Source organism: Staphylococcus sp. HMSC34C02, from assembly GCF_001838705.1.
In the GTDB taxonomy this organism is placed as follows: domain Bacteria; phylum Bacillota; class Bacilli; order Staphylococcales; family Staphylococcaceae; genus Staphylococcus; species Staphylococcus borealis.
On sequence record NZ_KV838560.1, the window covers coordinates 57,672 to 103,493 of the forward strand.

Genomic DNA, 45,822 nt, shown 5'->3' on the forward strand with positions numbered 1-45,822 from the left:
TGCCGATGACAAGGGGTAATATGAATTTCTTATATTTAACAGAGTGATTCATCTCGAAACCTTCTTTCCAACTTTCGAACATTTTCATACATAGAATAGACTTATTTTTAAGTAATGTACAGCGTGTTTTTGCATTTTGTTGAGAATGATTATCAATGAAATATTAAGTTAAAAAAACGCATAGGCTATCGAATTTTAGATGTGTATGGGATAAAATGTTATTCAAAGAAAGGGGATGACATCATGTTAACTATAGGGACGTTGATCGCGAAAGATGATACATGGATATTGTGGGCAATTATTATTGTTTGGGCGACAGTCAGTATTGTCTTAGAACAAAAGTATCAATGGGCGAGCACGATTTCAGGAACTATTATAGCCTTGGTAGGTGCGATGGTATTATCTAATTTTAAAGTGATTCCAACTGAATCACCGGTGTATGATACGGTATGGGATTATGCCGTACCTATTTCAATTCCTTTATTATTGTTCAGTTCGAACATTTTAAAGATTTGGAAAGAAAGTCGTCGATTATTATATATTTTCTTAATTGCGTCTGTTGGGACATTAATGGGAACCACAGTAGGATTTATTGTGCTTCATCAATGGATTCCATACTTAGCTAAGATTGGCGCGATGATGACAGGTAGCTATATCGGCGGTGGTGTAAACTTTGCAGCTTTAAGTACCAAATTTAAAACACCAAGTGATATGATTTCATCTACAGTTGTAGCGGATAATAGTGTGATGGCGCTTTACTTTATGTTATTAATTGCTATACCGTCATTGCCTATTATAAAGAAATGGTTCAAGACGGATTACCAAACGGCGTCAACACCAGAAACGCAACAATCCTATTGGAAACCGAAGCAAATTCAACTATTAGATATTGCACTTTCAGTGGCGATTGCAGTCGCATTAGTCGCTATTAGTTTTAAATTATCTGAGGTAATTCAACATGTGATACCGCAGTCTAATGTTCTACTAACTATCCTTGTTTCTTTCTTTGGAGATCAGTATTTGTTATTGACGACACTGACGTTATTAGCGGTGGCTATTTGGGGAGATTTCTTTGATAAATTAGCCGGTTCTTCAGAAATTGGGACGTTCATTATTTATATATTCTTTGTCGTTATCGGAACGCCGGCTTCATTTATGATGATTATAAAAACGGCGCCATTGTTATTTGTCTTTGTGATGATTATTTTAATTTTCAATTTAGGTTTAAGTTTAATTGTAGGGAAATTATTTAACTTCAAGATTGAAGAAATATTGTTAGCGAGTAATGCGACAGCAGGTGGTCCAACGACGGCAGCAGCATTAGCAATTAGTAAAGGATGGCAAGGGCTTGTTGGTCCAATATTAATTATAGGCACATTAGGTTATGTCATTGGGAACTATGCCGGGACACTTATGTATCAACTGTTAATACACATTGGATAAGCATACATAAAAGGAGATATCTCAGCAAAACGTTTAGCTGAATATCTCCTTTTTAAATTTAATCATTTAATTCGCTATCTTTAATATCTGTAATAAACATGTGTCCGGGTGAGTGTGTAATCATTAACTCAGGTTTGGCATCAAGCGCAACGGACTGTGGTGTCACGCCACACCCCCAGAAGACAGGGACTTCATTTGGTTTGATCGTGACAGCCTCTCCATAATCAGGCTTATTAATATCCGTGATACCCAGTTCTTCTGGTGTGCCAATATGGATTGGCGTGCCATGGACATTCTTAAAGTGTGATGTGATTTCAGTTGCTTTAATCGCTTGTGTCATTGTCATTGGACGCATGCTCACTGTAATATTACCTTTAAAATAGCCACTTGATTCGGCAGGAATATGCGTACGATACATTGGGACGTTATGACCTTCTTCAATGTGTCGAACAGGTAAGCCAGCTTCCAACATGGCATGTTCGAAGGTGAAACTACAACCAATTAGAAAGCTAACCATATCTTCGGTATACAACTCTGTGATATCATCGACTTCTTTAATCAACTGGCCATGTTCATAAATGCGGTATTTCGGAACGTCAGTGCGAATATCTGCGTTACGTCCATAATATGGAAACGAATGTGCACCAACTTCCGAGACATCTAATAGTGGACACGTCTTAGGATTTCTAAAACAAAATTTTAAAAAATCATAAGCGTATTTCGATGGCAATATGACTACATTTGCTTGAATGTAGCCCTCAGTCATACCACTTGTGTGACCGACAAGTTCTCCTTTACGAATCAATTGGCGCAAGACTTCAGGTGATGCTTGTTTGTAATTCATGTTAAATCCCCCTTGTTTCCCCTTTATAATTGAAAGTGCATATTACTACAATATTTTAAAATTACACATATGACAAGAAAGAAGATACAGTTTATTTATTGAAATAGTTATAGACTAAAGTGATAGAACTATTAACAAATAATGGTAATAAACAATATAAACTAACGACGATCCAATTATCACTTACACGATAAATGACAAAAAACAATATAAACAAAAATATACTTATGATTAGCCCAATGAGTGGTAATAAATGATAGTACTGGTCCATATGATTATGATTGTTTCTCATTATGATCCGCCTTTTCATTAGACTCACTAAGCTGTTCACGTTGTTCCAATGGGATAGAATAGTCTTTGTCATCATTGATATAAGACATTTGGAAGTGCTTCGTATGTTCTCTACGGAGTGCGCGCATAATTGAGAGCGTCATTAATAATAGAATGATAGAGAACGGTAATCCTGTTACAACAGAGGCAGTTTGTAAGCTTGTTAACCCACCTGCAATCGTCATTGCTACCGAGATTGCACCAATGAGTAATCCCCAAACCACTTTGTGCTTAACCTTAGGATTCTCACTACCTCCCGTTGCCATGCCAGCAACAATATGTGTCGTTGAGTCGGCACTTGTCACTATGAGTAAGAATATTAAGACGACGGCAAGAATGCTCGTTATATCAGCCAATGGAAATTTAGATAATAATTCAAATAATGCAACGGTGTAATCTTTATCAACTAATTGCGCAATATTATCGCCACCCATTGCAACTTTCACTGCCATACCACCAAAGCCAGCAATCCATACAAATGAAATGAGTGGCGGTACGATTAAGACACACATAATAAACTCACGAATGGTGCGTCCACGAGATACACGCGCAACGAAACCACCGATAAATGGTGACCATGAGATAACCCATGCCCAGTAAAAGACAGTCCATTGTTGAATCCATGCATTATTACCAGAATAGGGATTGATACGCAAACTATATTCAACAAAATGTCTGATATAATCGCCAATGGCTAACGTGTAGGATTCAAAGATGAATTTTAAATCCCCAACAATCAGCATAAATAATAATAAGATTGCACCTAAAATAATATTGATGTTGCTTAGCCATTTCACGCCACGATTTAATCCAGTTACCGCAGAACCTAAGAATATACACACCATGAGTACTGTGATAGCTATTTTTGTAACGTTATTGTTGGGTACATGAAAGACATGGTTAAGACCACCACTAATTTGCATAATTCCAAGACCGATAGAAGTGGCGATACCCATGACTGTAGCTATAATTGCTAAGATATCAATGATATTTCGAAATGGACGTTTATAAGCTTGTCCGAAGACAGGTTCCATTGCTGTAGAAATTAACCCGTCTCGCTTTTTACGAAATTGAAAATACGCCACGATCAGTCCCGCCATGGCGAATATAGACCATTGTGAAATGCCCCAATGGAAGAAAGTGTAACCCATAGCTACACGAGCAGATTCTGCCGATGCATTCGGCACGTCTTTTGGAAAAGGTGAATGGAGATAATGTGTGAGTGGTTCAGCAACACCCCAGAATACGATACCAACACCAAGTCCAGCCGAAAATAACATACCTAACCATGATAAGAATGAAAATTCTGGTTCTTCATCATCACGCCCTAATTTGAAGCGACCATAACGAGAAATTGCTAAAGAGATTAAAAAGATGTCTAAAATGAATATGATAAGTAAAAATAACCAACCAAATGAATTAGAAATAAAGTCATAAATATGCTGTGCATGATTTCCAAAAGCTTTAGGAAAGAAGCCAGCCATTGCAGTTATAAGTATAATGATGGCTACGGATACCGTGTATACTAAATAATTGTTTTTCTGTCGCTTGTCATTCATTGTTCAATTAAGTCATCCTTTATAATTTATTTATTTTGAGTATACCGATAATAGTAAATATTTTCAAAATTCAAATTTTATGAAATATAACGATTCATAAGTCATACTGCGCTATTTTGAAAACTTTTTCCAAAAGAGAAATTTGGCTAAATACTATCTAATGAAATGCTATAATTGAGATGAAAATTTGAAGAATTCAATAGAAAAGAAGGTATATCATGTCGACAAACTATGTCATTACGAACGGTAAAATTTACACAGAACAACAAGTTATTGAAAATGGATATCTTGTCGTAGAAGATGGCAAAATCAGTGATATTCAGCAAGGAACGTATACTGGCGAATTAGAACAAATAGATGTGAAAGGTCAAAATGTATTGCCTGGGTTCATTGATATTCATATTCATGGCGGCTATGGTGAGGATGCCATGGATGCGTCTTACGATGGTTTGAAACATTTGGCAGAACAATTGTTATCAGAGGGCACAACTACATTCTTAGCAACAACGATGACACAATCGGATGCCAACATTGAAAAAGCATTGAAAAATATCGTGGCATATCAAGCAGATCAACAACAAGGAGAAGCAGCGGAAGTAGGCGGCATTCATTTAGAAGGACCATTTATTTCAGAACATAAAGTTGGTGCACAAAATCCTAAATATGTGCAACGTCCATCAGCGTCGAAAATTCAACATTTCCAAGATGTGGCTAATCATCAAATCAAAATTATTACATTTGCACCAGAAGTTGAAGGTGCCCATGATACGCTTAATCAATTACATGATGATATTATCTTCTCAATGGGGCATACGGTAGCCACTTTTGATGAAGCGAATGAAGCGGTGGAACATGGTGCTAAGCACGTCACACATCTATATAATGCAGCTACACCATTCGAACATCGCAATCCTGGTGTCTTTGGTGCAGCGTGGACGAATGATCAATTAAATACTGAAATTATTGTGGATGGTATTCATTCACATCCGGCTGCTGTGCATATTGCATATAAGCAAAAAGGAAATGAACATATGTATCTCATTACTGATGCTATGCGTGCGAAAGGCATGGAAGATGGGGAATATGATTTGGGTGGACAGAACGTTATCGTTAAAGGTAAAGAAGCCCGCCTAGCAAGTGGTGCCTTAGCAGGTAGTATTCTTAAAATGAATGATGGTTTGCATAATTTAATTCATTATACACACGATTCATTAGAAAATTTATGGCGTGTGACAAGCTTGAATCAAGCGATTGCATTGAACATCGATGCGCATAAAGGTAGCTTAGCAATCGGCAAAGATGCGGATATCGTAGTGGTAGATGATACGATTCGTATTGACAAAACAATCAAATCGGGCGTTGTACATCAATATTAAAAAATGTATTCAATTGGGATTATCTCTTTTCCGCGTTTAAAAATATGCATACAAGTGTATATATGTAGTAAATGTTTTGATACGAAACACAAGCGACGGAAAAGAGGTGTCCTAACCATGAATAATGATTTTAGATTCCCAAATGCTAAACATTTCTTTAGTTGGTTAACATGGCTATCAATTATTGCATTACTTGCAGTAATCGTACTTAATTTTATTGTATATAGCACATTCAAAAGTTTTAATCATTTTACTTTAGCGTTTGAATTCCATCAAACAGAGTTAATATTCTTAATTACTTTCTCAATTATTGCGATTATCAGCATTATTATGTATTTAATTTTAAAATTATTTAAACATTCATAAAAAAAGAAAGTGGATTGTAATCTCCACTTTCTTTTTTTGTATTATTTAGGATAAGATACTATAACTGTTTGAAAATCGTGTCATCAACAATGATTTCTACATTAGGATGTTGATGTAGGATCGATGCAGGTAATGACTCAGTGGGTTCACTGTTTAATAATTGATGAATCGCATCACGTTTACGTTCACCAAATGCTAAGAGTATGATTCGTTTCGCACGCATGATGGAATTTAATCCCATTGATACAGCTTGTTTAGGTACATCATCAATATGATCAAAATGCACACTGTTGGCATTAATCGTTGATTCGGTTAAATCAACGACACGTGTTTCACTTTCAAAAGATGTGCCTGGCTCATTAAAACCGATATGGCCATTTTCACCAATACCTAATAATTGGATGTCTGGTTGACCTATTTGCTTCAAGCGCGCTTCGTAACGTCGTGCTTCCTCCTCTAAATGATCAACATGCCCTTGAGGGATATGAATGTGATCTTCATTCCAACTATCATTATGATCAAATAATAATTGATGCATATACGTATGATAACTTTGAGCATGCGAAGGTTCTAAACCTACATATTCATCTAAATTGAACGTTTGAACATTTGCTAAATCAACGTGATTGGCTGATAGCAATTCTGAAAAGCGGGGATAGACATCCGTCATCGTGCCACCAGTAGCAAGGCCCAATATCGCATCAGGTTTGTCTTTAGTCAGTTTCAATAGTTCAATGGCAACATAATCACTCGCCAGTTTTTTGTCTACTAAGTTTGTTATTTTCATGATTTATGCCTCCAAATTAAGATGTTATTTCTGTTGGACAGCTTCTATAAAACGTTCAGTGATTTGTTTAGGACGTGTAATTGCACCGCCAACAACCGTGCAATGTACGCCTAAATCGCTTACCTTTTTATACATTTCAGGGGTAATGACATTTCCTTCAGCAATCACTTTGGCATTAACCTTTTGCAATACTTCTTTCAAGAATTCAAAATCATTCTCAAAGAGAATGTGTCCCTTTGTATAAGACGTATACCCTCGTAATGTTGTGCCAATGTAATCAAAGTTTAAATGATCTGCATTAATGGCTTCTTCAACTGTTGAAATATCAGCCATAATTTCAACATGAGGTGCTTTCTCTCGAATGTATTGAACTAATGCCTCAAGTGACTCCTTAGGACGCGATTGGGTAGTGGCATCTAAAGCGATTACCTCGCAACCACTTTCGATTAATTCGTCAACCTCTTTAGAAGTTGCGGTAATAAATACATTTGAACCCTCATAATCTCGTTTTACAATTCCGATAACCGGTAGTGATACTTCTTCTCGAATCGCTAAAATATCTTCTTTCGTATTAGCACGAATTCCAACTGCACCACCTTGATAAGCGGCAAGCGCCATTTTTGACATAATAAATGATGAGTGCAATGGTTCGTCAGGTAACGCCTGACATGACACGATTAATCCGTTTGGTAACATTTTTAAACACGCTCCGTCTTTTCAAAATTGTAAATAGAAATAGCATTGTAATTGATTCGTTTATTCATTCATATCATAACATTAAGAAAATATTTATCAATTTATAAACCACATTTGAAAAATATTTTCAAATATACTACAGTTTAACTAACTTAATTACGAGGTGATGTAATGAAATTTGAAAATCGTATTCAACGAAGCCGTCATTTGTTAACGAAAATGGATAAAAAAATCATCGACTACATACAAACACATGAACTTGATGAAAATTTCTCAACGATTAATTCTTTAGCCTATGCCATAGGGACATCACCAGCTACAATCACAAGATTTAGTGGGAAATTGAACTATGCCAACTTTCAAGATATGAAATTTAATTTGCAACATGAAAAATCAGAAAAAGTAGTTGAAAATGCGCCACTTGTTCAACTGATTCATCGTTATCATCAAAATATTATTCAACAAACGGGTGAATTTATTTCCGAGGAAAAGATTAAGCGTTTAGCACATAATTTGAAGACATGTCGCCAAGTCAATTTCGCGGGATTAGGAAGTTCAGGATTAACGGCAAGTGAATTTTATTATCGAACGATGCGCATGGGTATTAAAGGATCTGTGTCGACAGATGCACATCAAATGAAGATTTCTGCATCGCTATTGTCATCGAGAGATATGTTTGTCGCTATTTCAAATAGTGGTGAAACGTTAGAGTTAATTGAAGCTGCGAAGATTGCACAAAAACAAGGTGCCTATGTGGTTGTGATAACCAACTTTGAAGGAAGTACGCTCACTAAGAATGCAGATTTAGTATTAATTACGACTGCACAATCCAGCAACAATGATTCGAAATTTATTAATTCACAAATCGCGACACATTTTTTATTAGATTTAGTCAGCTATATACTACTTAATGACACACATATGCATCACGTGTATCAACAAACGCGTCATGTCATTTTAGGTGATGAGAAAGAATGAAAAAGGGGGCGTGGGACGACGAATTCAATGTGAATGCATCGAATTCTGTCCCGCTCCCCTAACGCTATAGCCTTATAGTTGAGTGATTGCACCAAATAATGCGGCATGGTTTTCTGTTTGAGTGGTTTGTATCTTAGCAATGCCGTAATCAGAAGGTAGATAGTGATGGATTTTAGGTTCGATGTATTTAAGTAATGTGTTACCTTGAGATGAAATACCGCCACCTATCAGAATAAGGCTTGGATCATACATAATTTGAATTTGTGCGATACCTTCAGCAACATAATGACTCCATTGATCAAGAATGAGAATGGCATCTTGATGATTCTTTTCAGCTAAATCAAATAACTTAGGTACGTCGGTGCCGTGTTCAAACTGATTTACCGTCATTAGGGCTTTAAGTGCAGAAGTTGAGGCACGTTGCTCGAATGTTTTACCATCTTCTTGTCGATACAGTAAATAACCAATTTCATTTGCGCGATGACGTGACCCTTGATATATACCAAGCGTTGAATTATAAAATGCACCCCCGATACCAGTGCCTAAAGTTAAACAAAAAATATTATCCTCTTCATAATGGTGGAGTTTGAGTTCCCCTAATAATGCAGCATCCACATCATTATAGACAGCGATATCAGACGATAAATCTTTAAAGACCTCGAAGAATTGCGTACCGTCGTAATTTGGAATGGTCGGACCGGTATAAATAATCTGACCTAAATCCGAATCAACGACGCCGGCACTTGAAATACCAATAAATGGATTGTTAAGTTGATATTGGCTCATAAACCCTTCTACCAATTCATACACTTTATCTACTATACGTACATTTATATTATCTGGCGTTTTAATCTTTTGATAATCAATCATTTCTAAATCATCATTAATGACTGCTACTTTAATATTTGTTCCACCTATATCTACAGCTATTTTATACATTGAGGTACCTCCTTATTCGTCTTTATTATAACGACACTTCAAATCGAAGTAAGCGTCATCCCTCCTTTTGAAAAATATTTTCACTAATTTTAGAATATTTTGTTAAATCTTTTCAAAAGTAGTTGTTTAAGAAAATGATAGCGTTTACAATTCGAAGTGTAAATAGAAATTTATTGTAATTGAATTTATCTCAAAGTTTATAAAAATGAATTTGAATAAAAATTGGTTTGGAGGAACGTGACATGGAAGATAAATTAAAAGGTTTATATGCCGCATTACTTGTACCATTTGATGAACATGGTCAAGTCAAAGAAGAAGGGCTCAAACAAATCGCCAAAAATGCGATTGAAACTGAAAAACTTGATGGCTTATATGTGAATGGTAGTTCTGGAGAAAATTTCTTAATTAGTAAAGAACAAAAGAAACAAATCTTTAGAGTTGTGAAAGAAACTGTTGGAGACGATGTGAACTTAATCGCGCAAATTGGCTCATTAGATCTAAATGAAGCGATTGAACTAGGGAAATATGCAACTGAATTAGGTTATGATGCATTATCAGCAGTTACACCATTCTATTATCCATTCTCATTTGAAGAAATTAAGCAATACTATTTCGATATTATCGAAGCAACGCAAAACAATATGATTATTTATGCAATCCCTGATTTAACAGGTGTCAATATTAGTATTGAACAATTTGGCGAGCTATTTAACCATGAGAAAGTTGTTGGCGTGAAATACACTGCACCCAATTTCTTCTTATTAGAACGAATTCGTAAAGCATTCCCTAATAAGCTCATATTATCAGGATTTGATGAAATGTTAGTTCAAGCCACAATCTCAGGTGTCGATGGGGCGATTGGTTCTACATACAATGTGAATGGTCGCCGTGCACGACAAATTTTTGATTTAGCACGTGAAGGTAAAATTGCTGAAGCCTATCAAATACAACACGATTCAAATGACATCATTGAAACAGTATTAGGTATGGGCATTTATCCAACATTAAAAGAAATATTAAAGTCTCGTGGTATCGATGGCGGCTTACCTAAACGTCCATTCAAACCATTTGATGAAACACATCGTGACGCATTAGACACTTTAATTAAGCAATATGATTTATAAGCAAACTGAGACGATTTAACAACAGAATATGAAGCACAAGGGGTGTTGATTATGCATCAAGTAGGTTTTGGGGCATGGAATTGGGTAGCTGTTATTGGTTATCTAGTCATTATGTTATTAATTGGAGCGTACTTTACTAAAAGAGCTGGTAAAGATACGGATAGTTTCTTCACGGCAAGTGGTCGCTTACCTTCATGGGCCATTGGTTTCTCGATTTATGCGACAACATTAAGTGCCATTACCTTTATGTCTACACCAGAAAAAGCATTTTTAACGGATTGGGCATACATAGCTGGTAATATTGCGATTGTCGCAATTATTCCAATTTTAATTGCTTTTTATGTACCATTCTTTAAAAAGTTACGTGTAACATCAGCGTACGAATATTTAGAAGCACGATTTGGTCCAAGTATTCGTGTCATTGGATCATTATTATTTGTTATCTTTCATTTGGGACGCATCGCTATCGTAATTTATTTACCGACACTAGCCATTACAGCAGTATCTGATATGAATCCATATATCGTAGCTAGTTTAGTAGGGATTTTATGTATTCTTTATACGTTTTTAGGTGGATTCGAGGGCGTTGTATGGAGTGACTTTATTCAAGGCGTTATCTTACTTGGCGGGGCATTATTGATTATTATCATCGGTGCTTTTGAAATCAAAGGTGGTTTCGGCACCATTGTCAGTGACGCAATCGCCAACAAGAAAATTATTAGTGCAGATAACTGGAAATTGAATTCAGCAGCGGCTGCGATTCCAATCATTTTCCTTGGAAATATCTTTAACAACTTACACCAATATACTGCGAGTCAAGATGTTGTTCAACGTTATCAAGCATCAGATTCAATGGACGAAACGAAGAAATCATTATGGACCAATGGTGTATTAGCGTTAATCTCTGCACCTATCTTCTATGGTATGGGAACAATGATGTATTCATTCTATCAACATGAACAAGTCTTACCTAAAGGATTCAATACATCATCAATCGTGCCGTACTTTATTCTAACTGAAATGCCACCATTTGTAGGTGGGTTATTGATTGCTGCTATATTTGCAGCTGCACAATCAACGATTTCATCAAGCTTGAACTCAATTTCAGCATGTATTTCAGAAGATATTAAACACCGTTTCTTTGGAAAAGGGGCAGACAAAGCAGAAGTTAACTTCGCACGATTAGTCATTGTTGTGGCAGGCTTATTAAGTTATGGTATTTCAATATACTTAATTGCTGCTGATTCAAATAACTTATGGGATTTATTCTTATTAATCACTGGATTATTTGGTGTACCACTGGCTGGTATCTTTGCAGTAGGTATCTTTACGAAGCGTGCCAACACATTTGGCGTCTTAGTAGGTTTAGTTACAGGCGTAGTGATCGCATACTTACTCAATGGTGTCGGAGGCGGAAACTCACCATTCTATGTATCAATTATTTCTTTCGTCGTGGCCTTCGTCTTTGGCTACTTAGTAAGTCTGGTTGTACCAGCTAAAAATGCGAAAGATATTACTGGATTAACAATCTTCGATAAAGATAAACCATCAACATATATTTCTAAAGTAGTAGAGAAAAAATAATATTTTGTTGCGAGTTGGACACAAGTTTTTGTTCGACTCGTATTTTATGCCTCTAGAGTTATGCTAAGATAAAAATGAACTATAAAACAAATAGAGGTATCATCATGAAATTATTAAAGATTATAGGTATGTTTATTCTAGCACTACTAATCATGAGCATTACGCATTGCATCCATCTTCAGTGACTTAATTCCATTTTTAGGTATAGACGCTATTCTACAAGGGTTATTATATGTTATCTTTGCATTTCTCGTTGTTCGATTATTCATCATGCGTGTATTTAAAGATAATTTAAAAGCATATCGCATCACGAAACCTAAATTTAATATCATCTATGTGGTATTAGGTATAGGTTTACCAGTAACAGTTTATGCGGTATATTTCATCTTTGTACCAGGTGATTTCATCGTACATCATTTTAGTACTTTGAATGATACATTGCACACGTTTTTCTGGTCTATCTTTGTAACAGCCATTGGTGGCGCAATCGTTGAAGAAATGGTATGCAGAGGTTTCTTGATGGTGTATGTTGAGAAGAAGACGAATATCAACGTTGCCATTATTTCCACGGCAATCTTTTTTGGTGCCATTCATTTGTTAAACGGTGGACTAAATGTAACTAGTTTCTTCTTATTATTAATTAGTGGTTCATTAGTAGGTATGATGTTTGGTTTAGCAACTTATACATTCAATACCATTTGGGCAAGCATTACATTACATTTTTGCTGGAATTTATCCCAAATTGTATTCATCACTGAAAAGGAAAGCCAGTATAGCATATGGCAGTATGTCGTACATACTAAGAACATAGCAATCACAGGCAATCAATTTGGTTATGAAGCATCAGTGATATCCATCGCTGGATATGTATGCATGATTTTAATTTTACTAACAATTAAGCGAAAGCAAGCATAAGGGAGTGGGCAGAATTCTTTTAAATTCGTCGTCCACTCCCAGCTTGCTTTGCTTGTAGAATTTCTTGATGAAGTTCTCTTTGCTGGGGTCCCGACTCCCAACTTGCTTAGCTTGTAAAATCACTTTCGTGATTTCTTTGTGTTGGGGCCCCGCCCACCCCCGCAAGGATGACTAGAACTGAGAAAAGCTTGATTTAAGCGCCTTTTCAGTTCAGTCAGCTACTGCGAATTTGCTAAATAGCTTCATTATATTATTTATGTCCCAGGCTTTTAGTTATTTATACTGAACGTTCATATTTTTTATTCAACTTCAAGAGCATACTAATTAGTATAGAAGCACACAGAATACTGCTAAATAAAATTGGATAAAAAATATTAGAGATATTAAACAATACACCGGCAAGTAAATATCCAATTGGTGCAACGCTTTGAACAACACTCGTCATTAAACCGAAGTATCGACCTTTATAATTTTCTGGAATAACTTTTTGTAAATATATCATAGCTGAAATATTCATAAATTGGATTCCTACGCCAGTTAAAAAACGTGAAACGCTATAAATAATAAGTATAAAACTCGGATTAAAATGTACTATAAAAGGAACAGATAATATACCCATACTTATACCAAGAATCAATGATCCAATGATGTTTCTATCAAACGTACTTTTTATAAATTTAATATAAGGATAGACAATTGCCATTAGAAACATTGATATAGTCGTAATCGATTCTATTAGCCCTAATGATTTAGAATCCATATGAAAATATTGAGCAAAACTAGTCGAAATACCAACATTACTAAAAGCCAAAAAGAAATTAGAAATAACTCCAATACTTAGTAAGACAATGAGGTCTTTATGTGGTTTGATAAATTTAAGAATCCCTGTTTCTGTCATTTGGTTTTCTTCAATAGTTTCTTTATTCTTTTCAGATGTTTGTTCATGATTGAATTTGATGAATAAAAAAAGTACCAATGATAATAGTTCAGTTATTATCATAATAATTAAGAAATCCGATAAATGAATAAACGCATAAATCGTTCCACCAAGAATAGGTGCTACAATGGAAACCATTCTAATGATTGCTTCACGATTTGAAACAGCTTTTTCTAATAAAGTGTCCCCAACTATTCCGACTAGACCACTTGTGAATGTTAATCCTACAATAATATCTGTTATCGTAAGAATAATCAGCAATATAAAAATAGTTATAATATTGTCTAATAAATGATTAAATACAATAAAAATTGGAATAATACATAAATTAATTATTTGTCCTATTATTACGAGTTTCTTTTTAGTATAATGATCAACTAATTTACCTATTAAAGGTGCGCATAAGACCTCTATAATGACTAAAGTAACAAGGTAAGTTGTGAAATAAAGTGGACTTTTGTAGTCATAGAGTAATTTAAATGACAGGGCAAAGATGAATAGTTCACTGCCAATAATGCTTATTAAGGTAAATAATAACAGTAAATAGTAATTTCGCTTCATTTTAGGTCACCCCCACAATATAATATCTTTATAATACCATTTATCAGAATTTTTAGAATATAAAGGTTGTATCATTTAAGTTTTCAATTCTGTTAATTTATATAATTTTGTACGATATACTCTGACTGTGAATATATTTAATACTGATAAATAAAAAAGGAGATTTGATATGAAAAAGTTTATATTATTCATTTCAACATTAGTATTAACCCTTTCATTAGTAGGATGTTCGTCATCATCGGATGAGAAAGATTCTAAAGATACATCTTCAGATAATAAGCAGTCACACAATAGTTCTAAACATAATCATAAGATACCGAAACATATTTTTGAAAAAACAACCAAAAATCAGAAGATTTCTGAGGGTACGATCAAAAAAGATATTAAAACCTATTTAGATACCGATAGAAAACTAACAGATGCTAGAGAGCCATACGAGGACAAGTTAGACTCTGACGAAAAATTATCTAAAAAGAAAGAGCAAAAATTCAATCATATTGTTGACTTACAAGAACGAAATTTAAAAAACTTTGCCAATTACATAAAAATTAATCAGATGCCTAACAAAGAATATGAACAATACACTAAAAAGATAAGTAATTATATGATAGCAATTTATCAAACAAATCAACGTGCGTTAAATTTAGATGAAAATGCATCATTAAAAGATATTCTCGATATTAATAAAGATAAAAATATTGCGAATGGTCGAGAACAAGCAAAAATTGAGAAATTTTTAAAAGAGAAAAATATCCAAACCATTGCATTTGATAAATAAAAATAAGCAGGACTTCGACGGGATGAAGTCCTGCTTTTACTGTGTAAGTAATCATTTCTAAATTAAGAAAGATTTAAGATTAAAGAGTGACATTATTTGTTATGGTAGAACTAGCTTCAGACACTTATGTTTAAAAAGTACCATGAAATAACTTACTAAAATCATGATGCCACTCACACCGTTATGAATCATGTGAACCATCATACTATCTCTAACATTACCACGACGATGGTAAGCTAGATAGAATATCATGCCCATCATCGTATACATTAGAACAGCTACCCAATTTGAAATACCATGCTGAGAAGCAAAGATAAGGGATGATAAAATGAATGGTAACCAGAATCGTGTACGTTTAAATAATGTTTCTTTGAAGATGCCACGATAAACAAGTTCTTCTAAATAAGGTGCTACAAATGTAATCGTAAGTACGAAGATAATGAGCGGAAAGACTTGCCCTAATTGATCAGGTGTTGGTTTAGCCGCATTCATATCACCTAATAACATTTTGTCATTTTGTGTTTGCATCGAACCTGTAGCAAATAACATTAAATATGACATACCTATAACGATGATTCTAAGAAGTACGGCCCAACCAATGTTAATCGCAATCGCTTTGCCTGTGAATTTTTTAGGTTCTTCATACGTATGACGTTTATAATAGCCTCTAACAAGCCATATCACTATAGCAGCGATTAATAAATAAATGATGGTTACTAATGTACCAGTCAATGTATCTATATAAATAGAAAAGCTATAGATAAACATGATACTAACTAACGGAATTTGAATCAGTAACATCCAGCCAATGAAAATGAGGGCACGCACAAACTTATTACCCTTTGGACAATGTTCTTCAATATGTATATGCTCCTTGGATGTCAATGCTTCATTTGAGGAAGTGGTTACATTAGCATTTGTATTCAGATTCTGTTGATTCGTCATAATAAACCCACCTTTGTCTAGAAATAGTAAACTTTGAACATGAATACTTCATTATGAATGTAACATATATTTGACATTTTTAATAGGTCACTTGCTAAGAATAAGTAATTTTAACTTAAAATTAACAATTCAAATAATAATGCTAGGAGGCGAACGGTGGCACAACATGATACGAAAAAAGACTTTCAAATTCCTCATAAACCTTATTGGAAGTTGCTATTACAATCCCTATGTTTAATCATTATTTTATTTGCTGGGGCGCACGGTCCAAGCAATATAGAAGAATGGTTGATTTACGGCTTTTCAGGTTTGATTTTTCTTACTGCATATTTAAAAATAAAACGCCTTGAAGTACCGATAATCATACACATGCTTGGTAATATATTCGCTACATTTCAAAATTATTTTTGGTAGAGAAGCGCTAAAGTTATAGTATATACGTAATAAAAAGCAATGCCCAAGTTTTGGTGGGCATTGCTTTTTATCTTAATTACACTCGATTTTTAAGTGTTTACCAGGAAGGCTGTCTAATAAATAAGGATCATGTGTGATCATAATAAGCTGTAACGTATTCAAATTTCGTAACATTTGAATAATGATGTCTTCATTGATCACATCAAGATTCGTTGTAGCTTCATCCAAAATTAATATCTCAGGTTCAACGAGTAGGGCTTTCGCAATCCACAAGCGTTGAAATTGTCCGCCACTCAAAGTGCACACTTTTTTAGATAATAAACGTTTGTCGAGTTGACATTGTTCGATGACACTTAAAATCTTATCGTCATGTAGACGTTTAGGAATATTAAAGTGCTTTAAAGGTTGTTTCAAAACCCATGAAACAGTTTTTTTAGGATCTAATGTATTGGCATTATATTGCGGAACGTATTGAATATGTTTCATCCAGTCGTGACGTGACACGTGTCCGAGTGTCATCTCTTTATAGCTTATGATACCTTCATAACGATTATCCAAACCAGCAATGATTTGTGCGAGTGTCGACTTACCGCTCCCACTTGTACCACTAATAATTAAATGATCATCATTTTTAAGTTCGAAATTAAAGTTTTTAAAAATTTGCTTTTCAGAAAATGATTTATTTAAAGATTTAATCTGCAACATATCGGTATCTCCTATGTGCCAATTCAATTAATTGTTGAGTGTATGGGTGTTTAGGGTTCGCTAAAATCTCTTCAGCCTTGCCACTTTCAATTATTTGTCCGTTACGCATCACACTAATATGTGTTGCGTAATTCATCACTAAACTTAAGTCATGCGTGATAAATAAGAGTGTCATATGATGTGCTTCGACAACATGATGTAATAACTTCATTAAGTGATTGCGATTGTCAAAATCTAATGCGCTAGTTGGTTCATCTACAATCAAGAATTTGGCTTCTCTTACAATTGACATCACTAACGCAATACGTTGTGCCATACCACCACTCAATTGAAAAGGATAGTCATGAAGTAAAGCTTCTGGATGTTCTAAACCTAAATGTCTAAATTGGCGGTATACAAATTCATGTTGTTGCTGTCGAGACCATTGCGTATGCAATGCATCAAATAGGGCATCAAAATGCTTTTGGATACGTACGTTTTGGAAGAAATTACTATTGGTATCTTGGAACATAGCATCCGTATTATTTAAATCAATATCGATTTGACCTTGATATTTTAAATGCGGAGGGCACATATTCAAAGCCGTCCGTGCTAGTAAAGATTTCCCACTGCCACTCTCCCCAACTAAACAATGAAAGCTACCTTCTGTGACATTAAAATCTATATCGTTCAATAATACTTGATGTCCATCATAAACAGAGACATTGTTCAACTTTAATAACGTGTTTAGCGTGTGTATCGACGATTGAGTATTTGACATATGAGCGCGAAACCTCCTAACAATAGTCCTGGAAAGAAGAATAACCAAGGCGCTGAGTAAAAGTAACTCTTACCGTCATAGAGTATTGCACCTAATTCGGGCAACGGCGGTTTTACGCCTAATCCAATAAAAGCTAATCCAGAAATACTAAGCATTAATTTACCAAAATCTGCAGTGATTAATGCAGTTACGTTACGTATTAGGTGTGGAACAATGTGGTGTATCGTTGTTTGTGTCTTCGTAAGGCCACTCAAAGATGCGAATTTAACAAATGGTTGCGTTTGTACATCACGTGCCAAATTTCTAAAGTAACGTAAGTAGCGTCCTAACCAGCCAATCATCAAGGCTAGGCATAAACCGATAATTGAGTTATTGATAAAACCTAATACCACAAGGGCGATAATAATAGATGGTAAGGCAATTAACATATCGGCAAGTGCCATTAATAACGCATCCAGCCAACGACCAATCAGTGCAGCTGCTAGCCCTAATACAAGTCCTAATACAACGGTGCCAAAAATAATAAGCGTTGTTAAACCGAGTGTAACCATACTACCTACAAATAAGCGTGTGAAGAAATCACGACCTAAATGATCAGTACCTAAAAGGTGGTGCAGACTCGGTGGCAATAGTGCCTCAGATTGATGAATCATATTTGCTTTATCATAGAGCAGTGTAGCAAGTATGACTAAAATAACTGCCACGATAGGCCATATCCAATGTTTAATCTTCATATGTAATTCGGCCTCCTGACTTTCTTGACAATCTTAGACGTGGATCACTCTTCTCAAGTAAAACATCGCCGAAGAAATTAAGCACCATTATAAAAGTAATAATCATCATTAATATGCCTAAAATCACAGGATAGTCACGCAAATTAATGCTGTTGATGAGTAACTTACCTAATCCAGAAATACTAAATATGACTTCTAAAATGATCACACGACTAAATAAATGAATAAAATTATTAATGGTAATCGTCATGAGTGGCGCTAATATTTCTTTTACTTGTACGTAGATACGATCTTTTAATTTGTACCGACGCAATTGGGCTAATTGGAAAGGTTGACTTTGTAAGGTGCTTTCAAAAAGGTGACTGCTTAATAGCAACATATGACTACCTTCTACAAGAACGAGTATAACAATTGGAAGAACAAAGTATTCCCAACTATTACTTCCTACAAAGGGGAACAGATGCCATTTCACACCAAAGTAATAAATGAAAATAATAGCTAGCCAATATTCTGGTAATGATGTTATGACTTGAGCAATACGAGTTAATACGACTGACCACTTTTTCCGTGGATGATTGCCACATAGATAACCGATGACGTAACTAATAGGAAACAGTATGATAGCTGAACCAATAATTAGTTTAATCGTTGGTGTAATTGCCTGGGAAATACGTTCTGTTACAGGTTCACCATTGCTGAAACTCGTACCAAGATCGCCTGTGAAGACATTACCTAACCATTGTACATAGCGAACAGGCATTGCCTGGCTTAAACCGAGTTTATCTTGAGCCATTTTGATACGTTCAGGTGTAATTTGAGCGACACCATGTTCTTGTAAGTATTGAACGGCAGGATTGCCAGTTGTGTTCTCCAAAAGAAGAAAGAGCACAAAAGAAATAATGATTAAATAAATGAGTAGTCGGATGAAATGTTTTACGATGTTAGTCATTATTTGACACCTTCAACTTATCATAATTTAGCGGTGCATCTGTTTGCCCTGAGAACTCGAAATGCTTGATTTTAGGACTGGTTACAAATGTCTCATTAGGATAGGAAATTGGGACAATGAGATATTGTCGGTCAATATAAGATGATAGCTTATCAAACGCATGTTGTCGGTCACGCATATTGATGATCGTCGGGAATTGATGAATCATAGATGTTAAAGTGGCATCGTCTGCAAACACACCGGGACGCGTACCATCTTGTTTAAATCGTGCATTCAAGAAATTGTATGGCATTAATGCATTCGTATATGTTCGATAATAAATGAGGTCAAAATCTTTACGCACCGTTAATGTTTCATAATATGTTTGTGAATCTAAAATAGTAATATCGAGTTTAATACCTACTTTTTTAAGGTCTTGTTGCATAATTTCCGCTTTCGTCTTCCATTCTGGAAATTCATCGGTTTGTAGTGCGAGTTTAAATGACAGTACACGGCCGTCCTTTTCAAAATAACCATCATCGTTCATCTTGTAACCTAAAGAACGGATGAGTGACTGAGATGTTGAAGGGTCGTAATCATGGTCAGAATGATTATTTGAATTGACGTATTGAACATGTTGTTGAAATAGACCTTTCAATTTCTTATTCGGTGATAAGTCATCTGTATTAATTGCTTTGCTAATTGCCTCACGCATTGTCTTATCTTGTAAGATTTTATGCTGTGGATTAAATCCCATAAATTGCGTTTCTGTACTTGGTGACGTATGTACAGATAATGCTTTGTTTCTATGCGACTCTTTTACTTGTTGTGGCGTCATTTGACCTAAGGAACCACCCGTAATATCAATAGAATGACTCTCAATCGCTAAATGTCTTGAATCGCTATCCTCAATCGATTGAAATGTTAGATTGTAGTTAAGGGGATGGCCATTACGGTAATATGTATTTGGTTTGAAGCTCACAGTTTCATTGGTTGAATCTGCAACTTTAAATGGACCTGTGCCGATTGCTTTCTCAAATTTACCAGTTGTCTTGCCGTCTTTAACTGCATGTGGACTCATAATGCGGAGCGGTCTAACTTGAGACAACTCATTTAGCACTTGGTTTGATGGCGATTTTAATTCAATCTCAACGGTATGTTTGTCCTTTATTGTGACAGATTTTAATTTATCTAACGTTTCCATAGGATCTGTTGTATCTGTTGCCTTCGCACGTTCAATCGAAAATTTAACAGCCGATGCATCAAATTCAGAACCGTCATTAAATTTTACATTGTGCTTCAAGTGAAAAAGGTAGTGTTTACCATCTTCTGAAACGTCCCATGATGTAGCAAGTCCAGGTTCAATCTTGCCATTTTCACCATAAGTCACAAGCGGTTGATAGATGGCATTGTATACAGGCATAGGGGCATCAAAACCTTGTGCATCAAGTTGTTTTGTATTAAATTCACGAGGGAGCGAGACTTTTACCTCACTGTCATCATTGTGATGTTGAGCACAACCACTTAACATAAGCATCGCGCACATAGAGAGCGAATAGCATATGCGCTTTTTCAATGTTTTACCTTCTTTCCATTGTATTCATCATTATTTTTTATAATAGAGTTTAGTTATGAAAAAATATTTTTCCATCAATAGACATTATTATATGATACACCCTATACAAATTCTTTGAAATGATAAATTTGTGAATAGATACGTAGAGGTTTTCCAATTTTGAAAATAAGGGAGTGGGACAGAATGCTTTTAAATTCGTTGTCCCACCCCCGCAAGGATGACTAGAACTGAGAAAAGCTTGATTTAAGCGCCTTTTCAGTTCAGTCAGCTACTGTGAATTTGCAAAATAGCTCCATTATATTATTTATGTCGCAGGCTTAATGTGTTTCACCTAATGCAACTTTAGTATCATCTTCTTTAGAAATGGCTTTAATAGCAGCAGTTAAACCTTTCGCTATTGTCTCAATAGACATCGATGGTTTCCCAGGTTTATCTGTCACTTGTTCTGGGATAAACGGCACATGAATAAATCCAAATAACAAGCCAGGGTATGATTTATCAGCGAGATAACCTAATTGATATAAGACATGATTACAAACAAAAGTGCCAGCGGTATTCGATAAACTTGCTGGGATGCCAGCTGCTTTAATCGCTTCAGTCATCGTCTTGACAGGTAGATTTGAGAAATAGGCAGGTGCTCCATCTTCTTGAATAGCTACATCAATTGGTTGATTTCCTTTGTTATCTGGAATACGTGCATCATCTATGTTGATACCAACACGCTCAGGCGTCAGATCATAACGCCCACCAGCTTGACCAATAGACAAGACCACATCGTAATTGCCATTTGCTAACTCTTTATCAATGACGTCTTTAGATTCATGAAAGACGGTTGGAATTTCTAACTTTGAAATGGTATGTTCACCAATTATGTCCTCTAATTGCTTTACTGCCTCTAATGCAGGATTAATCTTTTCCCCGCCAAATGGATCAAATGCTGTAACTAAAATTTTCATTATTCATTTCCTCCTTAGAATTTTTTAAAATGCCCAGAAATACATTAGTGCAATGTGAATTACTATAAGTGCTAAGGCTATAGGTGCTTGTGCTTTAATAACGCCAAATTCTTGTTTCATCTCAAGTAGTGCAACTGGTAATGTGTTGAAATTTGCTGCCATAGGTGTAAGTAATGTTCCACAGAAACCACCAGTCATGGCAAGTGCACCTGCTATGATTGGATCTCCACCTTGAGCAATCACGAAAGGAATACCGATACTCGCTGTGATAACTGTAAATGCAGCGAAAGCATTTCCCATAAGCATTGTGAAGAGCACCATACCTAGCACATATGCAATGGCACCAATTAAATGGTTACCCTCAGGTAAAAATGATGAAATGCCTTTAGAAATGACTTGACCTACGCCACTTGCAGTAAAGAGTACGCCTAGTGCTGCTAAGAACTGTGGCAATATACCTGTTGTCCCAACTTGTTGTGTTAATCGGTCACTATCATATAATGTGTAAGATAATTTCGGTTTGATAATGAGTAATGCTGCAATTAAGCCGATAACTGATGAAATACCTAAACCAATTGCACCACCAAGTGGTGTCCAGTTTGATACAACAACAGCTACGACAGCTAGGACAATTGCTGGAATGAAGAGCTTATTTCCATATTTAGCAGAACCTTTTTCAACTTCTTTATCATTGACATCGATAATATTTTTAATTGTAACTTGTCTGAAAAGTGTTAACGCACCCATAGCTAAAACAAGGAGACCATTTATTGCGTCAGGAATGTAAGGCCCGCCTATGAATAAAATAGCTAGAATCGTCCAAAACGCTGCCGTACCTAAACGTTTTGATTTATCTTGTGAACGTAAAGCGCGAAAGGCTGTATATAGGAACTGAAGCCCAATAAGTATGTAAAATATTTCTAAAATATGGTTTAACGTTGTCTCATTCATGATTTTTCACCTCATTATGTCCATATTTTTTATTAAAGTAACGATCAAGTAAAATATTCTTAATCCAAACTAAGATAAGTGTGATGATGGCGATAGGAATTGAAGCAAGTACTAAACTCATTGCATTCACTTTGATATCTAGAGATTGGAAAGTCCCAACCATTAACAAGACGCCTGCAGCACCAACAAATAAGTTTTGACCGAAGAAATTACCATAGTTTTCCATAGCAGATGCTTCAGCTTTTAATTTTTCAATATCTTTCTCATCGATGTCTTTATCAGTAAGATTAAAGCGTGTTCGAAGTGCACCTTGAACCATTGGATTAATTAAAGGTCGAACAAATTGAGGGTGTCCACCGATACGTATAGAAGCTACACCGGCGATTTCACGAATAATTAAATATAAAGTAAGAAGGCGACCGGTTGTTATTTTCTTAACGTTACTAATGAGTTTAGAAGCTTGTTGCTTCAAACCAAAACGCTCAATTAAACCGACCATAGGAAGTGTAAGCATAAATAAAGTTACAAGACGTTGATCTACAAAGGCTTTTCCAAGTGTTGAAAGTACTTCAACGATATCCATACCGGCAACTAAACCAGTGACCACAGCAGCAATTAAAATAATTGCGATTGTATCAAACTTAAGAATGAAGCCGATGATAATGATTAAAATACCAATCAATTTAATCCATTCCATAAAACCACTCCTTAAAATTAATTCAATTTATCATTTAATATCTAAAATCTGAGGTTCAAAGTTACAATAATGTTGTAATGAATCTAACTCAGATAAGATAGATAAATGATTAATAGATGTAATTTTCTTAATATTAGCACAACTAAAATTACTATTAAAGTGAATTTAAAATAAAAAGAATAATATTTTATATAAAGAAAGTATAATAATTAATAGTATAACAAACGATTTTAACCATTATTAACCCTTCTCAAAATAATGATATGAGAAGGGTTTAAATTATATTAAATTATTTTTTGAATTCAAGGTAGTAAAGACTGAATTCTAAGTCTTTTTTTAAGTGGTCTTCAAGTAAATTAGTAGCATTTTGAACATTTCCTTTTGCAAGTTCTACGACTATTTCTTTATGTTCTTCAATTAAGTTAGGTCTACGCTTATTTATTACAGTTTGGCTAAATAAATATATAAAACTACGATATTTTTGATAAGTTTCTAGAATGAATTGATTATTAGTTGCCTTCATTATTTTTTGATGAAATTGATCATTGACTCTAATAATTTCTTGTTCATCATCCTTATCAATATCTATCTGAGTATATTGATTAAGTTCCTCAAAATCTTTTTTAGTATAAACAATGCCAGCTTTTTTGATAGCAAAAGTTTCTAATAAAATTCTCATTTCAAAAATTTGCCTATATTCTTCTTTTGTTGGAGTGAAAATGTAAGAATCTCTTACAAAGTATTCTAATTCTAACTGTTTTAGAGCTTCTCTGATAGGGGTTCTACTAACATTATACTTTTTTGCTAGTTTAGATTCTGTTAATTTTTCGTTTCTCTTTAAATTCCCATCAATGATGTCATTTCTGATTCTTTGGTAGATAGTTAAATTCAAGTTTTCCATAACCATGCCCCCTCGTTATGAAATAAGTTTACTATAAAATTTAGGGTTTTAAAATGTATACAATTATAGTATTATTGTATACATAAATAATGTAATCGCTTACAAAGGAGAGGGTATTATGAAAATTGGGTTCATAGGTTTAGGTATTATGGGTAAGCCAATGGTTAAAAATTTATTGAAAGAGAATATTGAAGTATTAGTAAATGATATTAATAAAGAGTCAATAGAAGAAGTTGTTAGATACGGTGCTAAAGATTCCACAATTCAAACAATCTCAAATGAGGTAGACTATTTAATTTTATCTTTACCAAATGGTGCAATTGTCAAAAGTGTTTTATATAGTGGGGAAAATAATATCCTAAATAATAACAAAATAAATATTAAAGGAGTTATAGATACTAGCTCATTAACTCCAAATGAGTCATTAGAAATTAGTAAAGTGCTAGGTGAAAGAGAGATTAAATATTTTGATGCGCCAGTAAGTGGAGGAGAACCATTAGCTATAAGTGGAGAACTATCAGTTATGGTAGGTTGTGATGAGAATGATTTAAATGAGATAAAAAATGTCTTAAATCCAATTGCAAATTCCGTCGTAAGAGTAGGGGAAGTCGGTTCGGGAAGTGTAGTTAAATTAGCTAATCAAATAATTGTAAACACTAATATAGTGGCTTTATCTGAGGCAGTAGTTTTAGCCAAAAAATTTAATATTGATTTAAATGGGATGTATGAAGCTATAAGAGGAGGATTAGCTGGCTCAAGTGTAATGGAAGCTAAATTTCCTAAAATGATAAAAGAAGATTACAAACCAGGTGGGACTCTGAATATAAATTTAAAAGATTTAAAAAACGTTAATTCTACTGCTGACACAGTTGGTCTTACACTACCTTTATCATCACTTGTAAAAGAATTTTATAAATCTGAAGTAAGTCACGGTAATGGGCTTAATGATCATTCTGGAATAATTAAATATATTGAAAAAATAAACAATATGTAGGTGATATTATGATTAGCGACAGTTTAGTGAATCAAAAAAATATAGAAAATATTAACAAAGGTTTAAGTGATTTTAACTATAAAATTATTGTTTTGGATGATGATCCAACTGGTACTCAAACAGTTAAAGATTTGCCAGTTTATACAAAATGGACTGAGCAATGGATTGAAGATGGGTTCTTACAAGAAAATAATATGTTTTATATCTTAACTAATTCAAGAGCTTTAAGTGAAAAGGAAACAGTAAAATTACATGAAGAAATTAGTCGGAATATAGAAAAAGTGGCAAAAAACCTAAAAAAAGACTACTTAATTATTAGTAGAGGAGATTCAACATTGCGTGGTCATTTTTATCTTGAACCAAAGGTAATAAGTGAATCAGCTACGCAACCTTTTGATGGAGTATTTTATTTACCACAATTCTTCGAAGGAAACAGATATACCTATAATGGTATACACTATTTAAAAGAAAAAGATGAGTATATACCTGTAGTTCAAAGCGAATTTTCAAATGATACTACATTTGGTTATTCTTCTGAAACTATGTTTGAATTTGTGGAAGAAAAAAGTGGGGGAGAGATAAAATCTAATGCAGTATTTCATATCTCATTGAAAACTTTGAGGGAAAAAAATGAAAAAGAAATATTTTCTGTTTTTGAAAAATTAGATAATTTTAGCGCTGTAGTTGTGGATGCTCTCAATGATAATGACATGAATTATTTTGTCAGTTGTTTGATTAAGTTTCTAAAAAGAAATAAAAAGAAATTTATTTTTAGAACTGCAGCGTCATTTGTAAAAGCTATGTGTGAAACTCCAGGAGAAATCATTAATTTAAATCAATATAGTAGTAATAAAAATGGCGGAATAATAATTGTTGGATCACATGTAAAGAAATCAAGTGACCAATTGAGCTACTTAATTAATAATACAGAAATTAAACCTTTTGAGTTTGATGTTAGAGAAATTACTAAAAAGAGTTTGGAAGATTATATAAATAAATTAATTCAAAAAGTTGAAAAAGAAATATCTAATGGAAATAGTGTTGTTGTTTATACATCTAGAGATGTTATTAAAACTGAAGATATTAATAATAATTTGAGTATATCAACCAATATTTCAAATAGCATAGTCAATGTTATCAAAAATATATCTATAAAACCGAAATTTATTATTGCTAAAGGTGGAATTACCTCAAGTGACGTTGCTACAAAGGGATTAAATATAGAAAAAGCAGAGGTTATTGGCCAAGTTACAAAAGGAGTTCCTGTTTGGTTAACAGGTAATGAAGCTAAATATCCTAAAATGCCTTATGTTATTTTCCCAGGAAATGTGGGAGAAGTTGAAACTTTAGCAACAGTATATGAAATGAATAAATAGGGGGTAATGGTGATGGGAGAATTTTGGCCATTGTTTGCAGTTGTAATAGGGGTAATTATATTATTGTTATTGATAATGATATGTAAATTGAATACATTTATCTCATTAATAATAACTTCTATGGTAACTGGTATTTTATTAGGTATGCCTTTAGAAAAAATTGTGGAAACTATTGAAAAAGGAATGGGAGATACTCTAGGTCACATTGCGATAATATTTGGTTTAGGATCTATATTAGGAAAGCTTCTATCAGATGGTGGCGGGGCAACTAAAATAGCTGACACCTTAATAAACGCATTTGGAAAGAAATATGTAACATGGGCAATGTTAATTGCTTCTTTCATAATTGGGATTTCATTATTCTTAGAAGTTGCATTTGTATTGCTAATTCCTTTAGTTTTTACACTAGCAAGAAGAATGAAAATATCTAATTTAGTTGTTGGGTTACCGATGGCAACTTCAATAGCAATAACACATGGATTTTTACCACCGCATCCTGGACCTGTTGCAATAGCTGAAGCTTTAGATGCCAATATAGGTTATGTGTTAATGTATGGTTTTATCATTGGTATTCCTCTAGCAATTATAGTTGGCGGGACTTTCCCTAAATTAGCTTATAAGCTTTCTCCATCAGCTTTTGATAAGTTAGGTAATCAAAATGAGTTAGGAGAAGTTAAAGATGATGAAAAACAATCTTTACCAAGTTTTGGAATAAGTTTATTGACTGCACTTTCTCCAGTTATCCTTATGTTGTTTTCGACAGGCGTACAATTAATCACTGGGAATGAAAGTGGAAAGGCATCAGGATTAGAAGGTGTAATATTCTTCTTAGGCAAATCTACTACTGCAATGTTAATAGCTGTGTTAATAGCAATTTATACAATGGGATTAAGAAGAAATAAAAATATGAAAAATATCATGGAGACAGTTACTAATGCGATAACACCAATTGCAATGCTGCTATTAATAATTGGCGGTGGTGGTACATTTAAGCAAATTTTAATTGATGGTGGAGTCGGAGATACTATTTCTGATATATTCAAGGGCACTGAAATGTCACCTATAATCTTGGCTTGGTTAGCAGCAGCCTTATTACGTACTGCGTTGGGTTCTACTACAGTAGCTGCGATTTCATCTGTAGGTATTGTTTTACCATTATTACAAGCAGTAGATGTTAATATAGCACTAGTGGTATTAGCGATTGGTGCAGGAAGTATATTTTGCTCGCACGTTAATGATGCAGGATTTTGGATGTTTAAAGAGTACTATGGACTATCTATGAAAGAAACTTTTTTAACATGGACTTTATTAGAATCAATTCTTTCGGTAGTTGGTTTAGGATTGATATTAATAGTTAACTTGATAGTGTGATTTTCAAAGAGACTTTTACAAAAATTAGTAGAAGTCTCTTTGAAATTTAACCCTATATATTTTCTCTGCATACGTGATATAATAACTAAGGTTAAATGAGAACAATTCTCATTATCTAGGTTGATTATATTATGTAAAGGAAGTGTCAGATGTGAAATCGCATCAAAGTAAGTTTGACGGTAAATTAATCATTGCGGCTAGTTTTGCAGTGTTAACATATTGGTTGTTTGCGCAATCATTTATTAATATTGGCTCAAGCGTTCAAAAGACGTTTAGTGCTGCGGATTCAACATTAAATCTATCAATCAGTTTAGTCGCTTTTGTAACTGGTATTTTCATGGTAGGAGCAGGGGATATTGCTGATAAAGTCGGCAACCTGAAAATGACGATATTAGGTCTTATCTTTAGTATCATCGGCTGTCTTAGCCTGATCATTGTGCCAGCAACACCCTTTTTAATTATTGGACGAATCTTTCAAGGGCTGTCAGCTGCGATACTCTTGCCTTCAACGATTGGTTTAGTATCAGATAAATTTAAAGGTCAAGATTTGCGTAAAGCCTATAGTTTTATGATGATTGCGACAGTTGGCGGAATTGGATTTTCTTCCTATGTCGGCGGTCTTATTTCTAGTTTATTAAGTTGGCAAATGATCTTTGTAATTTCAATCATTTTGTCAGTGATTGCAATCTATATTTTAAGTCGTAGAAAGGAAACGCCACGTTCAGAACGTAATCATCAGCCTTTTGATTATGTAGGTATGATCATCTTTGGTGTCGTCATTGCTTGCTTGATGTTGCTGATGACACAAGGATTTACATATGGTTGGACGAGTCGTTTCACATTATCTGTTGCTGCTATTGGTCTCATTGCCTTAATTGTGTTCTATCTTTTTGAAAAAGGCAAAACCACACCATTTATTGATTTCTCGATTGTAAAAAACCGAGCATTTCTAGGATCAACGATTAATAATTTCGTACTTAACACAGGCGTTGGGACTACAGTTGTCTTCAATGGCTATGCGCAAAAGCAATTTGGCATGAGTGAAGCACAAACGGGGTTAGTCACTGTGCCGTACGTCTTCATGGCGATTGCAATGATTCGTTTAGGTGAAAAAGCAATTCAAAAATATGGTGGTAAAAGCATGTTAATTGCAGGACCACTATTCCCAGCAATTGGTATTATTCTAATTAGTTGTACATTCTTATCACCAAGTTGGTATGTTGGTGTTGTAACGTTCGCATTCGTGGTTTGTGCAATTGGTAATGGATTGGTAGCAACACCAGGGTTAACCATTGCGGTGTTTAACATGCCAGAAGAAAAAGTGAGCTTTGCGACAGGTTTATATAAGATGGGTGCTACACTTGGGGGCGCCTTTGGTATTGCATTAAATACAACTGTATTTACAGTATGCCAACAGTTCTACTCAGTAGAAATGTCAGCAATGATTTCCTTCTTAGTAGGTGCGATTATTATGGTACTTGGCCTCATTTCGGCATTTATTCTTATCCCTAAAAATGTTAAAGCATAACAAACAAGCGTGACTGTATACTCAGCCACGCTTATTTATAGATAAATATGTAAGAACTTCTTTAAAAAACTATTCATTCACTTTATCGGTCGTCAAACCTTGAGGGATAGGATCGAACATGACTAAGTCCTCGCTATTTAATAAGTCCTCTGTTAATTGTAATTCAGCAATACGATTAGAATTATAGTATTTTACATATAACGTACGTGACGTTAAGTTAAATACAGTTTGGTATAGCGTATAGTGGAATTCATGTTCAGAAGGGCGAACTGCTCCTTTAGGAATGCTGACGCTATCAAGCATTCTAAAGGCATCCAACACCGCATCATCACCATCGTCAGGCAACATATTATTTACGAGATAAGCGGCTCTTACATAACGTTCTGCTGACGTGTAGCCACCTGGTAGTCCAGACGTACCACTTTCATTTCCAATATATAAATTTTTATAGCGTTTATATTGGGGTTTGTAAGGCGTCACATTCGCATAGTTCTTCAAGTTCTCTTAAGTCAGGACTATTTGTTAGTACACCAACTGGATTATCATGAACGACAATGCGACCCTCTACAAATGTAATTTCTGCAGTTCGACCTGTTGCATCCGATACATGATAATGTAAAGGTGGTGCTTCATTAATATCATTTAATGTATGTGCAACGACATTAACTTGGTCTGCTTGTTCAATCAGTTCTTCAATCGTTTGGTTGTAACCAAGCACCCATGTTAACACTTCAGTTTGTGAAATATTAATATAGCCATCACGTATTTTATTAGCGTACGAGGCATAACCTCGGTCATATTGATTTGAAATCGCAAGGCCATGCTCATTTACACCATCTCCGAAAATAAACCCTTCCATATCAGAACCAGCACCAGTGAAACCATACTTCGTTGTCCCTTTATAATCTACACGAGATTCCCAATAGTAGTGACGTGGTTGCACAGCTGGATGACCAGTTAAAGGATAATCATAATCCATCGTACGACCTAAAATAACATCACCGTTTTTAGCTTGAAACGTAAAACCTGTACACATATACAATAGCCTCCATATCCAAAGTGAGAATTATTTTCAATTATAAGATGTCTGTTTATGTATTTCAATTTTAAAATATTTTCGGAAAAAGAGTCCTAAAATAAAAGTTAATATATACATACTAAAGCAAATAATATAGGCCCAAATAATACCATAATAGTCAACGATCATTGATATAACAAAAGTTCCAATAGCGAAGAAAATACTACTGAATAAATTGTTTAATATGTATGTAGAAGGAAGAATCTCTTTAGGCGTATAACGTTGAACTACCGAATTTAAAGAAATGTAACGCATATCTTCGAAAATGCCCATCAATAATGAAAATAATAAGACAATAATGATTGAATGATGGAGGATAAAGCTTAAATTAATAAATGCTAAGAGCACAGGAACGTAAATAATAATCGGGTAATTGATCTGCGTAAAGAAGCGATCTTTATAATTTATCCATAGGCCTGCAATAATTGTGCCACTAAAGAAAAAGGCATTAATCAGTCCAAACCAATAATCAGGAACGTGTAAATAAGTTCTTGTGTAAGTCAAAATAATTGCTGCAATCCAAATGGTTGTTGCGAATGATTCAAAAATGATAGAAATATTTAGATATAAACTTAGTTTATTGCGATAGTTATCACGGATAACGGTTTTAAAACTATTAAAAATCGTTTCCTTATCTGTTTTATAAACATGACGTTCTGAAAGGCGTAAAATAAAGTAATAGCTTACTATTTCTAGTATTAATGCAAATAAAAATAAGTACTTTGCACCGATAAGACTCATTAAGACACCGCCTAATGCCCAAGTAGACAGTTGAACAATGCTGCTCATCATATTCATCAAAGCGTTAGCAGAAGTGATTGCGTCTTTATTCTCAATAAAAGGAATCATTGAGTTCTTAATAGGATTTGTGAATCCGTCAAAAAGAGCATTGAAGAAAAGCAAAATAAATATAAAAGCAGGGGTCATTTCTATCATTAATAGAATGGCGATGCACGCTAAGCTCACTAGTTTAAGAAATTGAAATATAGATAATACTTTTTTCTGAGTAAGGTATTGATAAATATAATTTGAAATAAAACTACTTACAAAAATACCCATAGTAAAAATAATCGGAATTAAAGAAGCGGCTGTCGTCTTTGATGTCATGTTATAAACAACAGCAATTAAACCCACTATCGTTAAAATATCACCAGTATTAGCGAATAACTGACTATAAAGTAAATGGTAAAAATCTTTGCTGTGCTTTGTCATAAATGTCACCACATTTCAGAAGGGATTTTTTACACTATTATAGCATTGGGTAGTTATAAAAAAAACGGGATATCAATAGGTGTCTCAGGCTATAAAGATATATTGGTAGTAGTTGACTGAATAAAAAATGCACTTGAATTAGGTTTTTTCAAACCTTGTCATCCTTGACGGTGGACCTTAGCAAAGAGCATTTTATCAAGCAAATATACAAGTTAAGCAAATTGGGAGCGGGACAAAGAAATACATTTTGAAAAATATGATTTCTGCCTCGCTCCCTAATAAGATTAAGCCTAAAAAATAAGCGTTAGGAGGTAGTGTTTAACTGCCTCCTAACGCTTTTGTTCAGACCACTATGCGTGTGCGTGTTCTGGTACGTCTTTAAAATTGTCTAAACGACGATTCCATTCTTCATCACTTATATTATTTTTAGCTACATAACGGTTACGTTCATGTTTCGCGCAATCATATGAACATGCGCCAAGATATTTAGCTTCATTTTCTTCTGAAACAAGAATTTGTTTGTTACATTCTGGATTAGCACAGTTAATGTAACGCTCACATGGTGTGCCGTCGAAGTGTTCTTTACCAATCACTGTTTTCTCAACTTGGTTGACGTCTACGCTAATACGCTCATCGAAGACGTACATTTTACCGTCCCAATATTCACCTTTAGTCTCAGGATCTTTACCATACGTTGCAATACCGCCATGCAATTGACCAACATTCTCGAAGCCCTCTTTTACTAACCAGCCTGAGAATTTTTCACAACGAATACCACCTGTACAATATGTTACGATATTTTTACCATCTAATTGGTCTTTATTCTCACGAATCCAATCTGGTAAATCTCTGAAACGTGTAATATCTGGACGGATTGCACCGCGGAAGTGACCTAAATCAAATTCATAGTCATTACGTGCATCTAAGATAACAGTATCTTCATCTTCCAATGCTTCTTTAAATTCACTAGGTGAATAGTATTTACCAGTTGTGACACGTGGATCAACATCGTCCTCTAAACCAAGTGCAACAATTTCATTTCTTGGGCGAACATGCATTTTTTTGAAAGCATGACCTTCAGCTTCGTCAATTTTGAACGTCATATCTGCGAAACGTTCATCTGCATGCATATGTTCGATATATTGATCTGTATCTTCTTTCGTACCTGATAACGTACCATTGATACCTTCTGTAGACACTAGAATTCGACCTTTTAAGTTGTTTGCTTTACAGAATTCTAAATGCTCAGCAGCAAATGTTTCTGGGTCATCAATCGTTGTGTATTTGTAATATAATAACACTCTATAATCCATTTTCTGATTCTCCTCTAAAAATTATTATTTATCGTAAAGGCAAGCCATATCATTTAATGATTCATTCATTTATCTTTTTATAAAAATCAACATTATATTATTTTATCAAATTTACAATAACTTTCAATATTTCAGTTTTTAAAATAGGGCAATAGACCTATGTTAGAAGTATAATTACTTTTTGAAAACGATTACATGTAGTACGATAAGTAGAAAGTGTATTAATGGATTATAATGAATGCAAATGATACTTTTCACAAAGGGAGGAAATGTTAATAATGACAAATCAATCTTTACCAAAATTAACATATACTGGAGCATCTAAAAGCGCAGTACCAATTATTTCTGAAAGTGAATTACAAACGGTAACGGCCGAACCATGGTTGAAAATTTCAGATGAAGGATTGCAATTAGAAGGTCTCATCTTTGATAGAGATCATAATTTGTTCTTATGTGAAGTATTTGGCGGTAAAATTTTTAAAGTTGATATAAATACAAAAGAAGTTTCAACAGCATTTCAATCAACAAAACAAAATCCAGCTGCAGTCAAAATACACAAAGATGGACGATTATTTACATGTTATTTAGGTGACTTTGAGTCAACAGGCGGCATCTTCGCTACTGATGAACATGGTGAACAGTTTGAAGAAATTATTTCGGAACTTAACACGGAATATTGTATTGATGACATGGTCTTTGATAGTAAAGGTGGCTTCTATTTCACTGATTTCAGAGGGTATTCTACTAACCCTAAAGGTGGCGTCTACTACGTTTCGCCTGACTTCAAGACAGTAACACCAGTCATTCAGAATATTTCAGTAGCTAACGGAGTAGCGTTAAGTACGGATGAAAAAGTACTATGGGTGACAGAAACAACGACAAATCGACTTCATCGTATTCAATTGGAGGACGATGGTGTGACAATTGCACCATTTGGCGCAACGATTCCATATTACTTTACTGGACATGAAGGGCCAGATTCAGTATGTATCGATAGTGATGATAATTTATATGTAGCGATGTATGGCCAAGGTCGTGTTTTAGTCTTTAATAAACGTGGCTATCCTATTGGTCAAATCTTAATGCCAGGGCGTGATGAAGGAAAAATGTTACGTTCAACACATCCACAATTTATTCCTGGAACAAATCAATTGCTTATTTGTACCAATGACATTGAGAATGGCTCAGAAGGTGGTTCTATGATTTATACCGTTGAAGCCTTTGCGAAAGGACATGAAAGCTATCAATTTCAGTAAGTAATAAGCGACATCGTCTAACACACCATAAAACCCCTCACTAGCGCAATAGTGAGGGGTTTGGTGTTGCCAATGGAATTAATTTATGAATGTATTATATCACTATGAGTAACTTATTGCAAGTTTAATTCGGCCAGCATAAAAGATTACTAAATAGAGCTTATTTACTAATCAAATGAAACTTTTTTAAATATCCAGTATACTGAAATAGAATAATAAGACATCCGCATAAGTATGAAAGGAGTATATGATGAAAGACAATTGGATGAAATATAAAGATGACAGTCTTGTAGCATCATTCTATGATAGCCAGACCGCAACGTTTCAAGAACAAGGATTTGAAACTGAATTAGCATTTGGTACTGCCGGTATTCGCGGCCAGTTTGGACTTGGTCCAGGTCGTTTAAATCGCTATACCATACAACGTCTGGCATTAGGAATTGCTAATTACTTAAAAGATAAAGAAGATAATCCTTCAATTGTCATTCACTATGATATTCGTCACTTATCATCAGAATTCGCGCATATTATTACGCAAATTTTGACTTCGAATGATATCAAAGTTTATCTGTCAGATGTGTATAAAACAACGCCACAGCTCTCTTATGCTGTGCGATATTTGCAAACATCTGCAGGTATTATGATTACAGCAAGCCACAACCCTAAAGATTATAATGGCATCAAAGTTTATGGTGCAGATGGCGCACAATTAGATGAGGCTACGTCATTAGAAGTTGCTAACTATATCAATAATTTAGGTGATCCGCTTGAGTTAAATATTAAATTAAACCAAGAACGCATTGAGCAGAATACTAGTGATTTACCAGAAGCGGTTAATGATAGTTATATCAATGAAATTACACGGTTAGTAGGAGATATTCCACAATCTGACTTAAAGGTTATTTATACGAGTTTACATGGTACCGGAGTACCGATTATTCCAGACGTGTTAAAGCATCTGAATTTTAAACAAGTCAGCTTAGTGCAATCACAATGTGAACTTGATCCGAACTTTAGTTCCGTGAAAAGTGCGAACCCTGAAGAACGAGAAGCCTTTGATTTAGCGATTCAACAAGCACATGATAACGATGCGAATTTAATTATTGCAACAGATCCAGATGTTGATCGCATGGGGTTTGTTGAACGTTATACAGATGGACAAACATATTACTTTGGTGGCAGTGAAATCGGGGCATTACTCATTAAATATCTTCTCGAACACACGAATGTACCGGAGCATTCATTTGTTATTCAATCTATTGTAAGTGGTGAGTTAGGTAAACGTCTTGCGCAACAACATGGGGTCACTGTGAAGGAAGTCTTAATCGGCTTTAAACATATTGCTAAAGCTATTCGTGAATTAGATGATACAGAATCGTTCCTATTCGCCTATGAAGAAAGCTATGGCTATTTGGCCGATGATTTCGTACGAGACAAAGATGCTATTCAAATCGTGCCATTGATGATTAAGTATGCATCTATTTTGAAAAGTCAGGGCAAAACACTATACGACGCTTTAAAAGAGATTCATAACGAAGTAGGGCAATATCGTGATAAACCGATGTCTAAAGTCTTTGAAGGTAAAGAAGGACAACAACAGATTAACGAATTAATGAATCAATTAAGACAAAATATTCCTGAAATCATAGCAGGATTAAACGTTGTTGCAGTAGAAGATTACGAGACATTAAAACGCGTCAATAAAGAAGATAATACCGAAGAAGCAATATCATTACCACAAGCAAATGTGATTCGAATTATCTTTAAAGAAGGCTTTATTGCATTGAGACCATCAGGTACAGAACCTAAACTGAAGTTTTATCTCTCACTCAACGTCGATAACTTCGAACAAGTATCACAAGAAATCTATAATTATATATTTGTCGATACCGAATAGCCTTTCTCAAATGTCTTTCCTAGTATAAAGACGTCATTTTGATGGCAAGACGCAACTAGGAATCAGATACGTCTTGAGACAAAAATGAAAACAAAAAGCGATGAATCACGACCATTAACCTTTGTAAAAGGCTGGTCAAGTGCGTCATCGCTTTTTCAATCAAAGCAAGCAGGGAGCGGGACAACGATTTTAAAAAAATCTGTCCCGCTCCCTGTTCTGCTTTATTAATACTTTCTTAAAAAATTGATTTGTCGATCGTATAATTTATTCGCAATATAAGATTGTACCGTATTCAGAATCTCTTCAATTTCCTGTGTCATATTTGATAATACACGCACGGTAAAGCCATGTGTTGGCAATTGTGTTATACCAAGACGACAATCATATTGCTTCATATAACCTTTAATTGCGTCATACACTTCATCGATTAACTTTTGCGTCACGTCAGGATGAATAAAATAGGCTGAACCTAAATGTGTGTAATGCTCCATATAACCAATCGAACTAATCTCTGTTTCACTTGGATGCATACGCAAATTATCGTAAGTGACGAGTTCATCACCGACGTAAATTTCATTTAATAAATGCATATAATCATATGTGAAATGTTCATCACGCATAGAATAGCCAGGCGTCAAAATATCTGTATAATACATAGATGCCGTTTCATCTAACTTGAATATATTGTGCTGATAGAATTTCGCATGTTCGTAAGCAATAATCGGGTCACCAACATATTCCATATATCCATCTTTCGCTATATGGAATGTTTGATATTGTTCCACACGATCATTCAACGTCTTATAAATCTTCGTAGCACCTTGTGATGTGAGCGTCACTGCTGCGCCTTGATCTACATTGATATTCATTCGATATCGATCGCCATCTAAGTAACCACCGCCCACGTTCACAATATAGAACGTAGGCATCGTTGAATGATTTAAATAGACTGGGCGAATGACTTTTAGCGCTTTTTCAAAGAAGATGTCGCGTGCAACAGAGCGTTTACCATTATTGAATACAGTTAAGTCTAACTGTCCAGTCCAAGGTTGTTCAATAGCTTGTTTCTTGTCTTCAGTCATTAAGCTAGCCCTTTAAGCAATACATCACGTTCAATCCATTCAATTACATTATCTAAGCCATCATCAGTCTTAAGGTTAGTGAATGTGAATGGACGATTTCCTCTAAATGTCTTCGTATCTTCAGCCATTTGGTCTAATGACGCACCAACAAATTCCGCTAAGTCTGTTTTATTAATAACGAAGTAGTCAGATTTAATCATACCTTGACCACCTTTACGTGGAATTTTCTCACCTTGGGCTACATCGATAATATAAATTGAGAAATCTACTAATTCTGGACTGAATGTAGCGGCTAAGTTATCGCCACCAGATTCAATAAATATTAACTCAATGTCGTCATTACGTTCTAATAATTCATCAATCGCAGCAAAATTCATTGAAGCGTCTTCACGGATAGCTGTATGTGGACAGCCACCTGTTTCGACACCAATGATTCTATCTTCAGTTAACACGCCTGTATTGACTAAGATTTTTTGGTCTTCTTTAGTATAAATATCATTTGTGATAACACCGATACTTAATTCTTTAGACAGACGGCGGACTAATTTTTCTACTAATTGTGTTTTACCTGCACCAACAGGACCACCAATACCAATTTTAATTGGATTTGCCATAAATATTACCTCCTATGAAATAAAGATTCTCACATTAACGTTCTCATGTTCCATTTGATTAAGTTCTAATCCTGGTGCTGTCACACCAAAGTCTGATTCGTTCAATGTGAAGATATGTTGACGCGTACGTTCAATATGCGGAATCATATCTGACACAACTTGTTGCCCCGTTGTTTGACCAAGAGGGATTGCACGTACCGCATTCTGAGTTAAACTTGAAACATTTTGATACAAGTAATAATCAATAATCGTTTCGATATCAATGCCTAAATGATGGCCTAACATTGTAAAGCAAATCGCTGGATGTAACTTAGCGCGCTTCTCAGTCATTTGCGTATGGTACCACGTCATCCATTCGCTATCATAAAGTTCCATTGCCAGTTTTGCCATACGTGTGCCCATTTGTTTCGTGCCGACACGTGTTTCGCGAGGCAAACTTTGAACATAGATTAAGCGGTCTAATCTTAATATTTCTTCTGTATCTTCATTTTCTAACGCTTGATAGACAAAACGCATAGCTAAACCGTCTGAGTAGGTTAATTGCTCATTTAAAAATAGCTGTAACCATGCTTTAAACGTCTTAGCATCTTTCACTACATCGCGTTGAATGTATGTTTCTAAACCAAATGAATGACTAAATGCACCTGTAGGAAATTGTGAATCACAGAACTGAAATAATCGAAGATGTGAATGATCAATCATGTGAATGTCCTATATGTCTGAAGGCTTTATTAACTTTACGGTCTTCATGACTATAAGGAATGCCTAATGATTTTAATAAATCTTCGACCAAATAATCATATTGTACAAGCATTTCAGTTTCTGTAAATTGTGCAGGTAAATGACGATTGCCAAGTTGATGTGCGATATCGCCCATTTCTTGTAACGTACGTGGTTTGATAACGAGTAAGTCTTCAGAATTCACATCAACCACAATCATATTTGTTTCGTCTTGATATAAAATATCACCATATTGTAAATCAATAGGTTGTTTTAAACGGATACCAATTTCTGTGCCATGATCTGTTGTCACACGTTGAATACGTCTAACTAAATCAGCGTTTTCTAAATAGACTTTTTCAACGTGTTTTTGTTTATCTTCAGCTGGTAAATTGGCAATGTTTCCTTGAATTTCTTCTATAATCATTAAACGTACCTCCTAGAATAAGAAGTATCTTTGAGTTAACGGTAATTCAGTAGCAGGTTCACTAGTCACTTTTTCGCCATCAACAAATACTTCATAAGTTTGTGGGTCTACATCAAGTTTAGGTGTAGCATCGTTATTCTTCATGTCTTTTTTCGTTAAATTACGAATGCCATGAACAGGTCGAACCATACGTTGTAGGTTTAAGCTACGGTAGATACCACTTTCGAATGCAGTTTTAGACACAAATGTAATGGCAGTATGCTGTAAATTGCCACCATATTGGCCATACATTTTACGATATTTTTGTGGTTCTGATGTTGGAATTGAACCGTTAGCATCGCCATTAACCGCTGCATTAATTAAACCGCCTTTTACAATTAGTTCAGGTTTAACACCGAAGAAGGCTGGTTCCCACATCACTAAATCTGCTAATTTACCACCTTCGATTGAACCAACATAGTCTGAAATACCATGTGTAATTGCAGGATTAATTGTATATTTAGCGATATAACGTTTAATACGGTTGTTATCATTGTATTCTGCATCACCATCTAAGAAACCGCGTTGTTCTTTCATACGGTGAGCGACTTGCCAAGTACGTGTTATCACTTCGCCTACACGTCCCATCGCTTGTGAGTCAGAACTTACCATACTAAAGACGCCCATATCTTGGAGTACATCTTCAGCTGCGATAGTTTCTTTTCTAATACGAGAATCTGCAAAGGCGATATCTTCAGGAATAGATGCGTTTAAGTGATGTGTAATCATTACCATGTCTAAATGTTCGTCGACAGTATTTTGTGTGTAAGGTAATGTTGGGTTGGTAGATGAAGGTAAGATATTAGGATATGATGCGGATTTAATTAAGTCAGGCGCATGTCCACCACCTGCACCTTCAGTATGATACATATGTAAGACACGGCCTTTAACTGCTGCCATTGTATCTTCCATAAATCCAGCTTCATTTAATGTATCAGCGTGAAGGGCAATTTGAACATCGAATTCATCTGCAACGGCTAATGCGTGATCAAGTGCTGATGGTGTTGCACCCCAGTCTTCATGAACTTTCAATCCAATGACACCTGCATGAATTTGTTCAATGAGCGCAGTGTGATTAACAGCTTGACCTTTACCAGTGAAACCAACGTTAATAGGGAGTTGCTCAGCTGCTTCAAGCATGCGATGTATATGCCAAGGGCCAGGGGTTACTGTCGTAGCTTTAGTACCTTCAGATGCACCAGTTCCGCCACCAATGTGTGTAGTGATACCACTTTCAAGTGCTACTTCAGCTTGTTCTGGATTAATAAAGTGAACGTGTGTATCAATACCACCAGCTGTCACAATTTTACCTTCAGCTGAAATAATATCTGTTGTCGCACCAATAATGATATCAATATTATCCATAATATCTGGATTACCTGCTTGGCCAATAGCAAAGATGTAGCCATTTTTAATGCCAATATCTGCTTTAACTACTTTATCGTAATCTATAATAACTGCATTTGTTATAACTAAATCTGCAACATAACGGTCGTCACGTGTCACGTTAGGATTTTGCCCCATACCGTCACGAATTGATTTACCGCCACCGAAAGTGACTTCATCTCCGTAACTTGTATAATCGTGTTCAACTTGAGCAAATAAATTTGTATCACCTAGACGAATTGAATCGCCTGTAGTCGGACCATAAAGACTGGTATATTGAGATTGCGTCATTTTAAAACTCATTAATCTTGTCCTCCTTTTTTATTGACGTTTTCTTCGCCTTCGTCATGAAATACACCGGCGTAGTCATCATTCTCGTCGGTAGGACGGTAAACGCGACTTTCATCAATTTTGCCATTCACTAAACCACGGAAACCATATATATTACGATGGCCTACATATTCAACAAGTTGCACTTTTTTCTCGTCTCCTGGTTCGAAACGTACGGCTGCACCAGCGGGGATATCTAAGTGTTTGCCATAAGCTTTTTCACGTTCAAAATTTAATGCTTTATTAGCTTCAAAGAAGTGGAAGTGAGAACCAACTTGTACTGGACGGTCACCAGTATTTTTAACAACAAGTACCGTTTCCGCGCGTCCTTGATTAATTTCGATTTCAGTATTTTTAACAATAATTTCTCCAGGAATCATACTATTGCCTCCTTAGACGATTGGATGATGGACTGTAATGAGTTTCGTTCCATCTGGAAATGTTGCTTCGATTTCAATTTCTTTGATCATGCTTGCAACACCTTCCATGACATCTTCTTCATTTAGTATTGTTTTGCCATAGCTCATTAATTCGGCTACGGTTTTACCGTCTCTTGCACCTTCAAGTAATTCATCACTGATTAAAGCAAGTGCTTCAGGATGATTTAACTTTAAACCACGTGCTTTACGACGTCTTGCAACTTCTGCAGCTACAACAATCATCAACTTATCTTGTTCACGCTGAGTAAAATGCATATCTATTCCTTCTTTCCATTTGAAAATAAAGTTCGTAGTTTTAATGTTAGAACTGTTAAGAATATTGTACAAGCAATATAGTCATACAATTATTTTAAATCCAAACTCTAATTGTATTTCTACATGATTAAATTTTGTAAAAGTATTTTGTAAGTTGTAGTAATAGTGCTAGAATTTAAAAGAATGAAGTGTAATAACAAAAGAGTAAGGTGAGTTTGTGAAGTATATTGATGTTTTTTTCAAAAATATAGCGCAAGTTGTGTTTATGAATAACAAATGGTCAGGGGTACTGATTTTAATTGGTTTGTTTGTGGCTCGATGGGAGATCGGTATAGCGGCTATGATAGGTAGCGTATTAGCGCTCTTATTGGCACCCTTTTTCAATTATAGTGAAGCGGAAATTCAAGATGGCTTAGCAGGGTATAATGCTGTGTTAACGGCTATTGGTTTAGCATTGTTCCTTCAATCTACAATGGTAGCTTGGGTTGTATTGCTGATTGCGACCATTTTAACGTTGCCTATGGGGGCGGCCATTAGAGAATGGTTAAAGCCATTTGGTGTACCTATGCTAACATTTCCATTTGTATTGATGACGTGGTTAGTGTTAGCAATGACGACACAATTTTCGAAATTAAAAGTGACAATTGATATATTGCCACAACAAGTAAAACATCCAGATATTAGTCATAATCATATCAGTTGGCTAAGTGGTATTACTACGAACTTCAGTGAAATCTTTCTAGTGACGTCTATACTGGGAAGTGTGTTAATTATAATAGGCATCTTTGTGGGATCAATCAAAGGTGGTATATACGCCATCATTTCCAGTATCTTAGCTGTTATCTTTATTGTGGCACTTGGTGGTGACTATCCATCTATTACGAATGGTTTATATGGCTATAACGCTATACTTACAGGTATTGCGTTGGGTGCGATATTTACGACGAAATTAAATACGTATATCGCAGTCATTACAGGGTTGTTATTAACTGTAGTAATGCATGGTGCACTCGCAACGTTACTTGCACCAGTAGGATTACCTGTATTTACGGCACCTTTCATATTTGCCACATGGATTGTGATGTTCGCTGGCAAGGCATCAGTTGAAGAAACAAATTAAATGTTATAATAAAAAAACCATCAACCGACCAGGTATTCTGGTCGGTTGATGGTTGTTATGAAGTAAGGCACTATTTATTTGCAGAATCTAATAATTTTTTCTTTAAATCTTTACGTTCAAAGTCAAGAGAATAGGGATCGTTTAACCAATACACACCCTCGTCAACTTTAAATGTTTGTCCTTTTTTAACTGCGTCTGTATTTTTCCAAACATCTTTATTTTCGAATGAAAGGTCAGCCCCTTTAGCAACAGGTGTTACGACATAATCACCAGCCATTTCTGGAATTTGTTCCGCAGAAATATCAGCTAAATCTTCTTTTTTAGTTGCACTTTCAACTTTACTTGGCATTTTTAGACCGAATGAATCGTAAAGTACTTCGCTACCGTGACCATAAGTTTTACCTAAAACATAGATTTTTTTATCGAAATCTTTGATGATTGAGACAGTAGCGTCTTCACCAATGGCATCCTTAATTTCTTTACCATCATCTTTGGTTTTATCTTCCCATTGATCTACCCATTTTTGCGCTTTATCTTCTTTACCGATAATTTTACCTAATTCTAAATGTTGTTCTTTATAATCATGCTTCATATAATCAAATGCGACAGTAGGTGCGATTTTTTTCAATTTTTTCAAGTTTTTGTCAGTATTATAAGTAATGATTAAATCTGGTTTCGCTTTAGCTACAGCTTCAACGTTTTCAGGATCAATTTTCTTAACATCTTTAAATTTATCTTTTAATACTGAACTATCATCAACATTTTTAGCGACAGCTTGAATGTTAGCATCAAGTTCTTTTAAACCACCGGCATACGTTGTACCTAAAACAACGATTCGTTTAGGTTCCTTAGGAATTTTAATTTTATCCCCATCGTCAGTTGTATAAGATTTAGTATCTTCTTTAGCATCATTAGAACGATTATTATCGCTATTATTACCACAAGCAGCTAAGGCTAAAATAAATACTAACGCTACAGCAAATAATTTTCTCAAAACATCCATCTCCTTTTATATGTATAATGCAATTATATAGGAAATTAAAATGAAGCAAAAGGTGAAATAGAATGACATTAGATAGTCACGATAAAATTGCGATAGTGCTCATCATAGTATTTGTATTTATTAGTACATTTTCAATGCCGGAAATTTACGAATTAATATTAAAGAGCATTATTGTTCTAGCCATTGTAGTTAATTTAGTTATGAAATTCATTGAAAAGCGTAAAAACAAATAATTTAATATTAAATAAAATTAATGTCATGTAAAAATTACGTTAAGCTATAAATGATATGTTATATATAGTATAAAAATGTTATATAATATTCAGTGATCGGCATAAAATCACTTTGTTATATAAAGGAGTAAATGCATGACTAAGAAATATTTGTTGAGTGTATTCACAGTTGTTCTCGCCATTGTTTTATGTGCATGTCAATCGACATCACACACGCAAGATAAAAAAGCGCAACAAGCATCGCAAAATAAAGAAGCAAACATGTATGCGAAAAAGAAAAATTCTGGACAAGAAGATTGGGTTGAATATAAAGGTGATGTGGCGCATGTCTTTTTTCATCCGTTAATTACAGATCCTAAGATCGCGTTCACTGGTGAAGCAAATCAAGCAAAAGGTAATAATGATTGGATGATTACTGTTGATGAATTTAAACGTTCACTTGATGAGTTATATCAACATCATTACATATTAATTGATCCACATGATGCCTATGATTTTAATTCTAAACCTATTAAGAAGAAAACATTAAAGCTGCCTAAAGGAAAGAAACCATTAATTTTATCCATTGATGATATGAATTACTATGATTATATGAGAGGAAACGGCTATGCAGACCGCTTAGTCTTAGACAAATCTAATCACGTTGTATCTGAAACAAAAGGTAAAGATGGGAAAGTAACACAAAGTGAAACGAATGATATCGTTCCGATTCTAAATCGCTTTGTGAAAGATCATCCCGATTTCTCACTGAATGGACAAAAGGGTGTCGTTGGTTTGACAGGATATAACGGTGTACTTGGATATCGTACCAATGAGTTAGACAGCAAAGATTATCATGAGCGAAAAGAACAAGCAATCAAAGTTGCAAACGCAATGAAACGTGACGGTTGGACATTTGCAAGTCATTCTTGGGGGCACATTGATTTTGCCAATAGTTCATATGATCGTATTGTGAAAGATACCGAACGTTGGAAGAAAGAAGTCACACCAATCATTGGACAAACAGATTTATTTATTTTCCCTCATGGCGCGCAAGATAGGGGCTCTGCAGGTTATCAATATCTAGAGCATAAAGCTGGTTTCAAATATTTAGCGGGCGTAGGTCCTAATAACTTTACTGATATCGGTGAGTATAGTGTATATCAAGATCGTGTTGCTATCGATGGTTTGAATCTTTATGACTTTAAATACAAGTTGAAACCATTTGTAGACCCTGACAAGGTTTATAGCAAAGAAGATCGTAGTTATTTTAAAGGTGACAAAGCGTATAAATAATCAGAAGTCACAGGCACATGACTCATCGCTATGACAAATGACAGCGAAATGAGCATGGGACATAAATAATATGATGATGCTATTTTGCA

Annotated in this window: 45 protein-coding genes and 1 pseudogene (1 of these 46 cut by a window edge); 18 read left to right on the top strand and 28 right to left on the bottom strand. The window is 34.9% G+C overall.

Features of this window, described 5'->3' with window-relative positions; translation table 11 throughout:
- Positions 1-52, bottom strand: partial view of an anion permease gene (locus HMPREF3239_RS01995; RefSeq protein WP_070854555.1) — the 5' end (the start) only. 1,367 nt of this gene lie to the left of the window's left edge; the window shows 52 of its 1,419 coding nt (coding positions 1-52); its start codon is at positions 50-52; its stop codon lies beyond the left edge, outside the window.
- 191 nt (positions 53-243) lie between these two features.
- Here HMPREF3239_RS01995 and HMPREF3239_RS02000 point away from each other — a divergent pair, with 191 nt between their 5' ends.
- Positions 244-1,443 (top strand): DUF819 family protein, encoded by a 1,200-nt coding sequence (locus HMPREF3239_RS02000; RefSeq protein WP_053030071.1) that lies wholly within the window; start codon positions 244-246, stop codon positions 1,441-1,443.
- Between the two features lie 58 nt (positions 1,444-1,501).
- Here HMPREF3239_RS02000 and HMPREF3239_RS02005 read toward each other — a convergent pair whose 3' ends face one another.
- Together HMPREF3239_RS02005 and HMPREF3239_RS02010 are read right to left on the bottom strand one after the other, a co-directional pair.
- A complete protein-coding gene (locus tag HMPREF3239_RS02005; RefSeq protein ID WP_070854556.1) occupies positions 1,502-2,287 on the bottom strand; it encodes a putative hydro-lyase in 786 nt (261 codons plus the stop codon).
- Positions 2,288-2,562: 275 nt separating this feature from the next.
- Positions 2,563-4,176, bottom strand: a complete 1,614-nt coding sequence (locus tag HMPREF3239_RS02010) for a BCCT family transporter (protein ID WP_053030069.1) — start codon at positions 4,174-4,176, stop codon at positions 2,563-2,565.
- Between the two features lie 218 nt (positions 4,177-4,394).
- On the opposite strand from HMPREF3239_RS02010, the gene nagA reads away from it, so the two are divergent.
- Both nagA and HMPREF3239_RS02020 read left to right on the top strand, forming a co-directional pair.
- Positions 4,395-5,552 (top strand): N-acetylglucosamine-6-phosphate deacetylase, encoded by a 1,158-nt coding sequence (nagA, locus tag HMPREF3239_RS02015; protein ID WP_053030068.1) that lies wholly within the window; start codon positions 4,395-4,397, stop codon positions 5,550-5,552.
- Positions 5,553-5,669: 117 nt separating this feature from the next.
- On the top strand, positions 5,670-5,918 hold the full coding sequence (locus tag HMPREF3239_RS02020) for a hypothetical protein (RefSeq protein ID WP_053030067.1): 249 nt from the start codon (positions 5,670-5,672) through the stop codon (positions 5,916-5,918).
- 58 nt (positions 5,919-5,976) lie between these two features.
- Here HMPREF3239_RS02020 and nagB read toward each other — a convergent pair whose 3' ends face one another.
- Entirely contained in the window at positions 5,977-6,705 is a 729-nt protein-coding gene (nagB, locus tag HMPREF3239_RS02025; protein WP_053030066.1) for a glucosamine-6-phosphate deaminase, read from the bottom strand.
- A gap of 24 nt (positions 6,706-6,729) precedes the next feature.
- Entirely contained in the window at positions 6,730-7,401 is a 672-nt protein-coding gene (locus HMPREF3239_RS02030) for an N-acetylmannosamine-6-phosphate 2-epimerase (protein WP_053030065.1), read from the bottom strand.
- A 171-nt stretch (positions 7,402-7,572) separates the two neighbouring features.
- On the opposite strand from HMPREF3239_RS02030, the gene HMPREF3239_RS02035 reads away from it, so the two are divergent.
- Entirely contained in the window at positions 7,573-8,379 is an 807-nt protein-coding gene (locus HMPREF3239_RS02035) for a MurR/RpiR family transcriptional regulator (RefSeq protein ID WP_053030064.1), read from the top strand.
- Positions 8,380-8,451: 72 nt separating this feature from the next.
- On the opposite strand, the gene HMPREF3239_RS02040 is transcribed toward HMPREF3239_RS02035, so the two are convergent.
- Entirely contained in the window at positions 8,452-9,318 is an 867-nt protein-coding gene (locus tag HMPREF3239_RS02040) for an ROK family protein (protein ID WP_070854557.1), read from the bottom strand.
- A gap of 242 nt (positions 9,319-9,560) precedes the next feature.
- On the opposite strand from HMPREF3239_RS02040, the gene HMPREF3239_RS02045 reads away from it, so the two are divergent.
- The 3 genes from HMPREF3239_RS02045 to HMPREF3239_RS02055 all read left to right on the top strand — a co-directional run bounded on the left by HMPREF3239_RS02045 (position 9,561) and on the right by HMPREF3239_RS02055 (position 12,941).
- Positions 9,561-10,442, top strand: a complete 882-nt coding sequence (locus tag HMPREF3239_RS02045; protein WP_053030062.1) for an N-acetylneuraminate lyase — start codon at positions 9,561-9,563, stop codon at positions 10,440-10,442.
- 51 nt (positions 10,443-10,493) lie between these two features.
- Positions 10,494-12,026 (top strand): sodium:solute symporter family protein, encoded by a 1,533-nt coding sequence (locus HMPREF3239_RS02050; protein WP_053030061.1) that lies wholly within the window; start codon positions 10,494-10,496, stop codon positions 12,024-12,026.
- A gap of 270 nt (positions 12,027-12,296) precedes the next feature.
- Positions 12,297-12,941 carry a CPBP family intramembrane glutamic endopeptidase gene (locus HMPREF3239_RS02055; RefSeq protein ID WP_256323730.1) on the top strand — a complete coding sequence of 215 codons (645 nt, stop codon included), beginning with the start codon at positions 12,297-12,299 and terminating at the stop codon, positions 12,939-12,941.
- A 277-nt stretch (positions 12,942-13,218) separates the two neighbouring features.
- Here HMPREF3239_RS02055 and HMPREF3239_RS02060 read toward each other — a convergent pair whose 3' ends face one another.
- Positions 13,219-14,439 carry an MFS transporter gene (locus tag HMPREF3239_RS02060; protein ID WP_053030060.1) on the bottom strand — a complete coding sequence of 407 codons (1,221 nt, stop codon included), beginning with the start codon at positions 14,437-14,439 and terminating at the stop codon, positions 13,219-13,221.
- A gap of 169 nt (positions 14,440-14,608) precedes the next feature.
- On the opposite strand from HMPREF3239_RS02060, the gene HMPREF3239_RS02065 reads away from it, so the two are divergent.
- Positions 14,609-15,217: an NDxxF motif lipoprotein gene (locus HMPREF3239_RS02065; RefSeq protein ID WP_053030059.1), complete on the top strand. Its 609-nt coding sequence runs from the start codon at positions 14,609-14,611 to the stop codon at positions 15,215-15,217.
- Between the two features lie 99 nt (positions 15,218-15,316).
- Here HMPREF3239_RS02065 and HMPREF3239_RS02070 read toward each other — a convergent pair whose 3' ends face one another.
- A complete protein-coding gene (locus HMPREF3239_RS02070; RefSeq protein ID WP_070854558.1) occupies positions 15,317-16,162 on the bottom strand; it encodes a CPBP family intramembrane glutamic endopeptidase in 846 nt (281 codons plus the stop codon).
- A gap of 156 nt (positions 16,163-16,318) precedes the next feature.
- Between HMPREF3239_RS02070 and HMPREF3239_RS02075 the strand changes: the two genes are divergently transcribed.
- A complete protein-coding gene (locus HMPREF3239_RS02075) occupies positions 16,319-16,576 on the top strand; it encodes a CPBP family intramembrane glutamic endopeptidase (RefSeq protein WP_053030057.1) in 258 nt (85 codons plus the stop codon).
- A 72-nt stretch (positions 16,577-16,648) separates the two neighbouring features.
- Here HMPREF3239_RS02075 and HMPREF3239_RS02080 read toward each other — a convergent pair whose 3' ends face one another.
- The 9 genes from HMPREF3239_RS02080 to HMPREF3239_RS02120 form a co-directional block, all read right to left on the bottom strand.
- Entirely contained in the window at positions 16,649-17,281 is a 633-nt protein-coding gene (locus tag HMPREF3239_RS02080) for an ATP-binding cassette domain-containing protein (RefSeq protein ID WP_053030056.1), read from the bottom strand.
- Complete coding sequence (locus tag HMPREF3239_RS02085; RefSeq protein ID WP_053030055.1) at positions 17,268-18,041, bottom strand: ATP-binding cassette domain-containing protein; 774 nt, start codon at positions 18,039-18,041, stop codon at positions 17,268-17,270. The genes HMPREF3239_RS02080 and HMPREF3239_RS02085 overlap by 14 nt, the downstream gene beginning before the upstream one ends.
- Positions 18,008-18,775 (bottom strand): ABC transporter permease, encoded by a 768-nt coding sequence (locus HMPREF3239_RS02090; protein WP_053030054.1) that lies wholly within the window; start codon positions 18,773-18,775, stop codon positions 18,008-18,010. The genes HMPREF3239_RS02085 and HMPREF3239_RS02090 overlap by 34 nt, the downstream gene beginning before the upstream one ends.
- The gene (locus HMPREF3239_RS02095; RefSeq protein WP_053030053.1) at positions 18,765-19,724 is read right to left on the bottom strand and encodes an ABC transporter permease; all 960 of its coding nucleotides are present in this window, start codon (positions 19,722-19,724) and stop codon (positions 18,765-18,767) included. Before HMPREF3239_RS02095 ends, HMPREF3239_RS02090 begins: the two co-directional genes overlap by 11 nt.
- Positions 19,717-21,279: an ABC transporter substrate-binding protein gene (locus HMPREF3239_RS02100; RefSeq protein ID WP_053030052.1), complete on the bottom strand. Its 1,563-nt coding sequence runs from the start codon at positions 21,277-21,279 to the stop codon at positions 19,717-19,719. The genes HMPREF3239_RS02095 and HMPREF3239_RS02100 overlap by 8 nt, the downstream gene beginning before the upstream one ends.
- A gap of 317 nt (positions 21,280-21,596) precedes the next feature.
- A complete protein-coding gene (pcp, locus tag HMPREF3239_RS02105; protein WP_053030051.1) occupies positions 21,597-22,235 on the bottom strand; it encodes a pyroglutamyl-peptidase I in 639 nt (212 codons plus the stop codon).
- Positions 22,236-22,259: 24 nt separating this feature from the next.
- Positions 22,260-23,186, bottom strand: a complete 927-nt coding sequence (locus HMPREF3239_RS02110) for a DUF979 domain-containing protein (protein ID WP_053030050.1) — start codon at positions 23,184-23,186, stop codon at positions 22,260-22,262.
- Positions 23,179-23,883 carry a DUF969 domain-containing protein gene (locus HMPREF3239_RS02115; RefSeq protein WP_053030049.1) on the bottom strand — a complete coding sequence of 235 codons (705 nt, stop codon included), beginning with the start codon at positions 23,881-23,883 and terminating at the stop codon, positions 23,179-23,181. Before HMPREF3239_RS02115 ends, HMPREF3239_RS02110 begins: the two co-directional genes overlap by 8 nt.
- A gap of 289 nt (positions 23,884-24,172) precedes the next feature.
- On the bottom strand, positions 24,173-24,784 hold the full coding sequence (locus tag HMPREF3239_RS02120; RefSeq protein ID WP_053030048.1) for a GntR family transcriptional regulator: 612 nt from the start codon (positions 24,782-24,784) through the stop codon (positions 24,173-24,175).
- Between the two features lie 118 nt (positions 24,785-24,902).
- Between HMPREF3239_RS02120 and HMPREF3239_RS02125 the strand changes: the two genes are divergently transcribed.
- The 4 genes from HMPREF3239_RS02125 (at position 24,903) to HMPREF3239_RS02140 (ending at position 30,053) form a co-directional block, all read left to right on the top strand.
- A complete protein-coding gene (locus tag HMPREF3239_RS02125) occupies positions 24,903-25,778 on the top strand; it encodes an NAD(P)-binding domain-containing protein (RefSeq protein WP_053030047.1) in 876 nt (291 codons plus the stop codon).
- A gap of 8 nt (positions 25,779-25,786) precedes the next feature.
- A complete protein-coding gene (locus HMPREF3239_RS02130; RefSeq protein ID WP_053030046.1) occupies positions 25,787-27,154 on the top strand; it encodes a four-carbon acid sugar kinase family protein in 1,368 nt (455 codons plus the stop codon).
- Positions 27,155-27,163: 9 nt separating this feature from the next.
- Entirely contained in the window at positions 27,164-28,525 is a 1,362-nt protein-coding gene (locus HMPREF3239_RS02135; protein WP_371106754.1) for a gluconate:H+ symporter, read from the top strand.
- Positions 28,526-28,676: 151 nt separating this feature from the next.
- Complete coding sequence (locus HMPREF3239_RS02140) at positions 28,677-30,053, top strand: MFS transporter (RefSeq protein WP_053030044.1); 1,377 nt, start codon at positions 28,677-28,679, stop codon at positions 30,051-30,053.
- 69 nt (positions 30,054-30,122) lie between these two features.
- Here the strand turns inward: HMPREF3239_RS02140 and HMPREF3239_RS02145 are convergent.
- The 3 genes and pseudogenes from HMPREF3239_RS02145 to HMPREF3239_RS02155 all read right to left on the bottom strand — a co-directional run bounded on the left by HMPREF3239_RS02145 (position 30,123) and on the right by HMPREF3239_RS02155 (position 33,656).
- Positions 30,123-31,089: pseudogene (locus tag HMPREF3239_RS02145) on the bottom strand (choloylglycine hydrolase family protein).
- A 36-nt stretch (positions 31,090-31,125) separates the two neighbouring features.
- On the bottom strand, positions 31,126-32,343 hold the full coding sequence (locus HMPREF3239_RS02150; RefSeq protein ID WP_053030042.1) for an MFS transporter: 1,218 nt from the start codon (positions 32,341-32,343) through the stop codon (positions 31,126-31,128).
- Positions 32,344-32,693: 350 nt separating this feature from the next.
- On the bottom strand, positions 32,694-33,656 hold the full coding sequence (locus HMPREF3239_RS02155) for an oxygen-dependent tRNA uridine(34) hydroxylase TrhO (protein WP_053030041.1): 963 nt from the start codon (positions 33,654-33,656) through the stop codon (positions 32,694-32,696).
- 278 nt (positions 33,657-33,934) lie between these two features.
- Here HMPREF3239_RS02155 and HMPREF3239_RS02160 point away from each other — a divergent pair, with 278 nt between their 5' ends.
- Positions 33,935-34,912, top strand: coding sequence for an SMP-30/gluconolactonase/LRE family protein (locus HMPREF3239_RS02160; protein ID WP_053030040.1), 978 nt, complete (start codon positions 33,935-33,937; stop codon positions 34,910-34,912).
- Between the two features lie 250 nt (positions 34,913-35,162).
- Complete coding sequence (locus tag HMPREF3239_RS02165; RefSeq protein WP_070854559.1) at positions 35,163-36,809, top strand: phospho-sugar mutase; 1,647 nt, start codon at positions 35,163-35,165, stop codon at positions 36,807-36,809.
- A 224-nt stretch (positions 36,810-37,033) separates the two neighbouring features.
- Here HMPREF3239_RS02165 and HMPREF3239_RS02170 read toward each other — a convergent pair whose 3' ends face one another.
- From HMPREF3239_RS02170 to HMPREF3239_RS02200, 7 genes are read right to left on the bottom strand one after another with little or no spacing between them, the layout of a single operon-like run.
- On the bottom strand, positions 37,034-37,891 hold the full coding sequence (locus HMPREF3239_RS02170; protein ID WP_070854560.1) for an urease accessory protein UreD: 858 nt from the start codon (positions 37,889-37,891) through the stop codon (positions 37,034-37,036).
- Positions 37,891-38,505 (bottom strand): urease accessory protein UreG, encoded by a 615-nt coding sequence (gene ureG / locus HMPREF3239_RS02175; RefSeq protein ID WP_070854561.1) that lies wholly within the window; start codon positions 38,503-38,505, stop codon positions 37,891-37,893. The genes HMPREF3239_RS02170 and ureG overlap by 1 nt, the downstream gene beginning before the upstream one ends.
- Positions 38,506-38,517: 12 nt before the next feature.
- Positions 38,518-39,207 (bottom strand): urease accessory protein UreF, encoded by a 690-nt coding sequence (locus tag HMPREF3239_RS02180; RefSeq protein ID WP_053030036.1) that lies wholly within the window; start codon positions 39,205-39,207, stop codon positions 38,518-38,520.
- Entirely contained in the window at positions 39,200-39,652 is a 453-nt protein-coding gene (gene ureE, locus HMPREF3239_RS02185; RefSeq protein ID WP_070854562.1) for an urease accessory protein UreE, read from the bottom strand. Before ureE ends, HMPREF3239_RS02180 begins: the two co-directional genes overlap by 8 nt.
- Before the next feature lie 12 nt (positions 39,653-39,664).
- Positions 39,665-41,380 carry an urease subunit alpha gene (gene ureC, locus HMPREF3239_RS02190; RefSeq protein ID WP_070854563.1) on the bottom strand — a complete coding sequence of 572 codons (1,716 nt, stop codon included), beginning with the start codon at positions 41,378-41,380 and terminating at the stop codon, positions 39,665-39,667.
- On the bottom strand, positions 41,380-41,787 hold the full coding sequence (locus HMPREF3239_RS02195; RefSeq protein WP_053030033.1) for an urease subunit beta: 408 nt from the start codon (positions 41,785-41,787) through the stop codon (positions 41,380-41,382). Before HMPREF3239_RS02195 ends, ureC begins: the two co-directional genes overlap by 1 nt.
- Before the next feature lie 12 nt (positions 41,788-41,799).
- Positions 41,800-42,102, bottom strand: a complete 303-nt coding sequence (locus HMPREF3239_RS02200; protein WP_053030032.1) for an urease subunit gamma — start codon at positions 42,100-42,102, stop codon at positions 41,800-41,802.
- Positions 42,103-42,319: 217 nt separating this feature from the next.
- Here HMPREF3239_RS02200 and yut point away from each other — a divergent pair, with 217 nt between their 5' ends.
- Positions 42,320-43,222 carry an urea transporter gene (gene yut, locus HMPREF3239_RS02205; protein WP_070854564.1) on the top strand — a complete coding sequence of 301 codons (903 nt, stop codon included), beginning with the start codon at positions 42,320-42,322 and terminating at the stop codon, positions 43,220-43,222.
- A 70-nt stretch (positions 43,223-43,292) separates the two neighbouring features.
- On the opposite strand, the gene HMPREF3239_RS02210 is transcribed toward yut, so the two are convergent.
- Positions 43,293-44,216: an ABC transporter substrate-binding protein gene (locus HMPREF3239_RS02210; protein ID WP_053030030.1), complete on the bottom strand. Its 924-nt coding sequence runs from the start codon at positions 44,214-44,216 to the stop codon at positions 43,293-43,295.
- A 71-nt stretch (positions 44,217-44,287) separates the two neighbouring features.
- Here HMPREF3239_RS02210 and HMPREF3239_RS12410 point away from each other — a divergent pair, with 71 nt between their 5' ends.
- Together HMPREF3239_RS12410 and HMPREF3239_RS02215 are read left to right on the top strand one after the other, a co-directional pair.
- Positions 44,288-44,458, top strand: a complete 171-nt coding sequence (locus HMPREF3239_RS12410; RefSeq protein ID WP_154392021.1) for a hypothetical protein — start codon at positions 44,288-44,290, stop codon at positions 44,456-44,458.
- A 135-nt stretch (positions 44,459-44,593) separates the two neighbouring features.
- Complete coding sequence (locus HMPREF3239_RS02215; protein ID WP_053030029.1) at positions 44,594-45,733, top strand: polysaccharide deacetylase family protein; 1,140 nt, start codon at positions 44,594-44,596, stop codon at positions 45,731-45,733.
- The last annotated feature ends 89 nt before the right edge of the window (positions 45,734-45,822 follow it).

Bases quoted from the DNA above. Each gene is read 5' to 3' on its own strand.
- HMPREF3239_RS02000 (WP_053030071.1), top strand. From the start codon at position 244: ATGTTAACTATAGGGACGTTGATCGCGAAAGATGATACATGGATATTG.
- HMPREF3239_RS02005 (WP_070854556.1), bottom strand. From the start codon at position 2,287: ATGAATTACAAACAAGCATCACCTGAAGTCTTGCGCCAATTGATTCGT.
- HMPREF3239_RS02010 (WP_053030069.1), bottom strand. From the start codon at position 4,176: ATGAATGACAAGCGACAGAAAAACAATTATTTAGTATACACGGTATCC.
- nagA (WP_053030068.1), top strand. From the start codon at position 4,395: ATGTCGACAAACTATGTCATTACGAACGGTAAAATTTACACAGAACAA.
- HMPREF3239_RS02020 (WP_053030067.1), top strand. From the start codon at position 5,670: ATGAATAATGATTTTAGATTCCCAAATGCTAAACATTTCTTTAGTTGG.
- nagB (WP_053030066.1), bottom strand. From the start codon at position 6,705: ATGAAAATAACAAACTTAGTAGACAAAAAACTGGCGAGTGATTATGTT.
- HMPREF3239_RS02030 (WP_053030065.1), bottom strand. From the start codon at position 7,401: ATGTTACCAAACGGATTAATCGTGTCATGTCAGGCGTTACCTGACGAA.
- HMPREF3239_RS02035 (WP_053030064.1), top strand. From the start codon at position 7,573: ATGAAATTTGAAAATCGTATTCAACGAAGCCGTCATTTGTTAACGAAA.
- HMPREF3239_RS02040 (WP_070854557.1), bottom strand. From the start codon at position 9,318: ATGTATAAAATAGCTGTAGATATAGGTGGAACAAATATTAAAGTAGCA.
- HMPREF3239_RS02045 (WP_053030062.1), top strand. From the start codon at position 9,561: ATGGAAGATAAATTAAAAGGTTTATATGCCGCATTACTTGTACCATTT.
- HMPREF3239_RS02050 (WP_053030061.1), top strand. From the start codon at position 10,494: ATGCATCAAGTAGGTTTTGGGGCATGGAATTGGGTAGCTGTTATTGGT.
- HMPREF3239_RS02055 (WP_256323730.1), top strand. From the start codon at position 12,297: ATGCGTGTATTTAAAGATAATTTAAAAGCATATCGCATCACGAAACCT.
- HMPREF3239_RS02060 (WP_053030060.1), bottom strand. From the start codon at position 14,439: ATGAAGCGAAATTACTATTTACTGTTATTATTTACCTTAATAAGCATT.
- HMPREF3239_RS02065 (WP_053030059.1), top strand. From the start codon at position 14,609: ATGAAAAAGTTTATATTATTCATTTCAACATTAGTATTAACCCTTTCA.
- HMPREF3239_RS02070 (WP_070854558.1), bottom strand. From the start codon at position 16,162: ATGACGAATCAACAGAATCTGAATACAAATGCTAATGTAACCACTTCC.
- HMPREF3239_RS02080 (WP_053030056.1), bottom strand. From the start codon at position 17,281: ATGTTGCAGATTAAATCTTTAAATAAATCATTTTCTGAAAAGCAAATT.
- HMPREF3239_RS02085 (WP_053030055.1), bottom strand. From the start codon at position 18,041: ATGTCAAATACTCAATCGTCGATACACACGCTAAACACGTTATTAAAG.
- HMPREF3239_RS02090 (WP_053030054.1), bottom strand. From the start codon at position 18,775: ATGAAGATTAAACATTGGATATGGCCTATCGTGGCAGTTATTTTAGTC.
- HMPREF3239_RS02095 (WP_053030053.1), bottom strand. From the start codon at position 19,724: ATGACTAACATCGTAAAACATTTCATCCGACTACTCATTTATTTAATC.
- pcp (WP_053030051.1), bottom strand. From the start codon at position 22,235: ATGAAAATTTTAGTTACAGCATTTGATCCATTTGGCGGGGAAAAGATT.
- HMPREF3239_RS02110 (WP_053030050.1), bottom strand. From the start codon at position 23,186: ATGAATGAGACAACGTTAAACCATATTTTAGAAATATTTTACATACTT.
- HMPREF3239_RS02115 (WP_053030049.1), bottom strand. From the start codon at position 23,883: ATGGAATGGATTAAATTGATTGGTATTTTAATCATTATCATCGGCTTC.
- HMPREF3239_RS02120 (WP_053030048.1), bottom strand. From the start codon at position 24,784: ATGGAAAACTTGAATTTAACTATCTACCAAAGAATCAGAAATGACATC.
- HMPREF3239_RS02125 (WP_053030047.1), top strand. From the start codon at position 24,903: ATGAAAATTGGGTTCATAGGTTTAGGTATTATGGGTAAGCCAATGGTT.
- HMPREF3239_RS02130 (WP_053030046.1), top strand. From the start codon at position 25,787: ATGATTAGCGACAGTTTAGTGAATCAAAAAAATATAGAAAATATTAAC.
- HMPREF3239_RS02150 (WP_053030042.1), bottom strand. From the start codon at position 32,343: ATGACAAAGCACAGCAAAGATTTTTACCATTTACTTTATAGTCAGTTA.
- HMPREF3239_RS02155 (WP_053030041.1), bottom strand. From the start codon at position 33,656: ATGGATTATAGAGTGTTATTATATTACAAATACACAACGATTGATGAC.
- HMPREF3239_RS02160 (WP_053030040.1), top strand. From the start codon at position 33,935: ATGACAAATCAATCTTTACCAAAATTAACATATACTGGAGCATCTAAA.
- HMPREF3239_RS02165 (WP_070854559.1), top strand. From the start codon at position 35,163: ATGAAAGACAATTGGATGAAATATAAAGATGACAGTCTTGTAGCATCA.
- HMPREF3239_RS02170 (WP_070854560.1), bottom strand. From the start codon at position 37,891: ATGACTGAAGACAAGAAACAAGCTATTGAACAACCTTGGACTGGACAG.
- ureG (WP_070854561.1), bottom strand. From the start codon at position 38,505: ATGGCAAATCCAATTAAAATTGGTATTGGTGGTCCTGTTGGTGCAGGT.
- HMPREF3239_RS02180 (WP_053030036.1), bottom strand. From the start codon at position 39,207: ATGATTGATCATTCACATCTTCGATTATTTCAGTTCTGTGATTCACAA.
- ureE (WP_070854562.1), bottom strand. From the start codon at position 39,652: ATGATTATAGAAGAAATTCAAGGAAACATTGCCAATTTACCAGCTGAA.
- ureC (WP_070854563.1), bottom strand. From the start codon at position 41,380: ATGAGTTTTAAAATGACGCAATCTCAATATACCAGTCTTTATGGTCCG.
- HMPREF3239_RS02195 (WP_053030033.1), bottom strand. From the start codon at position 41,787: ATGATTCCTGGAGAAATTATTGTTAAAAATACTGAAATCGAAATTAAT.
- HMPREF3239_RS02200 (WP_053030032.1), bottom strand. From the start codon at position 42,102: ATGCATTTTACTCAGCGTGAACAAGATAAGTTGATGATTGTTGTAGCT.
- HMPREF3239_RS12410 (WP_154392021.1), top strand. From the start codon at position 44,288: ATGACATTAGATAGTCACGATAAAATTGCGATAGTGCTCATCATAGTA.
- HMPREF3239_RS02215 (WP_053030029.1), top strand. From the start codon at position 44,594: ATGACTAAGAAATATTTGTTGAGTGTATTCACAGTTGTTCTCGCCATT.